General features: G+C 73.4%; 55 protein-coding genes (1 of these 55 only partly in view). 20 read left to right on the forward strand and 35 right to left on the reverse strand.

The window, feature by feature from the left end; translation table 11 throughout:
- The 9 genes from ACTWP5_RS06005 to ACTWP5_RS06045 form a co-directional block, all read right to left on the reverse strand.
- Positions 1–488 (reverse strand): glucuronyl esterase domain-containing protein (locus ACTWP5_RS06005; RefSeq protein WP_443219685.1); only part of this gene is annotated, 488 nt, incomplete at its 3' end.
- Between the two features lie 284 nt (positions 489–772).
- Entirely contained in the window at positions 773–946 is a 174-nt protein-coding gene (locus ACTWP5_RS06010; RefSeq protein WP_443219957.1) for a hypothetical protein, read from the reverse strand.
- Positions 907–1,479 carry a zinc finger domain-containing protein gene (locus ACTWP5_RS06015; protein ID WP_443219942.1) on the reverse strand — a complete coding sequence of 191 codons (573 nt, stop codon included), beginning with the start codon at positions 1,477–1,479 and terminating at the stop codon, positions 907–909. Before ACTWP5_RS06015 ends, ACTWP5_RS06010 begins: the two co-directional genes overlap by 40 nt.
- Before the next feature lie 310 nt (positions 1,480–1,789).
- Positions 1,790–3,544 (reverse strand): FtsX-like permease family protein, encoded by a 1,755-nt coding sequence (locus ACTWP5_RS06020; protein WP_443219686.1) that lies wholly within the window; start codon positions 3,542–3,544, stop codon positions 1,790–1,792.
- Positions 3,545–3,615: 71 nt separating this feature from the next.
- Positions 3,616–4,353, reverse strand: coding sequence for an ABC transporter ATP-binding protein (locus ACTWP5_RS06025; protein WP_443219687.1), 738 nt, complete (start codon positions 4,351–4,353; stop codon positions 3,616–3,618).
- The gene (locus ACTWP5_RS06030) at positions 4,350–4,877 is read right to left on the reverse strand and encodes a PadR family transcriptional regulator (protein ID WP_443219688.1); all 528 of its coding nucleotides are present in this window, start codon (positions 4,875–4,877) and stop codon (positions 4,350–4,352) included. The genes ACTWP5_RS06025 and ACTWP5_RS06030 overlap by 4 nt, the downstream gene beginning before the upstream one ends.
- An 18-nt stretch (positions 4,878–4,895) precedes the next feature.
- On the reverse strand, positions 4,896–5,099 hold the full coding sequence (locus ACTWP5_RS06035; RefSeq protein ID WP_443219689.1) for a hypothetical protein: 204 nt from the start codon (positions 5,097–5,099) through the stop codon (positions 4,896–4,898).
- On the reverse strand, positions 5,069–6,301 hold the full coding sequence (locus ACTWP5_RS06040) for a transposase (RefSeq protein WP_443219690.1): 1,233 nt from the start codon (positions 6,299–6,301) through the stop codon (positions 5,069–5,071). The genes ACTWP5_RS06035 and ACTWP5_RS06040 overlap by 31 nt, the downstream gene beginning before the upstream one ends.
- Before the next feature lie 251 nt (positions 6,302–6,552).
- Positions 6,553–7,047, reverse strand: a complete 495-nt coding sequence (locus ACTWP5_RS06045; RefSeq protein WP_443219691.1) for a DUF4158 domain-containing protein — start codon at positions 7,045–7,047, stop codon at positions 6,553–6,555.
- Positions 7,048–7,306: 259 nt separating this feature from the next.
- Between ACTWP5_RS06045 and ACTWP5_RS06050 the strand changes: the two genes are divergently transcribed.
- Positions 7,307–7,717: an SRPBCC family protein gene (locus ACTWP5_RS06050; protein ID WP_443219692.1), complete on the forward strand. Its 411-nt coding sequence runs from the start codon at positions 7,307–7,309 to the stop codon at positions 7,715–7,717.
- Between the two features lie 45 nt (positions 7,718–7,762).
- Here ACTWP5_RS06050 and ACTWP5_RS06055 read toward each other — a convergent pair whose 3' ends face one another.
- Both ACTWP5_RS06055 and ACTWP5_RS06060 read right to left on the reverse strand, forming a co-directional pair.
- Entirely contained in the window at positions 7,763–8,965 is a 1,203-nt protein-coding gene (locus tag ACTWP5_RS06055) for a hypothetical protein (protein WP_443219693.1), read from the reverse strand.
- Between the two features lie 113 nt (positions 8,966–9,078).
- A complete protein-coding gene (locus tag ACTWP5_RS06060) occupies positions 9,079–11,061 on the reverse strand; it encodes a serine/threonine protein kinase (RefSeq protein WP_443219943.1) in 1,983 nt (660 codons plus the stop codon).
- A 165-nt stretch (positions 11,062–11,226) separates the two neighbouring features.
- On the opposite strand from ACTWP5_RS06060, the gene ACTWP5_RS06065 reads away from it, so the two are divergent.
- The gene (locus ACTWP5_RS06065; RefSeq protein ID WP_443219694.1) at positions 11,227–11,961 is read left to right on the forward strand and encodes a TetR/AcrR family transcriptional regulator; all 735 of its coding nucleotides are present in this window, start codon (positions 11,227–11,229) and stop codon (positions 11,959–11,961) included.
- A 15-nt stretch (positions 11,962–11,976) separates the two neighbouring features.
- On the opposite strand, the gene ACTWP5_RS06070 is transcribed toward ACTWP5_RS06065, so the two are convergent.
- From ACTWP5_RS06070 to ACTWP5_RS06105, 8 genes are all read right to left on the reverse strand, one after another.
- Entirely contained in the window at positions 11,977–13,146 is a 1,170-nt protein-coding gene (locus ACTWP5_RS06070) for an aldose epimerase family protein (RefSeq protein ID WP_443219695.1), read from the reverse strand.
- An 89-nt stretch (positions 13,147–13,235) separates the two neighbouring features.
- Positions 13,236–14,483 carry a multiple monosaccharide ABC transporter permease gene (mmsB, locus tag ACTWP5_RS06075; protein WP_443219696.1) on the reverse strand — a complete coding sequence of 416 codons (1,248 nt, stop codon included), beginning with the start codon at positions 14,481–14,483 and terminating at the stop codon, positions 13,236–13,238.
- Between the two features lie 4 nt (positions 14,484–14,487).
- The gene (mmsA, locus tag ACTWP5_RS06080; RefSeq protein WP_443219697.1) at positions 14,488–16,200 is read right to left on the reverse strand and encodes a multiple monosaccharide ABC transporter ATP-binding protein; all 1,713 of its coding nucleotides are present in this window, start codon (positions 16,198–16,200) and stop codon (positions 14,488–14,490) included.
- Positions 16,201–16,247: 47 nt separating this feature from the next.
- Complete coding sequence (gene chvE, locus ACTWP5_RS06085) at positions 16,248–17,366, reverse strand: multiple monosaccharide ABC transporter substrate-binding protein (RefSeq protein ID WP_443219698.1); 1,119 nt, start codon at positions 17,364–17,366, stop codon at positions 16,248–16,250.
- 103 nt (positions 17,367–17,469) lie between these two features.
- Complete coding sequence (locus ACTWP5_RS06090; RefSeq protein ID WP_443219699.1) at positions 17,470–18,504, reverse strand: hypothetical protein; 1,035 nt, start codon at positions 18,502–18,504, stop codon at positions 17,470–17,472.
- A gap of 137 nt (positions 18,505–18,641) precedes the next feature.
- Positions 18,642–19,793: a zinc-dependent alcohol dehydrogenase gene (locus ACTWP5_RS06095; protein WP_443219700.1), complete on the reverse strand. Its 1,152-nt coding sequence runs from the start codon at positions 19,791–19,793 to the stop codon at positions 18,642–18,644.
- A 10-nt stretch (positions 19,794–19,803) separates the two neighbouring features.
- Positions 19,804–20,967 carry a mandelate racemase/muconate lactonizing enzyme family protein gene (locus ACTWP5_RS06100; protein ID WP_443219701.1) on the reverse strand — a complete coding sequence of 388 codons (1,164 nt, stop codon included), beginning with the start codon at positions 20,965–20,967 and terminating at the stop codon, positions 19,804–19,806.
- Positions 20,968–21,364: 397 nt separating this feature from the next.
- Positions 21,365–22,360, reverse strand: coding sequence for a GDSL-type esterase/lipase family protein (locus ACTWP5_RS06105; RefSeq protein WP_443219702.1), 996 nt, complete (start codon positions 22,358–22,360; stop codon positions 21,365–21,367).
- Between the two features lie 137 nt (positions 22,361–22,497).
- Here ACTWP5_RS06105 and ACTWP5_RS06110 point away from each other — a divergent pair, with 137 nt between their 5' ends.
- Together ACTWP5_RS06110 and ACTWP5_RS06115 are read left to right on the forward strand one after the other, a co-directional pair.
- Entirely contained in the window at positions 22,498–22,995 is a 498-nt protein-coding gene (locus ACTWP5_RS06110) for a DUF3145 domain-containing protein (protein WP_443219703.1), read from the forward strand.
- Between the two features lie 245 nt (positions 22,996–23,240).
- Positions 23,241–23,924 (forward strand): HAD family hydrolase, encoded by a 684-nt coding sequence (locus ACTWP5_RS06115; protein ID WP_443219704.1) that lies wholly within the window; start codon positions 23,241–23,243, stop codon positions 23,922–23,924.
- A gap of 85 nt (positions 23,925–24,009) precedes the next feature.
- Here ACTWP5_RS06115 and ACTWP5_RS06120 read toward each other — a convergent pair whose 3' ends face one another.
- From ACTWP5_RS06120 to ACTWP5_RS06130, 3 genes are all read right to left on the reverse strand, one after another.
- A complete protein-coding gene (locus tag ACTWP5_RS06120; RefSeq protein ID WP_443219705.1) occupies positions 24,010–24,939 on the reverse strand; it encodes a Vgb family protein in 930 nt (309 codons plus the stop codon).
- Positions 24,940–25,118: 179 nt separating this feature from the next.
- The gene (locus ACTWP5_RS06125) at positions 25,119–25,382 is read right to left on the reverse strand and encodes an acyl carrier protein (RefSeq protein ID WP_443219706.1); all 264 of its coding nucleotides are present in this window, start codon (positions 25,380–25,382) and stop codon (positions 25,119–25,121) included.
- Between the two features lie 102 nt (positions 25,383–25,484).
- Positions 25,485–26,534, reverse strand: a complete 1,050-nt coding sequence (locus ACTWP5_RS06130; protein ID WP_443219707.1) for a beta-ketoacyl-ACP synthase III — start codon at positions 26,532–26,534, stop codon at positions 25,485–25,487.
- 237 nt (positions 26,535–26,771) lie between these two features.
- Here ACTWP5_RS06130 and ACTWP5_RS06135 point away from each other — a divergent pair, with 237 nt between their 5' ends.
- From ACTWP5_RS06135 to ACTWP5_RS06160, 6 genes are all read left to right on the forward strand, one after another.
- Positions 26,772–27,518 carry an AfsA-related hotdog domain-containing protein gene (locus ACTWP5_RS06135; protein WP_443219708.1) on the forward strand — a complete coding sequence of 249 codons (747 nt, stop codon included), beginning with the start codon at positions 26,772–26,774 and terminating at the stop codon, positions 27,516–27,518.
- 119 nt (positions 27,519–27,637) lie between these two features.
- On the forward strand, positions 27,638–28,255 hold the full coding sequence (locus ACTWP5_RS06140) for a hypothetical protein (RefSeq protein WP_443219709.1): 618 nt from the start codon (positions 27,638–27,640) through the stop codon (positions 28,253–28,255).
- 11 nt (positions 28,256–28,266) lie between these two features.
- Positions 28,267–29,067: an SDR family oxidoreductase gene (locus ACTWP5_RS06145; RefSeq protein ID WP_443219710.1), complete on the forward strand. Its 801-nt coding sequence runs from the start codon at positions 28,267–28,269 to the stop codon at positions 29,065–29,067.
- Positions 29,068–29,133: 66 nt separating this feature from the next.
- Positions 29,134–30,483: an MFS transporter gene (locus ACTWP5_RS06150; protein WP_443219711.1), complete on the forward strand. Its 1,350-nt coding sequence runs from the start codon at positions 29,134–29,136 to the stop codon at positions 30,481–30,483.
- The gene (locus ACTWP5_RS06155) at positions 30,480–31,325 is read left to right on the forward strand and encodes a hypothetical protein (RefSeq protein ID WP_443219712.1); all 846 of its coding nucleotides are present in this window, start codon (positions 30,480–30,482) and stop codon (positions 31,323–31,325) included. The genes ACTWP5_RS06150 and ACTWP5_RS06155 overlap by 4 nt, the downstream gene beginning before the upstream one ends.
- 11 nt (positions 31,326–31,336) lie before the next feature.
- Positions 31,337–31,552 (forward strand): tautomerase family protein, encoded by a 216-nt coding sequence (locus ACTWP5_RS06160; RefSeq protein WP_443219713.1) that lies wholly within the window; start codon positions 31,337–31,339, stop codon positions 31,550–31,552.
- 145 nt (positions 31,553–31,697) lie between these two features.
- Here the strand turns inward: ACTWP5_RS06160 and fabF are convergent, their stop codons facing one another.
- From fabF to ACTWP5_RS06200, 8 genes are all read right to left on the reverse strand, one after another.
- The gene (fabF, locus tag ACTWP5_RS06165) at positions 31,698–32,963 is read right to left on the reverse strand and encodes a beta-ketoacyl-ACP synthase II (protein ID WP_443219714.1); all 1,266 of its coding nucleotides are present in this window, start codon (positions 32,961–32,963) and stop codon (positions 31,698–31,700) included.
- A 133-nt stretch (positions 32,964–33,096) separates the two neighbouring features.
- Positions 33,097–33,345, reverse strand: coding sequence for an acyl carrier protein (locus ACTWP5_RS06170; RefSeq protein ID WP_443219715.1), 249 nt, complete (start codon positions 33,343–33,345; stop codon positions 33,097–33,099).
- A gap of 42 nt (positions 33,346–33,387) precedes the next feature.
- Positions 33,388–34,386, reverse strand: a complete 999-nt coding sequence (locus tag ACTWP5_RS06175) for a ketoacyl-ACP synthase III (RefSeq protein ID WP_443219716.1) — start codon at positions 34,384–34,386, stop codon at positions 33,388–33,390.
- Between the two features lie 9 nt (positions 34,387–34,395).
- Positions 34,396–35,358, reverse strand: coding sequence for an ACP S-malonyltransferase (locus tag ACTWP5_RS06180; protein WP_443219944.1), 963 nt, complete (start codon positions 35,356–35,358; stop codon positions 34,396–34,398).
- A 108-nt stretch (positions 35,359–35,466) separates the two neighbouring features.
- Entirely contained in the window at positions 35,467–36,645 is a 1,179-nt protein-coding gene (locus ACTWP5_RS06185) for a PucR family transcriptional regulator (protein WP_443219945.1), read from the reverse strand.
- A 208-nt stretch (positions 36,646–36,853) separates the two neighbouring features.
- The gene (locus ACTWP5_RS06190) at positions 36,854–38,338 is read right to left on the reverse strand and encodes an arylsulfotransferase family protein (RefSeq protein WP_443219717.1); all 1,485 of its coding nucleotides are present in this window, start codon (positions 38,336–38,338) and stop codon (positions 36,854–36,856) included.
- Positions 38,339–38,699: 361 nt separating this feature from the next.
- Positions 38,700–39,440: a response regulator gene (locus ACTWP5_RS06195; RefSeq protein WP_443219718.1), complete on the reverse strand. Its 741-nt coding sequence runs from the start codon at positions 39,438–39,440 to the stop codon at positions 38,700–38,702.
- Complete coding sequence (locus ACTWP5_RS06200; RefSeq protein ID WP_443219719.1) at positions 39,437–40,570, reverse strand: sensor histidine kinase; 1,134 nt, start codon at positions 40,568–40,570, stop codon at positions 39,437–39,439. Before ACTWP5_RS06200 ends, ACTWP5_RS06195 begins: the two co-directional genes overlap by 4 nt.
- 167 nt (positions 40,571–40,737) lie before the next feature.
- On the opposite strand from ACTWP5_RS06200, the gene ACTWP5_RS06205 reads away from it, so the two are divergent.
- Complete coding sequence (locus ACTWP5_RS06205) at positions 40,738–41,907, forward strand: cation diffusion facilitator family transporter (protein WP_443219720.1); 1,170 nt, start codon at positions 40,738–40,740, stop codon at positions 41,905–41,907.
- Positions 41,908–42,045: 138 nt separating this feature from the next.
- On the forward strand, positions 42,046–42,249 hold the full coding sequence (locus ACTWP5_RS06210; RefSeq protein ID WP_443219721.1) for a hypothetical protein: 204 nt from the start codon (positions 42,046–42,048) through the stop codon (positions 42,247–42,249).
- A gap of 49 nt (positions 42,250–42,298) precedes the next feature.
- Here ACTWP5_RS06210 and ACTWP5_RS06215 read toward each other — a convergent pair whose 3' ends face one another.
- The gene (locus ACTWP5_RS06215) at positions 42,299–43,171 is read right to left on the reverse strand and encodes a class I SAM-dependent methyltransferase (RefSeq protein ID WP_443219722.1); all 873 of its coding nucleotides are present in this window, start codon (positions 43,169–43,171) and stop codon (positions 42,299–42,301) included.
- 117 nt (positions 43,172–43,288) lie between these two features.
- On the reverse strand, positions 43,289–44,323 hold the full coding sequence (locus tag ACTWP5_RS06220; protein ID WP_443219946.1) for an AraC-like ligand-binding domain-containing protein: 1,035 nt from the start codon (positions 44,321–44,323) through the stop codon (positions 43,289–43,291).
- Positions 44,324–44,627: 304 nt separating this feature from the next.
- Between ACTWP5_RS06220 and ACTWP5_RS06225 the strand changes: the two genes are divergently transcribed.
- The 6 genes from ACTWP5_RS06225 (at position 44,628) to ACTWP5_RS06250 (ending at position 50,989) form a co-directional block, all read left to right on the forward strand.
- Positions 44,628–45,575, forward strand: coding sequence for an ABC transporter ATP-binding protein (locus ACTWP5_RS06225; RefSeq protein ID WP_443219723.1), 948 nt, complete (start codon positions 44,628–44,630; stop codon positions 45,573–45,575).
- Positions 45,572–47,023 carry an ABC transporter permease subunit gene (locus ACTWP5_RS06230; protein ID WP_443219724.1) on the forward strand — a complete coding sequence of 484 codons (1,452 nt, stop codon included), beginning with the start codon at positions 45,572–45,574 and terminating at the stop codon, positions 47,021–47,023. The genes ACTWP5_RS06225 and ACTWP5_RS06230 overlap by 4 nt, the downstream gene beginning before the upstream one ends.
- Positions 47,020–47,895: an ABC transporter permease subunit gene (locus tag ACTWP5_RS06235; protein ID WP_443219725.1), complete on the forward strand. Its 876-nt coding sequence runs from the start codon at positions 47,020–47,022 to the stop codon at positions 47,893–47,895. The genes ACTWP5_RS06230 and ACTWP5_RS06235 overlap by 4 nt, the downstream gene beginning before the upstream one ends.
- A 125-nt stretch (positions 47,896–48,020) precedes the next feature.
- Positions 48,021–49,205, forward strand: a complete 1,185-nt coding sequence (locus ACTWP5_RS06240) for a serine hydrolase domain-containing protein (RefSeq protein WP_443219726.1) — start codon at positions 48,021–48,023, stop codon at positions 49,203–49,205.
- 26 nt (positions 49,206–49,231) lie between these two features.
- Positions 49,232–49,906: a pirin family protein gene (locus tag ACTWP5_RS06245; RefSeq protein WP_443219727.1), complete on the forward strand. Its 675-nt coding sequence runs from the start codon at positions 49,232–49,234 to the stop codon at positions 49,904–49,906.
- Between the two features lie 126 nt (positions 49,907–50,032).
- Positions 50,033–50,989 (forward strand): pectate lyase family protein, encoded by a 957-nt coding sequence (locus tag ACTWP5_RS06250; protein ID WP_443219728.1) that lies wholly within the window; start codon positions 50,033–50,035, stop codon positions 50,987–50,989.
- Positions 50,990–51,123: 134 nt separating this feature from the next.
- Here the strand turns inward: ACTWP5_RS06250 and ACTWP5_RS06255 are convergent, their stop codons facing one another.
- On the reverse strand, positions 51,124–51,972 hold the full coding sequence (locus tag ACTWP5_RS06255) for a serine hydrolase domain-containing protein (protein WP_443219729.1): 849 nt from the start codon (positions 51,970–51,972) through the stop codon (positions 51,124–51,126).
- A gap of 140 nt (positions 51,973–52,112) precedes the next feature.
- Here ACTWP5_RS06255 and ACTWP5_RS06260 point away from each other — a divergent pair, with 140 nt between their 5' ends.
- Together ACTWP5_RS06260 and ACTWP5_RS06265 are read left to right on the forward strand one after the other, a co-directional pair.
- A complete protein-coding gene (locus ACTWP5_RS06260) occupies positions 52,113–52,658 on the forward strand; it encodes a MerR family transcriptional regulator (protein WP_443219730.1) in 546 nt (181 codons plus the stop codon).
- On the forward strand, positions 52,655–53,722 hold the full coding sequence (locus tag ACTWP5_RS06265) for an aldo/keto reductase (protein ID WP_443219731.1): 1,068 nt from the start codon (positions 52,655–52,657) through the stop codon (positions 53,720–53,722). The genes ACTWP5_RS06260 and ACTWP5_RS06265 overlap by 4 nt, the downstream gene beginning before the upstream one ends.
- Before the next feature lie 105 nt (positions 53,723–53,827).
- On the opposite strand, the gene ACTWP5_RS06270 is transcribed toward ACTWP5_RS06265, so the two are convergent.
- Together ACTWP5_RS06270 and ACTWP5_RS06275 are read right to left on the reverse strand one after the other, a co-directional pair.
- On the reverse strand, positions 53,828–54,721 hold the full coding sequence (locus ACTWP5_RS06270; protein WP_443219732.1) for a DUF4429 domain-containing protein: 894 nt from the start codon (positions 54,719–54,721) through the stop codon (positions 53,828–53,830).
- Positions 54,722–54,929: 208 nt separating this feature from the next.
- Positions 54,930–55,857 carry the 3' portion of an alpha/beta hydrolase gene (locus ACTWP5_RS06275; protein WP_443219733.1) on the reverse strand. Its footprint extends 296 nt past the window's final position, so only the last 928 of its 1,224 coding nucleotides appear in the window; its start codon lies beyond the right edge, outside the window; the stop codon is at positions 54,930–54,932.

Here is a 55,857-nt window from a genome sequence, read left to right on the forward strand (position 1 = left end):
ATGGTGGTGGTGTCGGCGCCGAAGCCGCCGTAGACGATCACGGCGGGGAAGGGTCCGGTGCCGCTGGGCAGCGAGACCGAGGCGGAGAAGCTGGCGCTGCGGCCGTTGTCCGACACGTTCACCGTGACCTGGCTGTTCGTCACGGTCCCCGTGACACTGTCCGGCGGCGCCGGCTTGTCACCGTAGACGTGCCGCTCCGCCATCTCCCGGATCTCCGCCCGCCGGCACCGCCACTGCTCCTGGGTGGTGACGGGCGTGCCGTTCTGGGTGACGAACGGGTCGGGCAGCTGCGAGCTGGAGATCGGCGAGCCGGGGGAGACGGGGCAGTCGGCGCCGTCGTCCTCGACGGCCCCCTGGAACGGCGAGGCGGTGGTCGTGGGGCTGCTGGCAGCGCCCACCTGCGTGGTGAGGGTGGTGACGACGAGACTCGCGACAGCCAGGAAGACCGCCGCGGCCCATCCCCAGGGCCGCTTTCGATGAGAGCGCATGGTGTGTGGGGGAACCTTCCATGTGAAGGCGCCAGCCTGCAGAGTGGCCCCGCCCGTCAAGGCGGCAGAGACAACGCCACCGAGACTGGACTCATACACCTGCCGACGCACGTCTTCGCGGGAAACGCGCCGGACCACGATGTTCTTCGAAGCAGCCCCCGGGCCCCGATCGCGGCCCAGTACACCGGGAACCGTACTAGGCTGTTTGTTCGACCCGCAACCCCGCCGAAACGGCCCAGTAGTCCTAGCTCAGACACCAGGGGACAAATAACCCGCCGGTAGCTTCAGGCGCTCGAAGCTACCTCTGCGGTCTGCTCGTCGTGGTTGCGGAGCATCCGCATGACCGTGGCCGGCGAGGGGTGTTGGCCCTCCTTCTTCCCCGTGGTGATGACGAGCTTCGCGGCCATGTCCCGCAAGCTCAGCCCCTGATCCCGGTAGTGCAGGGCCATGGCGAGCATGTCCGGGTCGGCGACGGTGGCGCCGCCGATGGTCTTGCCGCGCTTACGGGCGGACTCGTGGCCCTCCAGGGTGCGGTCGCGGATCTACTCGCGCTCCATCCCTGACAGCGCCGCGAGCACGGTGAACACCACCCCGGAAGGGTCGTGGGAGCCCTGCAACTCGCCGGTGAGGAACTCCGCCCGACCTCGAACGCCTTGAGCTCCTCGGCGAGGGTGGCGAGATCGATACCGCGGCCGAGGCGCTTGTGCTCGTGTACGACCAGCGTTACCGCGACGCCGGAGGCGCGCAGTTCCCGCGCGAGCGTGACGGCCTTGTCCAGCTCGGGCCGCTTCACGGCCCGGGTGGAGATCCGCTCCGCGATGACGCGGGTGACCCCGGCCTTCGCGAGGGATCGAGCGTACGGGCGGGGTGGGGACGTGAGGGTCTTGGCGAGCTGAGGCACCAGGCGGAAGCGCGCGGTGTGGTACTTCACGGCCACCTTGCCCTTGCCGGTTCGGCACGGCGAGCCGGCCGGGGCGGCGCAGGACGACATCGGGCAGGCGTGCGCCTCAACGAGCGCGTGGGGGTCCGGATTCACCCCCGGATCGTTTCATGAAGGTGTTGCAGAAGGCCCGCCGTTCGCAACAGCTCATGAAACATGATCGCCGCAGGTGAGTGCCTCGGCGACGGACTGTTTCACAGGCGAACGCCTGAAACAGTCCGTCTTCCAACGGCGTTGTGTCAGTTGACCGTGACGATCACGTGCACCGCGATGGCGACGGCCTTCACGTGGTGGTCTCCGTATGGGCTGTCCTTCCCGGAAACCACCGGACCATGGGCAAGATCCAGCAGACCTGCTCGCATCATGCGAGCTCGGCTTTCAGGGTCTCGGTCACGGCGCGGCGGCCGCCGAGGCGGGCGGGGACCGCGGTGAGCGCCGCCACCACGAGCACGGTTGCCAGCGCCAGGGCGGGCAGCTGCCAGAGTGCGGGAAGCGCGGCGTTGTCGCTGTCGGCGCCGGTGATCGCGTTGATGCCGGCGAGCAGTATCCAGCCGGCCGGGAAGATGCCCAGGATCGCCCCGACGAGCGCGGGCAGCACCTGCGCGATGGCCAGTGCCGTGCTCACTTCACGAGGCGTGGCGCCCAGGGCCCGCGTCAGCGCCGACGCGTGCCGATTGTCCAGCACCGTCGCCCAGGTGATGACGATCGCGTTGACCGCCGCCAGGGAGAGCAGGATGACCGTCCAGACCAGGAGCACGTGCCGCAGCGTCTGCACCTGGTCCTCGGTGTATCCGCCGGTTTGCGTCTGAGAGCTGAGGAAGGTGTTGAGGACCAGCAGGATGTAGATCCCGCTGACCGTGACCGCGATACTGGCCACGCCCAGCGCCACCCGTCGCGGCCGGCGGGCGGCGACCCGCAGCGCGAGCATCAGTGGAACGGGCATCTGCCTTGAGGCGGAGATCAGCCAGCCGGTGCGCCGCGGCGGACGTGCCGCGTCGGCCAGTGCGCTGACCGTGCTGGAGCGGGCCGCGCGCATGGCCGGGACGGCGGTGGCCACCACCGCGACCCCGAGCGCCACGGCGGTCACCACAACGATCGTGGATCCGGTCAGCGACGCCGTCCCCGCGCTGCCGACGAGTCCGGCACTGGACTCGGTGAGCAGCGGAGCGGTCAGCGCGCCGATCGCCAGCCCGGCCGCGGCGGCGACGAGGGCCACGAGGACATACTCCGCGAGCAGCACGGCGGCGACCAGCCCCGGTGTGCCGCCGATCGCCTTGAGGAGTCCGACACGCCGAGTCTGGTCGGCCATTCGGCCACCGACGAGCACGGCGAGACTGGCCACGGCGAGCAGGCCGAGCAGCCAGGCGCCGATCAGCAGCAGGATCTGGGAGTCCTTGGCCAGGTCGGTAGCGTCGGAGCGGATGCTCTGCCAGCTCTGCACGAAGCCGTCGCCGCCGTAGCTGTCGACGAACGCCTGGGCGTCGGCCGGATCGGCCAGCTTCAGGTTCATCACATAGGACAGGGAGTTCGGGTCGGTCGCGAGGCTCCGCACGTCCGCCTGAGTGAGCCAGACCAGCCCGGGGTTGTGCAGCAGCTCCGTGGGCAGGTTCTGGTCCTGTGGGATGGCGCCGTGGATGCAGCCGACGGTAACGAAGCAGGACGTCCCCGGGTACGGCGGGCTGGCCGCCGTGACCGCGACGCCGACGACCTCGAACGACCCGCCGCCCAGGGTCACCGTGTCGCCGACGCCCACGTCGAGTGAGTCGGCGAAGGCGGCCTCGAGTACCGCGCCGCCGCCGCTGACCCAGCTGCCCTTCGTCACCGCTGGCTGATCGACCGCCACTTCGGCGGTGTCGCGCCCGATGACCTGCACATCCGACGTCCTGCCGGACGCCTGGAGCTTCTCCGAGGTGACGGGGTACGGTCCGCTGTGTGCGGTCACTCCTGAGGCGGTGGCCAGTTGCTGCAGGCGGGAGAGGTCAGCCGCGTAGGCGACCGCGTCTGGGCCGTTGGTCGCCGCCCGAGTGGTCTCATACGGGTCGCTGGCCGCGTCGCGCAGCACGAGCCCGAGGGTCAGTGTCGTGGTGGCCGCCATGATGGCGATCAGCAGCAGCACGGCCTCGGTGCGCCGCCGCTGCAGGTCACGCAGGGCCAGCCGGGCCACGAACAGGATGCGTCCCATCGCTCTCAGCCCTCCAGGCCGACGAAGGCACCGAGCTGCCCGGAGCTGCCACCGGTCAACCGGGTCTCGTCGACCAACGCGCCGTCGCGCATCGAGATCAACCGGTCCGCGGTGGCCGCGATCCGCGCGTCGTGGGTGACGATGACCAGCGTCTGCCCGGCCTCGTGCAGGCGCTCGAAGAGCCGCAGGACCTCGGTGGCGGCGGCGCTGTCGAGATTCCCTGTGGGTTCGTCAGCGAGCACGATGGCCGGCTCATTACTGAGCGCACGTGCGACTGCGACCCGCTGGCGCTGGCCACCGGACAGCGCGGAGGGCAGGAAGTCGGCCCTGTCGGCGAGCCCGACCCGCTCCAGCAGTTCGACGGCCCGTCGGCGGGCCGCCCGCGGCGAGCGTCCGGCCAGCAACGCCGGCAGCTCGACGTTCTCCACAGCCGTGAGCTCCTCCATCAGGTGGAAGGCCTGGAAGACGAAGCCCACATCGGTGCGCCGCATCCGCCCCAGCGCCCTCTCACCCAGCTGGTCGATGCGTCGCCCGGCGAGCCACACCTCCCCACCGCTCGGCCCGTCGAGGCCGCCCAGCAGCTGCAGCAGCGTGGACTTCCCACAGCCGCTCGGCCCCATCACCGCCACCGTCTCGCCTGCAGCGACGTCCAGGTCGACGCCGTCCACGGCGCGCACCAGACCCGTCCCCTTGCCGTATTCCTTGCGCAGTCCGCGGGCGCGCAGTACCGCCCTGTCGTTCATGATCTGTTCCCTCGACCTGTCCAGTTCTGTTCGCATGCCTCGAGCCAGCGCAGATCCGCCTGCAGCCGCAGTACGACGCCTTCCAGTAGCAGTGCCGCGTCCGAGTGCTCCGGCTCGGCCAACGCGGCCCGCTGCGCGTCGCGCAGCCGGCGCAGCAGTTCGCGGCGCTGCGTGTCCACGATGCTCAGCGGGTCGGCCAAGCCGGCAGCCGCGGCCGCGATCAGCTTGAGGTGGAACGCCGCCAGGTCGGGCTTGGGCCACCCGGTCTCCGCCAGCCACTCGGTCACCCGCTCCTGCCCGGCCGGGGACAGCGTGTACACCTTGCGGTCCGGGCGGTCCGCCGCACCGGCCGACCGCTCGCACACCACCAGGCCCGCTTTCTCCAGCCGGGTCAGCGTGACGTAGATCTGCCCGGCGTTCAGCGACTGTCCGAGCGGGCCGAGTGCGTGACGGAGCCGGGTCCGCAGCTGGTACCCGTGCGAGGGTTCCTTCGCCAAAAGTGCCAGCACGACTTCCTGCTGCACGACACACCTCCCTAACCGTTATCCATATAGATAACCGTTATCTAGCGCCATGGCAAGTCTCATCCCCGGGCGGGTGGGCAGCACGGCCGGCCAGCCGTCGGCGGTGAACTGGCCCAGCCGGGTGCCGTCCGCCTTCGCGATGGTGAGCACCGTCGCGCCGGGCGCCGGCGTGACGGCCTTGGAGACCTCGTTCAGGGCATGCAGGGCGAAGGCGATGGCCAACTCGGCCCGTCGCTGAAGGTGACGCCCTCGGCGCCCGTCCAGCGTCCGTACTGCTCCGGGTGCTCGGTCATCGTGGCTCCGTCGTCGTTCGGGTGGCGGCATCCGCCGGCGTGCGGGGGGCCAGGCACGGTCAGCCCCAGGTCGAGGCACGTGTCCATGTCCAGACGGAAGGTGCCGTAAGGGTTGACGTTGGACCAGAACAGCGCGGTCAGGCCGCGCCGGTCCTCGTCCGAGAGCCTCTTTGTCCAGGCCGGCTCGGCGAGGGCCTGCTGCAGCAGCAGCGTGTTGACGTGGACGAGCGCGGACTGCAGCAGGTGCAGGGCGAGCATCGAGGTTTCGGCGTGTTCTCTGTCCGGGCCGGTCAGAGCGCCGTCCTTGCCGTAGTGGAACACAGTGTTCGCGCTGTTCCAGTTCTCCACGACCTGTAGCCCGCCGTGGATCTCACGGCGCAGGTCGGGGCTGGCGAGGTAGTCGCAGGCGAAGATGGCGCGTACGGCGCGGCCGAGTTCTTCGAGTGCCTGGTAGATGGGGTGCTTGGGGCCGCCGCGGGTGAAGCGGCGCAGGACCTGCTCGGACTCCGCGGTGCCCAGGCGGAGCGCGGTGGCGTACTTGACCATCTGGCCGTACTGCTGTGCCATCAGGTCCCACTTGATCGTGCGGGTCAGGGGAGCACCGAGGGCCGGCCAGCCCGGCGGGGCGTCGTCCGGGCGGTACAGGCGGATGCTGCCGATGTTCTTCAACCTCGGCGGCAGCCGGAAGTTCAGCAGCTCGGTGAAGGCGAACCCGACCACGGAGGCGCCGTGGGTGTCGACGTAGTTGGCTTCGATCTCGACGTCGGTGCAGTGTCGCAGCAGGCCCTCCATCATCGCCGCGACCTCGGACGACGAGCAGCTCCTGAGCTGGGAGTAGATGCAGACGTTCTTCATCTCCACGTGCCGGTAGATCATCACGCCGTTGCCGCCGGAGCGGGCGTGATACTCGGTCATGAAGGTGGACGACCAGGACCCGAACCTCTTCGAGTCCGACGCGCACGCCGTGCCCTGGCCCCACCATGCGGTGTCGCGGGCGTCGGAGGTGGCCTTGACGAGCTTCGTCACGGCGGCGCGCAGGTTGTCGACGGTGATGAAGTGCCGGCGCACGTGCCGCAGCGCCGCCTCCGTCTCGCCGTGTTCGACGGTCGCCACGATCGCCCGGATGCCCATGTTCGTGCCCAGGGCGAAGAGGGCGAGCAGCAGCCGGCGCCGCGGACCTTCTTCAGCTCCGCCGGCAGCTGCTTCTCCACCCGCCGCTCCGCCCGGGTGTTGGTCTTCTGCACCAGGGAGATCAGCAACTCCACCAGGGCATCGGTGATCTCCGTCTGCCGCGACCAGCACAGGGCCGCGAGCAGCGTGATCTGCACGTCCTCGGCGGTGTCACGGAAGTCCGACGGATACATCGTGATCGCCCGCGCCCGTCAGGGGGACAGCATCTTCTCCGAACAGTCCGCGAACAACTCGGCCGGCAGCCCGAGCTCCCGCACGGCGTTCACTTTGGTGATCTCCGTCAGCAGCGAGTCCAGTCCCACCGCGCCCGGATCCCGCTTCAGCGCGGCCAGCAGCGCGGTGCCCTCGTCGTTGCCCTCCGCCACCAGCTCGACCGGGCACACCTCCGCCGCCAGCCAGACGGTCAGCGACTCCTCATCCGCCAGCGTCGCCGGCCGGAACCCAAGCGCTTCGCGGATCTGCTTCCGATGCCGCTTCGGACCCCGCAGGTCGTACTCCGCCAGCTCGCCCGCCGGCACCTTCACCAGCTCAGCCACGTACTCCACCGCCGGCTGCGGGAACTCCTCGACGAACTCCGGGAACCGGCCCTCGATCTCGAAGAACTTCAGCATCAGGCAGAAGCCCAGCCGGGTCGGGCCGGACTTGTTCGCCACCAAGTCCCAGTCGCCGTCACCAGCGTCCAGCACGCCACCACGTCTTCCGGCGACCACTCCTGCCGCACACCCCGCCCCTTCGCCGTCGACCTTCCAGCCCTTCGCCCAGACGGCTCAACGAGCATCCCGACGCCGGGCAACGGCGAATCCGAGCCACAGAAACCTACCGGCGAGTTACTTGTCCCCTGGTGTCTGAGCTAGGACTACTGGGCCGAAACGTGGCCGTACCAGCGGCCGTACCGCGCGGCCGTGCCCCCCGCGCGCCCCGCGCCGGGCGCGGTAACGTCGCGTCATGAATGCGACGAACCCGCGCTCACGGCACATCAGCACCCATGTCGACCGGCCCCTCCAGCACGTCTACGACTTCGCGGCGGACCCCCACAACCTCACCGTCTGGGCGGCCGGGCTCGCCCGTTCCGTCGAGGAGGGCGAGGACGGGCGGTGGCTCGTGGACTCGCCCATGGGGCGGGCCGTGGTGGTGTTCGCGCCGAGGAACGCGTTCGGCGTCCTCGACCACGCGGTCACGCTGCCCTCGGGCGAGACGGTCCACAACCCCATGCGGGTCCTCCCGGACGGCGACGGCTGCGAGGTGGTGTTCACCGTGCGGCGGCGGCCCGGGATGAGCGAGGAGGAGTTCGAGCGGGACGCGGCGGCGGTCCGGGCCGACCTGGACGCGCTCAGGCGGGTGATGGAGGAGGGCTAGCGGTCCCGGTGTGGTCCCGGCGCGGTCCCGGCGCTCGGCCCGACGTCAGTCCTGCCAGTAGAACAGCAGGTCGCGCACGGGAAGCGGCTCGCGATCGCCGAAGAAGTAGACGCACAGGCCCGTGACGGTGAGCGAGGCGAGGGGCTCCTCGATCCAGCGGAAGCCGGCCGCCTCCAGGTACCGGCGCGGGCCGGCGGGGTGGTCCTCGCCGCTGACGAACGGACCGAGGGAACTCACGGATATCGCGCCGCCGCGGTAGGCGATGACGTCGTAGGTGCCCCCGCCCGAGCCGTGCAGCTCGCCGCAGGGGACGGGCGGCCGGGGGATGAACGCCCTGCCGACGAGCACCGTGCTCGCGCGGAAGCTCCACGACGTGTGGGGCCGGGGCGGCGCGACGGTGCAGATCGCCTCGACGCGCCAGCGCGGATCGGTGCGCGTGGTGCACCGGGGCACGTACGCGTGGACGATCGCGGAGCGGACGTCCTCGGGGAGGCCGTCGACCTCGACCCGGGGGCGGCCCAGCGCCCTGTGGATCGCGCGGACCTCGGAGCGGTCGCCGGTGAGGCGGTGGAGGGCGCAGGCCGCCCACAGGCTTGCCTCCGTCGTCGGCGCCCGGTCGAGGAAACGGCGCAGGCGGTCGGGGTCGTCGACGCGTTCGTGGGCGAGGTGGGCGACGCGCACGTCGGGGTCGGCGAGGGCGTCGGTGACGTCGCCGCCCCGGCGGTGGCGGAGACGGACCAGGAACGCCCGGTCCTCGGGTCGCTCCTCGCCCACCTCGGCGGCGAGCGCCTCGGCGCCGTGGTGCGCGAGCAGCGCGTCGAGCCCCTCCTCGCCGAGCAGGCGCCAGCGGCGCCACTCGTCGTGGGCGAGGGTGGCCAGCGGGCGGGCGGCGGTGAGGTCGCCGGCCAGGCCACGGGCCCTGAGGATCGCCTCGGCCAGGCCGAAGGACGACCTCGTGGTGGAGCCGGGGTCCCGCAGCCACGGCAGTAACTCGGCCCGGTGCGCGAGAACCCCGAGCAGCGCGACGCGGACCTCCGTCACGTCCCCGTCGTCCCGCACCAGGTCGAGCAGCGCCGGCACGAACGCCTCCGGCACCCTGCCGGCGAGCGCCGCGGCGCAGGGCTCGCGGCGCCACCACGGGTGGCTCGTCTCCAGCACGTACCGGGCGAGCTCTTCGGGATCCACCTCCACCAGCGCGTCGACGTCGGGTTGGAGGGCGGCCGGTATCAGGGCCTCGATGGTCTCCACGCGGCCATGCTAAGGGTGGCGGGCTGGCGGCCGACGACAACCTGGCCGGGGGTGTCGCGGGGCGTCGCGAGCCCGCTGTGGCCGACGGGCACGGCCCGTGGGCCGTGCCCGGGTCAGAGCCAGCGCCAACACATCGTGTACCCCAGGTCGGGGAAGTCCGGGTTCTGCCACCAGGTCGAGCCGTCGTTGCCGCAGAAGCCGGGGTCGTTGTAGGTGCTGGTGCGGCCGGTGACGATGACGTTGGCCGAGGCGCAGTCGGCGGCGAAGTGGAAGGAGCGGGTGCCGCCCGACTCGGACATCACCATGCAGTGGTCGACGCTGGCGCGGCCCGCGTCGTCCGGGTAGTTCATCGTCAGGCACAGGCGCCGGTTGAGCGCGGGCCAGCCGCCGACCGTGTAGTGCCGGCCGTGGTGCCAGGTCTGGCCGTCGCAGTGGTCCCAGGAGCTTCGGCCGTCGTAGACGCCCACGACGGTGAAGTTCCCCGTCTGGCAGTCCTGTTCCGTCCAGTAGGAGCCGCCCTCCTTCGGCCCGTAGACGCAGTCGCCGACCTCGGCGTGGTACGCGGTGCCGTTGGCGTGGTGGTAGCTCAGGCAGAGGGTGCGCCCGAAGGAGGGGTAGTTGATGGCCCAGTCCGCGTCCTCGGTGCCCTGGCAGTCGTCGGGGTCGGTGCTGGCGTCGATGATGCTGACGGCCTCGAAGGCGCCGTCGCCGCAGGTGGTGGGCTCCAGCTCCATGTTGCGCATGGTGCCGTGGTTGTGGAAGCAGTCGCCCTCGACGGCCAGTTCGACCGGGTCCGGCTCCGGGGTGGTGGGCTCCGGGTCCGGCTCGGGCTCGAAGGTGGCCTCGTCGGTGTCCGTGTCGTCGATGTCGGCGTCGGGGTCCCAGTCGGGGGAGTCGTCGTCCTCGGCGGTCCACGACGGAGAGGGGTCGGGCGTGGCGCCGGCCTCGGAGCCGCCGTCGCTGTCGTCGGAGGACTGGGCGACGGCGAAGACGACGGCCGCGACGATGGCGAGGGCCGTGAGGAGGGCCCCCGCCGGGCTCGCCCGCCGCGGCCGGGCGGGGGGCGGCGGCGTCGGGGGAGCGGCGGGCGTCGTGGGGGAGGAGGGAGGCGGCTGCGGGGTCGTGACGAGGGTCGGGGTGGGCGCGGACGGGACGGTGACGGTGGGGGAGTCGGAGCCGGGGAGGCGGCGGCGGACCTCGTCGCGCTGCGCCTCGGTGAGGGCGTGGACGGCGCCGGGCCACACGCGGGCCGGCGGCGCCGGCTCGGGGAGGCGGCCCACCAGGTCCAGGACGCCCGAGGCGTCGGGCCGGGCCTCGGGGTCCTTGGCCAGACAGGGCTCGACGACGCGGCGCAGCCCGGCCGGGAGGGTGCCGAGGTCGGGGGTGGCGTGGACCACGTTGTACAGGGTCTGGGGGATGCCGCGGCCCTCGAACGGGTTGGCGCCGGTGGCGGCGAGCACCAGGACCGTGCCGAGCGCGAAGACGTCGCTGGCGGAGGTGAGGTCGCGGCCCTCGGCCTGCTCGGGCGACATGAAACCGGGCGCGCCGATGACCATGCCGGTGTGGGTGACGGTCGTGGTCATGGTGTGGCGGTGGGTCGTGGACTGGCCCTCGGCGGCGCGGACGATGCCGAAGTCGATGACGCGCGGGCCGTCGTCGGCCAGCAGCACGTTCGACGGGGACAGGTCGCGGTGAACCAGGCCGGCCGCGTGGATGTCGCGCAGGGCCGCCGCGAGGCCGGCCGCGAGCCGCAGCACGGCGTCCTGCGGCAGCGAGCCCACGGCGTCCAACGCCTGGCGCAGCGAGGGGCCGTGGACGAACTGCGAGGCCAGCCAGGGGACGGCCGCCTCGGTGTCGGCGTCGACGACGGGCGCGGTGTGCTCGCTGGTGACGCGGCGGGAGGCGGCCACCTCGCGGCGGAAGCGCTTGCGGAACTCGTGGTCGCCGGCGAGGTGGTCGTGGACGCGCTTGATCGCGACGAGCGCGCCGCGCGGACCGGTGGCGAGGAGGACGCGGCCCATGCCGCCCTCGCCGAGCACGGCGCACGCGCGGTATCGGCCCAGCGTGCGCGGATCCGAGGCCGCCAGATCCTCCATCACGAACCCCTCCCCCGAGAAGAACCCGAACCAGCCGGTAGAATTCCGGAGTTTTCTGGAACGGCTTTCTAGAAATACTCTCTAGATTGTGTTCCGACGTCAACAAGTGTTCGACGCGGGCTGGTTGGTGACCGTGGAAGACCGTGGAGAGGTCGGAGACGAACGGTGGCAGAGCGGACCCAGGCTCAGGCGCCGCCGAAGCAACGGCGCGGCCGTGACACGGTCGAGCGGCTGCTGCGCGCCGCGCTCGCGGTGTACGACGAGGCGGGGCCCGAGGGCTTCACGCTGACGGCGGTGACCGACGCCTCGGGCGTGAGCGTCGGCAGCCTCTACCACCACTTCGGCAGCTTCGACGGACTCGCGGCCGAACTGTACGCGCGCGCGTTGGAGGACCTGTTCGACGCGGTCACCGCGGCGGTGCGCGCCGCCGACGGCCCCCGCGCCGCCGTGCGCGACGGCGTCACGGCGTACCTGCGCTGGTCGGGCGAGCACGCCGTGCGGGCGCGGATCATCCACGCCTCGCCCTACGCCGGGTACCTGCGCCCCCAGACCGCGCGGCTGCGCGAGGGGCGGCAGGCGCGGCTCGGGCTGCTGCTGGAGGCGCTGGCGCCGCACCTCGGGGCGGCGGGCATCCGGCCGATGCCGCCAGCGGTGCTGGAGACGCTGGTGGTCGGCCCCGTGACCGTCGCGGTGACGCGGTGGCTGGACGGGGTGCCGGGCTTCGACCTCGACGAGGCGCTGCGGCTGCTGCCCGACCGGGTGTGGGCGTCCGTGCGCGGCCCCGACGCGGAGCCGGCACCGGAGCCGGCAGCCGAGCCGGCATCGGAGCCGGCACCCGACCCGGACGCGGCGTGGCCGCCCGCGGCCGGACGAACCGGCGACGGGCGGCCACGCGGGTGACGCGGGCGGCCCCGCTCAGCGGGTGCCGAAGGTGTGGACCGTGGTGGAGCGGTAGGTGTCCCCGGGACGCAGGACCGTGGACGGGAAGCCCGGCTGGTTCGGCGAGTCGGGGAAGTGCTGCGTCTCCAGGCAGAGCGCGTCACCCTGACGGTAGGTCAGCCCCGAGGTGCCCACCAGCGTGCCGTCGAGGAAGTTCCCCGAGTAGAACTGCAGGCCCGGCTCGGTCGTCGCGACGTCCATCGTGCGGCCCGATATGGGCTCGTGGACGCTGGCGGCCGGCTCCGGCTCCTCGGTGATGCCCTTGTCCAGGACGAAGTTGTGGTCGAAGCCCTGGCCGTGGAGCACCTGCGGGTGGCTGACGCGGATGTCGCGGCCCACCGCCTTGGTCCGGCGGAAGTCGAACGGGGTGCCCGCCACGTCGGCCAGTTCGCCCGTGGGGATCAGGGTGGCGCCCACGGGGGTGAAGCGGGAGGCGGCGATCCTCAGACGGTGGTCGTGGACGCCGCCGCTGCCCTCCCCGGCCAGGTTGAAGTAGATGTGCGAGGTGAGGTTGACGACGGTGGGGGCGTCGGTGGTCGCGAGGTAGTCGATGCGCAGGGCGCCGTCGTCGGTGACGGTGTAGGTGACCTCGACGTCGAGGGTTCCCGGGTACCCCATCTCGCCGTCGGGGCTGACGTACCGCAGCACCAGCGCGGACCGACCGCTGGGCGTGACCTCCCACACCCGCTTGTCGAAGCCGATGTCCCCGCCGTGGAGGCTGTTGGGCCCGTCGTTGAGGGGCAGCTGGTACGTGGTGCCGTCCAGCGTGAAGCGGCCCTCGGCGATGCGGTTGCCGTAGCGGCCGATGAGGGCGCCGAAGTACGGGGAGTCGGTGACGTAGGGGTCGAGGGTGTCGAAGCCGAGCGAGACGTTGGCGTAGCGGCCGGCGCGGTCGGGGAGCTCCAGGGACTGCACGATGCCGCCCAGGGAGAGCACCTTCACGCGGGTGCCGCCGTTGCTGAGCGTCCAGCGGTGGACCTCGGTGCCGTCGGCGAGGCGGCCGAACAGCTCGCGGCGCGGCGCGCCGCCGTGGCCGCCGCCGTGGCCGGCGCCGTGGGCGTGAGCCGCCGGGGCACCGGCCGCGGCGGCGGCGCTCAGGCCGGCCGCCGCCGCGCCGGTGATGACGGCTCTTCTCGTGGTGGACATGGGATTCGCGGCTCCTTCGTGAGGTGGTCAGCTTGCTGCCGTGCGTGTACTGCCGTGCGTTGCTGCCGTGCGTTGCTGCCGTGCGTGTGTCAGGAGGTGGCCCGGCGCTTGTTCCAGATGTCGAAGGCGACCGCGGCGAGGAGCACCAGGCCCTTGACGACCTGCTGCCAGTCCTCGCTGATGCCCACGAGCTGCATGCCGTTGTCCAGCACGCCCAGCACCAGACCACCGATGACGGCACCGAGCACGGTGCCCACGCCCCCGCTCATCGAGGCGCCGCCGATGAACGCCGCCGCGATGGCCTCAAGCTCGAAGAGGTTGCCCGCGCCGGGGGTGGCCACACCCAGCCGGGCCGTGAAGACGCAGCCGGCGAGAGCCGCCAGCACGCCCATGTTGACGAAGACCAGGAAGGTGACGCGCGCGTCCTTCACGCCCGACAGCTGCGCGGCCTGTCGGTTGCCTCCCAGCGCGTAGACCTGCCGGCCGATGACGGCGTTCCGCATCACGAAGCCGAGGAGGATCAGCACGCCGCCGAGGATCAGCAGCACCACGGGGGTGCCGCGGTAGCTGGCCAGGGTCATGGAGAACGCCATGACGGCGGCGACGATCGCGGCGCACTTGAGCAGGAACAGGCCCGTGGGCAGCACCTGGAGCTCGTAGAGACGCTGCTGGCGCCGCTTGCGCCACTCCTGGAGGACCGCCACCGCGCAGACCGCGATCCCGAGCAGCACCGTGAGGTTGTGGTAGTTCGTCTCCGGGCCGACCTCGGGGAGGAAGCCCTGACTGATGTCGTTGAAGCCGCCGGGGAACGGCGAGAGGGACTCGCCGTCGAGGATGATGCGCGTCGCTCCGCGGAAGAGGAGCATGCCGGCGAGGGTGACGATGAACGACGGTATGCCGACGTACGCGATCCAGAAGCCCTGCCAGGCGCCGACCGCCGCGCCGATGGCGAGGGCGATGACGAAGGCGAGCTGCCAGGGCATGTCGTGGTCGACCATCATCACGCCGGCGGCGGCGCCGCAGAAGCCGGCCACGGAGCCCACCGACAGGTCGATGTGGCCGTTGATGATGACGATCATCATGCCGATCGCCAGGATCAGGATGTAGCCGTTCTGGGAGATGATGTTGCTGACGTTCCGCGGCAGCAGCAGGTCGCCTCCGGTCCACACCTGGAAGACGATCACGATCAGTGCCAGCGCCAGCAGCATGCCGTACTGCCGCATGTTGGTGCGGACGTTGCGCAGCAGGACGCTCAGGGCGTCACGCGGGGCCTCGGAGGACGTGCCGGGCGGTGGCGGGCCGCCGGCCTCCTTCTTGCCAAGGGTGGCCTGGTCCATGGCGTCAGTCTTCTTCCGTTGCGGTGTCGGAGGAGCCGGCGGTGTCGGCGCCGCCGGCCGTGGGGACGGTGTCGGCGGGGTCCTCGGCGAGCGGGGTGGTGACCGGGCGGCTCGCCGTCATCAGGCGCATCAGCGACTCCTGGGTCGCATCGGCGCGGTCGAGGACGCCCGTCACGCGGCCGGCCGCCATGGTGCAGATCCGGTCGCACAGGCCGAGGAGCTCGGGCAGCTCCGAGGAGATCAGCACGATCGCCTTGCCCTCGGCGGCCAGCCGGTCGATCACGCCGTAGATCTCCGACTTGGCGCCGACGTCGATGCCGCGCGTGGGCTCGTCGAGGATGAGCACCGACGGGTCGGCGTTGATCCAGCGGCTGAGCACGACCTTCTGCTGGTTGCCGCCCGACAGCCGCCCCGCCTGCTCGAAGACGGTCGGCGTCTTGATGTTCATCGAGGTGCGGAACCGTTCCGCCACGCGGGTCTCGGCGAGTTCGTCGACGAGGCCGCGCCGGGCCACCCGGGGCAGGGAGGCCAGCGAGATGTTCCGGCTGATGGTGTCGATGAGGTTCAGCCCGTAGGTCTTGCGGTCCTCGGTGACGTACGCGATGCCGTGACGGACGGCGTCGGACACCGTTCTGGTGGAGACCTCCCGGCCGTGGAGGGCGACCCGGCCGCGCTCGTACCGCCCGTAGGAGCGGCCGAACAGACTCATCGCCAGCTCCGTGCGGCCGGCCCCCATCAGCCCGGCGATGCCGAGGATCTCGCCGTGCCGCACCTCGAACGAGGCGCCGTCCACCACCCGCCGCGAGGAGTCGAGGGGGTGGCGGACGGTCCAGTCGGAGACCGACAGCGCCACCTGCCCGGCCCGTTCGCCGGTGTACGGGGTGCGGTCGGGGAAGTACTGCGTCAGCTCACGGCCGACCATGCCGCGGATGATGCGGTCCTCGGTGAGCTCGGCCGGCGCGCCGGGGGAGGGGCGGACCGGCAGGGTCTCGATGGTCCGCCCGTCCCGCAGGATGGTCACCGCGTCGGCGACCGACAGCACCTCGTTCAGCTTGTGCGAGATGAGGATGCAGGAGATCCCGTGGTCGCGGAAGTCCCGCACGAGGTCGAGCAGCTTGCGGCTGTCGGTGTCGTTCAACGCGGCCGTCGGCTCGTCGAGGATCAGGAGGCGGACCTCCTTGGCGAGGGCCTTGGCGATCTCCACCAGCTGCTGTTTGCCGACGCCGATCTCCGAGATCCGCGTCTGCGGGCGCTCGCCGGTCAGGCCGACCCGCCGCAGCAGCCGCTCGGTCTCCCGCAGCGTGTCGGACCAGCTGATCAGGCCGGCGCGGCGGGTGCGCTCGTTGCCGAGGAAGATGTTCTCGGCGATCGACAGCTGCGGGACGAGCGCCAGCTCCTGGTGGATGATGACGACGCCGCGGCGCTCGCTGGCGCGGATGTCGCGGAAGCGGCACGGCTGGCCCTCGAAGAGGATCTCCCCGTCGTAGGAGCCGTGCGGGTGGACGCCGCTGAGGACCTTCATCAGCGTGGACTTGCCCGCGCCGTTCTCGCCGCAGACGGCGTGGATCTCGCCGGGCCGCACCGACATGCTGACGCCGTCAAGCGCCCGCACGCCGGGGAAGGTCTTCGTGATGTCGCGCATCTGGAGGACGAACTCCGAGGGCGACGGTGGTGGCTGTGGTGGCTGTGCTGACGGTGGTGGCTGTGGTGGTGCCATGACTCAAGCGCTCCTGGTCTCCGATCGCCGGCCTGGGCCGCCCGCCGTCAGTTCTCCAGCTCCTCGGCGGTGTAGTACTCCTCGTCGACGAGGGTCTGCCAGTTGGAGGCGTCGATGCTGACCGGCTCCAGCAGGTAGGAGGGCACCACCTTCACGCCGTTGTCGTAGCTCTCGGTGTCGTTGGCCTCGCACTCGTCGCCCGCGAGCAGGGCCTCGCCCATGGCCACCGCCTGCGTGGCGAGGTCACGGGTGTCCTTGAAGACGGTCTGGGTCTGCTCGCCCGCGATGATCGACTTCACGGAGGCGATCTCGGCGTCCTGGCCGGTGATGACGGGGAAGGGCTGGTCCTGCGTGCCGTAGCCCACGCTCTTGACGGAGGAGAGCACGCCGAGGGAGATGCCGTCGTAGGGGGAGAGGATGGAGTCCAGGCGCTCGGTGCGGTAGTCGGCGGTGAGGATGTCGTCCATCCGCTCCTGGGCGGTGGCGCCGTCCCACCGCTCGGTCGTGACCTGGTTGAGGTCGGTCTGGCCGCTGCGGACCTCCAGCTGGCCGCTGTCGAGGTACGGCTGGAGCACGTTCATCGCGCCGTTGAAGAAGTACCGCGTGTTGTTGTCGTCGGGGGAGCCGGCGAACAGCTCGATGGTGAACGTCTCGTCCGGGTTCTCCTCCAGACCCAGCTGGTCGACGATGTACTGCCCCTGGAGCTGGCCCACCTGCTCGTTGTCGAAGGTGGCGTAGCAGTCGACGTTCTCGGTCTCCATCAGCAGCCGGTCGTACGCGACGACCGGGATGTCCGCGTCGGCCGCCTGCTGGAGCACGTTGCCCAGCGAGGCGCCGTCGATGGCGGCGATCACCAGCAGGTTCACGCCCTGCGCGATCATGTTCTCGATCTGGCTGATCTGGTTGTCGATCTGGTCCTCGCCGTACTGGAGGTCGGTCTCGAAGCCGGCGTCCTCGAAGAGCCGGACGATGTTGTCGCCGTCGGCTATCCACCGCTCCGACGAGCGGGTGGGCATGGCGATGCCGACGGTGCCGCCGCCGTCACCTCCGCCGTTGCTCTCCGAGCCTCCCTCGGAGTCCTGACCGCAGGCGCTGGCGGCCAGGGAGAGGGTGAGGGCGGTGGCCACGGCGGCGGTGACGCGGCGGGTGGTTCGGGAACGAGACATCTCGGGAGCCTTTCGGGTGTCGAAGCCTGGTGGCGCGGTTCGTCAGGACTCGGATGTGGCGCACGTGCGGAGGGTTCGGTGACGTGGGGTCGGGGACGCGGGGTCAGGGACGCGTCGCGTCCGGGGACGTGGGGGCGGGGACCGCCGGGGCGGCGGACTCGGGAGAGGCGGTCTCGGGCGACGGGAAGCGCCGCAGCGGGCCGGGGAGCCGGGACCCCGGCGCGGCCATGTGGCCGTCCGAGCCGAGGCGTGCCAGCAGGTCGAGGGCGAGGCGGCCACGGCGCACGCGCTCCCTGGCGGTGTCCAGGGTGACGTCACGCATGTGGGCGCCGTAGGGGTAGATGCCGGGCGCCTTGCTCAGCCCGAACTTCAGGTAGATCGGCGCACCGCGGCGGATCAGCTCGGCCGCGTCGTACATCCGGACGTAGCCGCCGAGGTCGTCCGGGGCCTCCAGGTAGAAGTCGAGCGGCACGCGGCTGACCCGGCGGATCTCGGTGAGGTGCTCCAGCGTCAGGTCCGAGGGGATGTTGACCGAGTCGGCGCCGAGGCCCTCGTGGACCGCGACGGCCGCCGGGTTGACCGGGCCGACCAGGGCGGAGACCTTGAACGTGGTGTCGGCCGGCAGGACGCCGCTCGCCCGCAGCCGGCTGAGCACCCACAGCACCCCCTCGTCGGCGACGAGCAGGCAGCGCACGCCGAGCTCGCTGGCCCGCAGCGCGTCCTCCACACAGCCGGCGACGGCGCTCTGGCCGCGGGCGCGCAGCCCGGCGCCGCCGGAGAGGGTCCTGGTGCCGGCGCCGATGTCCCAGGTGCCGCGCGGCCCGGTGAACAGGCACAGCTCGACGCCGGCCTGGGCGCAGGCGTCGACCATCTCGGTGATCTCGGCGTCGGTCAGCATCCACACGCCGCTGCCCTGGCTGACGCGGTGGACCGGCACGCCCAGCTGGGCGGCCTCCTTCAACACGGCGTGCAGCGCCTCGGGGCCCTCGACGGAGGGGATCTCGGTGCGCCATCGGCCGCCGTCGGGGAAGGCGTGCGGAGAGGCGTCGGCGGGGTCGTCCGCCGGGGCTGCGTAGCCGAGCGAGGCCAGCGCGGCCTCGCCCGGTCGGCGTGGTGTGGCAGAGGCGGACTCAGACACGATGCGCAGTGCTCCGTTCAGGATTGTTGGAACCGTAGGTGAGTGGGTTTGGTTTCGAAAGAATTCGACAGGTCACGGTTTCGCCAGGTCCGCAACGCTCCACGCTGAGAGATGCCGACCGCCGCGCGGGGTGACGGCTAGGGCATCAGGAGCACCTTGCCCACCTCAGGGTCCCCACCTCCGACCAGGGCGACGGCCTCGCCGAAGGAGGCGAGCGGCAGCCGGTGGGTGATCAGCTCGGCGGGCCGGAGCAGGCCCTGCCCGAAGACCCGGGTGGCGTACGACCAGGCGGCCGGCGTCGCGCCGAAGACGCCCGCCACGGTCAGCTGGCTGAACGCCAGGTGGATCGGGTCGATGCCGTGCGCGCCCGGCTCGGGCAGGCCGGTGAGCACCACGCGCCCGCCGCGCCGCGCCAGCAGGCAGGCCGCCTGGGCGGTGCCGGCCGCGCCGGCGGTCTCCACCACCAGGTCGTACGCGCCGTGGAGGTCGTCCGCCTCGGCCGGGGTGGCGGTGACGGTCGCGCCCATGGCGGCGGCGCGCGTGAGCGCCTGCCCGCGCGGGTCGAGCGCGAGCAGCTCCGCGGGGGAGGAGGCGGCCAGCAGCTGCACCGCCAGCAGGCCCAGCGTGCCGGCGCCCACCACCGCGATCCGCTCGGCGGCGCGCGGCGCCGCCCGCAGCACGGCGGCGGCGACCACGGCCGCCGGCTCCAGCAGGGCGGCGGCCGTCAGGTCGGCGTCGTCGGCCAGCGGGTGCAGCAGCCGGGCGGGCAGCACCAGGTAGTCGGCGAAGGCGCCGGGCTGGGTGAAGCCCGTCTCCTCGTACCCGGCGGTGCACAGGCTGGTCTCGCCGGCGTGGCAGCGTTCGCAGTGCCGGCAGGCGCGGAAGCCCTCGCCCACCGTCCTCCTGCCGGCCAGCGCCGGGTCGACGCCCGCGCCGAGGGCGTCGACGGTGCCGGACCACTCGTGCCCGGGGACGACGGGGTAGCGCACGTAGTCGGCGGCGCGGGTGCCGTCGTACAGCTCCCGGTCGGAGGCGCAGACGCCGGCGGCGTGCACCGCCACCCGGACCTCTCCCGGGCCCGGGAGAGGGACCTCGCCGTGCACCAGGCGGTGGGTGCCGGGCCGGTCCACGACGACGCTGCGCGCGCCGCCGTCCCCACGCCCGTCGCTCCCGCTCGGCCCGCTCGGCCCGTTCCGCCCGCCCTGTCCGCCGCCTCGTTCACCGGTGCCGCTCCCGCCGCCCGCGTCGCTCTCCCCGCCGCTCCCGCTCCCGCTGCCTGTGTCGATCATCGAGCGCCGCTCACTTCCCCGTGCCCTCGCGCTTCTCCCAGCCCTCGGCCCACAGGTCGAACCGGGCCTGCTGCTGCGGGAACTCCGCCGCCGCGTCGGTGTCCAGCTCCACGCCGAGGCCCGGGGCGTCCGACAGCGTGAAGTACCCGTCGACCACCTCGGGGGCGCCGCGCACGACCCGCTTGATCTCCGCGTCGGCGAAGTCGTTGAAGTGTTCGAGGATCTTGAAGTTCGGCGTGCAGCCGGCCAGCTGGAGGCTGGCGGCGGTCAGCACGGAGCCGCCCACGTTGTGCGGGGCGACCAGCACGTAGTGGGTCTCGGCGGTGGCCGCGAGCTTGCGCATCTCGCCGATGCCGCCGAGGTGCCCGAGGTCGGGCTGGATGATGTCGGCCGCCTGCGACTCGAACAGCTCGCGGAACTCGATCCGGTCGTGGATGCGCTCGCCGGTCGCGATCGGCAGCGTCGTCTTCTCCGCAACCTTCGCGAGGGCCTTGAGGTTCTCCGGCGGCACCGGCTCCTCGATCCAGGAGGGCGCGAAGCGCTCCAGCTCCTTCGCGAGCCGGATCGCGGTGGCGGGGGAGAAGCGGCCGTGCATCTCCACCAGCAGCTCGGCCTCGGGGCCGATCGCGTCGCGGACGGCCTCGACGAGGGAGATCGAGCGCAGCGACTCGGCGTGGTCCAGCTCGAAGCTGCCGGTGCCGAACGGGTCGAGCTTCAGCGCGCGGTACCCGCGCTCGACGACGATCTTCGCGGCGGCGTGGAACGCCTCGGGGCTGCGTTCGACGGTGTACCAGCCGTTGGCGTACGCCTTGACGCGGTTGTCGGAGGCGTCGGCCCTGCCGCCCAACAACTGCCAGACGGGCACGCCGAGCGCCTTGCCCTTGATGTCCCAGCACGCCGTCTCGACGCAGGCGATGCCGGACATGACGATCTCGCCCGCCCGGCCGTAGTCGCCGTACTTCATGCGGCGGACCAGGTCCTCGACGGCGAACGGGTCGGAGCCGACGACGTGGTTGCGTTCCGCCTCCCGCAGGTACCCGAGGAGGGCGTCGGTGTGCCCGAGCATCCTCGTCTCGCCCACGCCGGTCAGTCCCTCGTCGGTGTGGACCTGGACGTACGTGAGGTTCCGCCAGGGGGTGCCGACGACGTGCGTGCTGATTCCCGTGATGCGCACGGCAGCCAAATCCTTCGGTCTCGGATGTGTGTCGTGTTCGATATTTCGTCAATCGTTCGAAATGCTGGCGTGACGGTAATGAGCGCGGGCTCGCGCTGTCAATGGTTACGGCACTCCGGGCCGCTTGGGAACCACGCCCCGCCGCGGTGGCGGAGACCCGGCGGCCGTCCCGGCGTCCCCGGCGGGTGTCGCGACACCCCGCGAGCCGTCCCCGTGAGGCTCCTCCGCGCCCCACGGGGGCGTCGGCCGCCGGCCCCTCGGGCCGACGCGCGCCCGCGCCGCGTCGGGCGGTGCCCCCGCGGCGCGGAACAGTGCGGGGAGAAGCCCCGGGGACGCCGCTCGCCGGGCCCCGGGGCGAACGGCGGGACTGCTGCCGTCAGCCGTCAGTCGCCGGCCGTCAGTCGCCGGCCGTCACGTCCGTCACGACCTGCTCGTACGCCAGGGCCGCGAGCTGGCGCTGGCCCTCCTCGCCGGGGTGGAACCAGTCCCAGCTGCTCAGGTGCTCGGTGGTGAAGTCGTAGTCGAACACGGCGCCGCCGTCGTAGCGGCACAGCGGGTCGTCGGCGCAGACCTCGGCCAGCACCGCGTTGTACTCCCGGACGCGCTCGCGCACCGCCTCGCGTCGCGTCGTGGCCGCCGCCGAGTCGTCGGCGGCGTCGCCCAGCATCGACGGGCACAGGCTCGCCAGCTGCCACACCGCCCGCGCCGTCGAGGACCGGCTGCCCTCCTGCCACAGCCGCATCAGGTCCGGGACGCTGGAGACGTAGATCTGCGTCTCGGGAGCCCCCTCCCGCAGCGCCGTCACCGCCTCGGTGAACGCGTCCTCGAACGCCGCGACGCTCGTCATCGACGCCACGTCGCGGGCGCAGGCGTCGTTCGCCCCGATCAGGACCGTCACCAGCTGCGGCTCGTGCTCGGCCGCGCGCCGTGCCTGGTCGGCCAGGTCCTCGACCCGCGCGCCGCTCTCCGCGAGGTTCCACGTGCGGCCCGCCAGGCTCCCGCCGCCCAGCAGCTGCCGCGCCAGGCTCTCCACCTCGGCGTCGGTGCCCGTGGCCCACGACGCCTCGGGACAGTCCGCCAGCAGCGAACAGGTGTCGAAGCCGCGCGTGATGGAGTCCCCGATCGCCGCCAGTGACGACGGGCTCGTGTCCCAGTCCTGCTCCGCGGGCGCGGCCTGCCCCTCGCGCGCCGCGCTCCCGCCGCCCCCGCTCTCGCCGCCGTCCTCCGGAGAGCCCGGGGCCGCCGGCGCGCGGGAGGACGGCGAGGAGTCGGCGAAGCCGGAGGGGGAGGAGGACGTGGAGGAGGAGCAGGCGGTGCCACCGAGCAACGCGGCGGCGACGGTCGTGGCCGTCGCGGCGAGCGTCAGGGTGACGGGTCGGCGGCGGAGGTGCATGCGTTCCCCTTCATCCCTGCCCTGGCGCGGTACGTTGGGTCCCGGCGCTGGCCGGCGCCCGACGGGCCCCTCCTCAGCGTACGAGATGACCTCCCGTCAGCCGTTGCTTATCCGAGGGTGAGAAGGAGCACTCACCGATGACGACGCGTGGCGTCCTCTACGTGCACTCCGCGCCGCGTGCGCTCTGTCCGCACATCGAGTGGGCCGTGGCCTCCGTACTCGGCGGTCGCGTCAGCCTGGACTGGACCAGACAGCCGGTGGCGCCCGGCACCTGGCGTGCCGAGCTGTCCTGGCAGGGCGAGGTCGGCACCGCCTCCCGCCTCGCCTCGGCGCTCCGCGGCTGCCGGCTGCTGCGCTTCGAGGTCACCTCCGAGCCGTGCGCCACCAGCGAGGGTGAGCGCTTCAGCTGCACGCCCGAGCTCGGGATCTACCACGCCGTCACCGGGATGCACGGCGACATCATGATTCCCGAGGACCGGCTGAGGGCGGCGGCGGCGCGGGCCGAGCGGGGTGAGAGCGACCTGCTGGCGGAGATCACGCAGCTGCTGGGCAAGCCGTGGGACGACGAGCTCGAACCCTTCCGCCACGCGGGGGAGGGCGCGCCGGTGCGCTGGCTGCACCAGGTCGTGTCCTGAGCCGGCGCGTCCGCGGTGCGTTCGTGGCGCGTTCGTGGCGCGTCCGTGGCGCGTTCGCGGCACGGCACGAACGCGTCCCGTCGCGTCACCCGTGCCGCCTCCCCTCGGGGAGCCGCCGGCCGTGGTGAACGGCCGGCCGCCCTGTCGGGCTGCCCGAAGAGGTAGGCCGACCTCGCCTTGTCGGCCGGTGACCCCGGGGAAATCCTTGCCGTGCCGGGTAATCCACCACTGGGGTGAGGCGGGTCGTGAGTACCTTGGGCCGTTCGGCCTTCTTCGACGTCGACGAGACACTCATCAGGACGAAGAGCATGTTCGCGTTCCTGCGCTTCTGGATGGCGCGGAACGGCGAGTCGGACGCCGCCTACGAGGCGGTGATGACACGGATCAGGTCCATGGCCGCGGACGGCGTCCCCCGCGACCGGATCAACCGCGCCTACTACCGGCACTTCGCCGGGGTGCCGTCGCGGGAGCTCACCGAGGCCGGCCGCGAGTGGTTCGCGGCCTACCGGGCGGAGCCGGACGCCTTCGTCGCGGCCACGGTGGCGGCCATGGCCCGCCACCGCGCGGCGGGGGACCTGGTGTGCCTGGTCTCCGGCTCGTTCCGGGCCTGCCTGGACCCGGTGGCCGAGGAGGTCTCGGCGGACGTGGTCCTGTGCACCGAGCCCCTCGTCGACGAGGCGGGACGGCTCACCGGGGAGGTCGCCGTGCCCATGATCGGCGACGCGAAGACCGCCGCCGTGGCGGCGACCATGACCGCCCTGCGCGTGCCGCCGAAGGAGTGCGCAGGCTACGGCGACCACCTCTCCGACCTCGGGATGCTGCGGCTCGTGGGCAGGCCCCACGTCGTGGGCGTCGACCCCGCGTTGGTCGAGCACGCCAGGGAGCACGGCTGGCCGGTGCTGCCGGCGGAGCCCGCCGCCCTGGTGTGAGCCGTCGGTCCCTCGGTGTGAGCCGTCGGCCCCTCCCGTGCCGCGTGGGATCTCTGGCGCGGGAGGGACCGGGAACGACACGGGCCTACGGGATCTCGTAGAGGGCGCCGTCGCCCCACGCCGCCGTCGCCAGGCCGCCGTCGGCGGTGAGGCCGAGCGCCACCGGCGAGCTCAGCCCCGTCATCACCGGCTCCGCCGAGCCGTCGGGCGCCACCCGCCGGATCTCCCCGGCCTGCCGGTCGGTGACGAACAGCTCGTTCGCGTCGTTGACGACGATCCCCACGCCCAGCCCCTCGAAGTCCTCCGAGTGGGTCTCCACCGTCCCGTCCGGCTCGATGCGCGACAGCACGCCGCCCACGTAGTTCGACACGAAGATCGTGCCGTCGGCGCCCTCGGCGACGCCGACCGGGGTGCTCAGACCCCCGGCGACCACGCTGCTCGTGCCGTCGGGGGCGACCCGCACGATCTCGTCCGTGGCCCGGTTGGTGACCAGCAGGTTCCCCTCGGAGTCGAAGCTGATGCCGGTCGGCGTGTGGAAGCCGGAGGCGAACTCCTCCACCTCGCCGGGGCCCGTCACGCGGTGGACGACGTCGCCCGAGTAGGCGGCGACGTACAGCGCGCCCTCGTCGTCCAGGGCCAGTCCGGCGGGCGAGGCCAGGCCGTCGGCGTAGGTGGAACGCTCGCCGTCCGGGGTGATGCGTTCGACGCTGCCCGCCCCCCAGTTGGAGACGTAGACCGTGCCGTCCTCGGCGTAGGCGATCCCCGTCGGGGAGGAGAAGTCGGTGTGCACCGGGTCGCCGGCCGCCACGGGGCCGGCGGGCGTGTCGTCCACGCCGCCCTCCCCGTTCTCGCCGCCGTCGCCGGGGTCCGCGGGCGCGGTGGCGTCCTGACCGGCGGAGCCGCCGGAGGTGGCGGACGACGCGCCCGCGTCGTCGTCACCGTCACCGCCGCCGCAGGCGGCTAACGAGGCCAGCAGCAGGCCGCCCGCGACCACGCGGAACAGTCGAGGGGACATGGGCACCTCTTTCGTGGGCTCGACGTGTCGGACGTCGAGGGGGGTGGATGGGTGGGTGGGGACAGGAACGGTGGGGACGGGAACGGCGGGACGGGAGCGGTGGGGACAGCGACGTGTGGCCGCCCGTGGGGGAACGGGCGGCCACACGGGTCCGGGCCGGCGGTGCCGGCGGCCGGGGGTCACCCCCCGTTCGCGGCGGCGCCGAGCGTGCCGTTGAGCTTTCCGTCGAGGATGCTCAGCAGGTCGGCGACGGTGTGCTCGCCGCTGAGCTCCTCCTCGTCGATCGCGACGCCGAGTTCCTTCTCCAGCGCCGTGGCGAGTTCGACCATGTTGAGGGAGTCGAAGTCGAGCTCCTCCAACGTCGCGCCGCCGACGGCGGCGTCGGCCGCGAGGTCGAACTTCTTCACCAGGATCCCGGTCACCCGGGTCGTCACGTCACTCATACCCCGTCGGTTCTCCTTCTGCTGGTCTGATGGCTGGCTGGTCTGACGGTCCGAGCCCCCCGAGCCCGCCGGTGCGTGTGCGGAACGGAACGGAACCGCCGTTCACGGGCCCGTGACGGCTGACACGCCGATGGGCCAGCGCAGCACGGTGGACCCCCAGGTCAGCCCGCCGCCGAACGCGGTCAGCAGGAGCCGCGCCCCGGGGCGGAGCACGCCGGCGCGGGCGGCGTCGGCCAGAGCCAGGGGGATGGAGGCGGCGGAGGTGTTCCCCACGTGCTCGATGTTCGAGACCATGCGGTCCCGCGCCAGGCCCAGCTCCTCGGCGACGGCGTCGAGGATGCGCTGGTTGGCCTGGTGGGCGACGACGTGGTCGACCTGTTCCAGGGACCAGCCGGCGCGGGAGAGCACGCTCCGCGCCGACTGCGCCATGTGCTCCACGGCCCCCCGGAAGACCCGCTTCCCCTGCATCTGGAAGTAGTGGTCACCCGGGTCCACGGGCGCCCCGGGCGTCGAGCGCTGACGGGAGCCGCCGGCCGGGACGGTGATCAGCTCGGCGAGCGAGCCGTCGCTGCCCAGGTCGAACGGGCCGACCGCGCCCGGCTCGTCGGCCGTTCCGGCGCGCAGCACCACGGCGCCGGCACCGTCGCCGAACACCGCCCGCGTCGTGCGGTCGCCGGGGTCGAGGATGGTCGAGTAGGTGTCGGCGCCGATCACCACCACGCGGCGCGCGATGCCGTCGGCGATGAGCCCGGAGGCGACCGCGAGGCCGTAGACGAAGCCGCTGCACACCGCCGCCACGTCGAAGGCGGGCACGGCGCCCAGACCCAGCCGGCTGGCGACGTCGGGCGCGGTCGCCGGGCAGGGCCGGTCGGGGGTGGTGGTGGCCACGAGCACCGCGTCGGCGTCCGGGCCGCCCGCCGACTTCAGCGCCCGCGAACCCGCCTCGACGGCGAGGTCCGAGGTGGCCATGCCGCTGTCGATCACGTGCCGTCGCGCGATCCCGGTGCGGGTGCGGATCCACGCGTCGCTGGTGTCCAACTCGGCGGCGAGGTCGTCGTTGGTCACCACCCGCGGCGGCAGCCAGGTGCCGATACCGGCGACGACCGCGGCGGGTCTGCCGCCGGTCTCGCGCGAGGATATGTCCTCGTCCATCCCCTCGTTCCTTTCCCTGCGGCGCACTGGTGGCGAAATCTCCGTTCGTCACTCTGCCCATCGGAATAACGCGCCGTCAACGCGGTAGCTCGGCGATCCCGGCAGGACATCTCGCATGGGGTACCCCCTTGGCTACCCCATTGTCGTAGTTGTGTGGCATGCCGTCGGAAATCTACTGTCACTGAGTGCCCCCGCCGCGCTTGTCAAGGGAGCGGAAGAGATAGAGAGGAACGGCGAATGATCAGCCATCTCACGGTTGTCGCAGACCGTTTCGCTGGCTTCGCGCAGCTGGAGAAGGTGCTGACCGTCTCCGGTCTGGCCGCGCGGATCAACGGCGGCTTCTACGACGAGGGCTTCGACGACGTCCTGCTGCACGAGGGGCAGGGCGTCGGCGCGTTCGAGCGCGCCCACCTCCAGGCCGCCATCGACCGACGCAAACTGACCGACCGCATGCGCTTCACCGACGAGGCCATGGTCCCGGTCGGCCGCGACGTGGTGCACAAGCACAGCGCGGACAACGTCGTCCTCGCCGGGCTGCGCCGCGTGCGCGACCACGAGTTCGCCGCCGACCTCAGGGTCCACGGCGACAACGAGCTGCTGCTGGACCACCAGACGGGCGAGCACGTCCAGGGCATGGTCCTCGTGGAGGCCGCACGCCAGTTCTTCCTCGGCGTCTTCGAGGTCGGATACCGCGACCGCTGGCCGCTGGACAGCTTCTACATCGTCTGGAACTCGGTGCGGCTGACGTTCCAGAGTTTCCTCTTCCCGATCCCCGCGGAAGTCCGCGGAGTCGTGCGCGAGATATCGGTGGACCGGCCCGACCGCCAGCTGGAGTTCGAGCTGGAGATCCGGATCCTCCAGAACGGGAAACTCGTGACCTCGGGTGAGGTGGGATTCTCCGGATTCCCGCTGTCGAAGATCGCCACCATCGAGCGAAGAAAAGCCGAGAGGGCCCTGACGGGAATGCTCGCCACCCACGGCTGACGCCGGACGGAAACGGCGGGGACGACGCGGCGGGAAGCGCCCGCGAGAACCTGCGGGAAGCGCCGCGAGAACCCGAGAAGAAACCAGAAGAGTCCGAAAGAGAACAAGGAGAGTACGTCATGTCCGCACGCCTGTTGCTCGTCACCGAGGTGCCCGTGAGGGCCGGGGAGACGGACAAGGCCGTCGAGACCTGGACGGCCCACCACGCCGACACCCGGGCCGGCGGCGCCACGCTCTACCGCTCCCTCGACGACGACGCCCTGCTCGTCGAGCTGACCCCGATCGCCGACCTCGCCGAGATCGCCGCCCGCGACGCCGACCACCGCCGGCTCGCGTCCACCCTCGCGCCGCTGCTCGCCGGCGACTTCCGCCGGCAGGTCGTCGAGTTCGTCGAGGCGCCCAAGGACACCGACGAGCCGCTGCCGCCCACCCCGTACATCCAGCTGCGGCACGTCGAGGTCAGGCCCCCGGTCCACGACGCCTACCGCGAGTGGCGCGAACGCACCATCTTCGAGGTCGTCCGCGGCGCCGACGAGATCGAGGTCTTCCTCGCCTACCACTCGCTGCTGAGCACCGAGCCGGGCGTGCTGTTCGTCTCCGGCTTCTCCGTCGACCCCGCCGCGTACCAGGCGGTCTTCGCCACCCCGACCTACCAGGACATCGTCCGGCAGGCCGGCGACACCTACATCACCGACCGGGGCCTGTACACCCGGATCTACGCCCGCGTCGGGGCCTGAGGAGCGGCGCGATGACCCCCACGGACACCGGCCGCGACGTCGCGCTCGTCAGCGGCGCGACCGGCGGCATCGGCGGCGCGATCGTCGAGCGCCTGGCCCGCGACGGCGCCCACGTGGTGCTGCTCGGCAGGGACGAGGCCCGCCTGGAGGCCGCCCGCAAGCGCGTCGCCGGGGACGACCCCGCGCTGGCCGACCGCCTCGTGCCCGTCGTCCTCGACGTCAACGACGAGACCTCCGTCGAACGCGGCGTCGCCGCCGTGCTGGAGCGCTTCGGCCGCGTCGACGTGCTCGTCAACTCCGCCGGGGACGGCCCCGTCGCCCCGCTGCTGGAGACGACGGAGGAGATGTGGCACACCACCGTCAACGCCAAGCTGCTGGGCGCGGTCCGCCTCACCCGTGCCGTGGCCCGCGCCATGGTGGAGCGGGGCACCGGCCGCGTCGTCTTCGTCAACGGTTCCTTCCGCCGCGAGCCCGACCCGCTGTTCGTCGTGAACGGCGCCGTCAACGCGGGCCTCGGCGCCTTCGCCAAGGCGGTCTCGCGCGACCTCGGCGGCAGGGGCCTGCGCGTCAACGTCGTGGACCCCGGCGCCACCGACACCGGCCTGTGGGCGCGGACCCTCGCCGAGCTGGCGCAGCGCTTCGCCACCACGGCGGAGGCGGTCAACGCCGACTTCCTGGCGAAGACGCCCTACGGCGCGCTGCCCTCGCCCGCCGACGTCGCCGAGGCGGTCGCGTTCGTCGTGTCGCCCGGCGCCGCGCAGATCAACGGCGCGTCGATCACCGTCGACGGCGGCGCCTCGGTCGCGGTCTGACCGCGCCCCGCGTGCCCCGCGCCCGCACCGACGGCACAACGACAGGTACGACAGGAAGGAAGCGACATGGCGTCCACCGTGGATGCCTCGGCACCCCACGCGCCCGCCACGCCCGCCACGCCCGCCACGGCGCCGGCCTGGCGCACCGCGCTCGTGGCCGCCGCGGCGACCTGCGTCGCGGTCTCCACGATCTACATGACCCAGCCGGTCTTCCCGGAGATCGCCGCCTCCTTCGACGTCGACCGGGAGGACGCGCGGTTCGTCTTCAGCGTGGCGAGCTTCGTCTACGCGCTGGCGTTCTTCCTCTTCGGCCCGCTCTCCGACCGCGTCCGGACGACGGTGCTGGGCGGCGCGGGCGCGGCGACGGTCGCGACCCTGGTCGTCGTGGCCGCGTACGCGCCGCACTTCGCGGTCTTCGCGCTGCTGCTGGCGCTGGCGGGCGTCGCGGCGGCGGCCGTGCCGGCGGCGATGATCGCGCTGATGCCACGCATCGCGCCCGACGGCCTGGTGGGGGCGTTCTTCGGCCTGATCATCGGCGCCACGGTCGCCGGCATCACGCTGGGCCGCTCCCTCACGGGCGTCGTCGCCGAGTGGACCGGCTGGCGCACGGCGGTGGCGCTGCTCGCGGTGCTCAACGCGGTGGCCGCGCTGGCGCTGCGGCTCGCGCTGCCCGCCGCCGCGAAGGCCCCGCCCCCGCTGCCCGGCGGCGCGCGCGCTCCCGTGCGGCAGGCGTACCTGGCGGCGGCGCGGATGTTCGGCCACGGCCCCGTGGTGCGGCTCCTCGGCATCGGGGTGCTGCTGTTCTTCGGCTACCTCGGGGTCGTCACCTTCCTCACCTACCGGCTGGAGGAGGAGCCCTTCGGCCACAGCGCGGGCGCGATCGGCGCGATCAGCCTCATCGGCCTGGTCGGCGTGTTCGGCGCCCCGCTCGCGGGCCGGCTGAGCGGCCGGGTCGCGCCGCGTCGGGTCGTGCTGCTGGGCCTCGGCCTGGTGGCGGCCGGCATCGCCACCCTCGGGGTGGCCACCCACACCGCGCTGGTCGTGGTGGGGACGCTGCTGCTGTTCCTGGGCGTCTTCTCCTGCCAGCCCGCGGTGTTGGTGCTGCTCGCGCGGACCGTGCCGGCCGAGCGGCGCGGCGCCGCCTCCTCGCTCTACATGCTCGTCTGCCTGCTCGCCGGCAGCGTCTCCAGCGCCGCGCTCGGCCCCGTGTGGTCGGGCGGCGGCTGGGGCGCGGTCACCGTCACGGGCGTGGGCTGCGTCGCCCTCGCGGCCCTGGTCACGGCCCGGCTCGTGGCCGCCGACCCGGCCGCCGAGGGCACCCCGCGGCCCGCCGGCCGAGCCCTGCCAGAACCCACCACGGACGCGCCGGCCGCGTCCACATCCACCCCGACGGGAAGGGACGACGTCACACGATGAGCCTCACCCGCACCTACGAACTCAGCATCACCACCCAGGGCCCGCCCTACCCCCCGAGCGAGATCATGGACGCGGGCGGCGACTTCGTGGTGATCGGCATGATCAACCGCGAGGGCGCGGGCGGCGCCGTGGAGCGCTCCTGGGGCGCCGCGATCGTCAGCCCCAAGAGCGAGCTGCCGCCGTTCGGCGAGCAGGTCCCGTACGCGATCGTCCGGGAGCTCGACGACGCCCTGCCGGAGGCCGACCGGGAGATGGTGCTGTACACCCTCCCGCTCCCGCTGCCCTGCACGAACTACCCGATGGTGTTCGCCCCCGAGCAGCGGCCCGACGCCGGCACCCTCGTCCGGCCGAGCTACCCCCTCCACCAGGCGCCGATCCCCGACCTCAGGCCGGAGGACGGGCCGAAGGTGACCGAGCCCGTCACCCTCGGCCAGTGGGTGAGGGCACGCGGCGAGCTGCGGGTCACCCTCGCGCCGGACCGGCGCAGCGCCGACTTCGCCATGGAGTTCGCCGGCATGATCCCGAACAGCCTGTACACCGTGATGTCGCTGCGGGCCCACGACCTCGACCCCGCGGGCCCCACGCGGCCGGGGCCGCTCGGCGTGCCCAACGTGTTCGTCGCCGACGCCGACGGCCGCGCCCGGTACCACGCGACCATGCCCAACCCCTTCCCGGACCCCGGGCGGGAGGGCGCCAACCGCATCGTCAACGTCGTCGTGCTGTGGATGAGCTACCAGCAGAACTACGGCGGCGCGATCGGCTGGTTCGGCCTGGGCGGCGACATCCACGCCCAGCTCAAGCTCCAGCAGCCCGCCTTCCACGAGTTCGTCACGACCGACTAGGAGAGAGACCGATGCCCTTCATCACCGTCACGACCTGGCCCAACCAGAGCGACGAGAAGTGCCGGGAGCTGATCGAGGAGATCACCAACGCCACCCACAAGGTCACCGGCGCGCCCCTGGACAAGATCGCCGTCGTCATCAACGAGATCCCCCAGAACCGGTGGGGCGAGGCCGGGATCATGGCGACCAACCCCGACTTCCCCGAGCTCAGCCGGCGCCGCGCCTGACCGGGCCGTGCCGTGCCGGGCCGGACCGGACGGAGCGAGGGCGGCGCCGCCGACCCCGAGAAACGCCCGCAGGGGGCCGCGAGGCCCCCTGCGGGAGAGAACGAACGAGCGCGAGCCGGGCCCGCGGGGAGGAGGACCGGTGGCCTCACACCGTCCGGAACGCCAGCACGACGTTGTGCCCGCCGAAGCCGAAGGAGTTGTTGATCGCGGCGATCGTCCCCGAGGGAAGCGCCCGCGGCTCGCCGCGCACGATGTCCGCGTCGACCTCCGCGTCGAGCTCGTCGAGGTTGATCGTCGGCGGCACCGTCCTGTGGTGGAGCGCCATGACCGTCGCGACCGTCTCGACGCCGCCGGCGCCGCCGAGCAGGTGACCCGTCATCGACTTGGTGGAGGAGACGGCGACGTGGTCCAGCTCGTCCCCGAGCACCCGGCGCAGCGCCTTGATCTCGGCCACGTCGCCCAGCGGCGTCGACGTCGCGTGCGCGTTGACGTGGGTGAGCTGCTCGGGCTTGAGGTCGGACTGGGCCAGCAGGTGCCGCACGGCCTCCGCGATGCCGCGGCCGGTGGGCTCGGGCTGCGCGATGTGGTGGCTGTCGGCGGAGATGCCCTGGCCGAGCATCTCGCAGTAGACGCGGGCACCGCGCGCCGCCGCGTGCTCGGCGGACTCCAGGATCACGACCCCGGCACCCTCGCCGAGGACGAAGCCGTCCCTGGCCGTGTCGAACGGCCGGGAGGCCGTCAGCGGCTCGTCGTTCTTCTTCGACATCGCCATCATGTTGGCGAACGCGGCGATCGGCAGCGGGTGGACGCACGCCTCGGTGCCGCCCGCCACGACCACGTCCGCGCGGCCGGTGCGGATCATCTCCGCCGCGTACCCCACGGCCTCCGCGCCGGAGGCGCAGGCGCTGACGGGGGTGTGGACGCCGGCCTGGGCGCCGACCTCCAGGCCGACGTTGGCGGCCGGGCTGTTGGGCATCAGCATCGGCACCGTGTGCGGCGAGACCTTCCGCGCGCCCTTCTCCTTCAGCACGTCGTACTGGTCGAGGAGGGTCGTCACGCCACCGATGCCCGAGGCGATGACCGTGCCCAGGCGGGCGGGCTCCACGGGCGAGTCCTCCTCGCCCGCCTTCGCCGTGAACCCGGCGTCCGCCCACGCCTCGCGGGCGGCCAGCAGCGCGAACTGCGCCGAACGGTCCAGGCGTCGCAGCTGCGGACGCGGGAGCAGCTCGGCCGGCTCCTGCGCCGCGGGCGCGGCGATGCGCACCGGCAGCTCGGCCGCCCACTCCTGGGTGAGAACTCTGACGCCGGAGGTGCCGGCGAGCAGGTTCTGCCAGGTCGTCGCGGCGTCGCCGCCCAGGGGAGTGGTTGCGCCGACACCGGTGACGACCACCGTTCGACTGTTCGCGTTCACGGAAACTTCCTGCCTGACGCTCGTCAGGGGCTGATCCGGCCCCTTGTCGGACATGAGGGACGTCGCGTCGAGGGACGTCGCGTCGCCACCCCACGTGGGTGGCGACCGAGTGTCGACGGGTGGTGGGGGAGGGTCACTCCTGGTGGCTGAGGATGTACCCCACCGCGTCGCCGACCGTCTTCAGACCCTTGACGTCGTCGTCCGGGATCTTCACGCCGAAACGCTCCTCGGCGGCGACCACGACCTCGACCATGGACAGCGAGTCCACGTCCAGGTCGTCGGTGAAGGACTTCTCCTCCGTGACCTCCTCGGTGGGGATGCCGGCGATCTCGTTCACGATCTCGGCGAGTCCCGCGACGATCTCTTCCTTCTCAGCGGCCATGGCGGCGCTCCTTCACTTGCCTTCACTTGACTGCGGGTGTGCTTAGGGGAGAGTAACGACCGTCGCGGCGTACACGAGGCCCGCCCCGAAGCCGATGATGAGGGCGGTGTCGCCGCTCTTCGCCTGCCCGGTCGCCAGCATCCGCTCCATGGCGAGCGGAATGGAGGCGGCCGAGGTGTTGCCGGTGACCGCGACGTCGCGGGCGACGGCGACATGCTCCGGCAGCTTGAGGGTCTTCACCATCGAGTCGATGATCCGCATGTTGGCCTGGTGCGGGATGAAGACGTCCAGGTCGGCGGCGTCGACGCCGGCCGCGTCCAGGGCCTGCTGCGCCACCTTCGCCATCTCGAACACGGCCCAGCGGAAGACCGTCTGGCCCTCCTGGCGGAGGGCGGGGAACTTCTCCCCCGGCTGCCAGTCGTCCCAGGCGACGGTCTGGGAGATGACGTTGGCCTTGTCGCCCTCCGATCCCCAGACGGTGGGCCCGATGGCCGGCACATCGGAGGGACCGAGGATCACGGCGCCCGCCCCGTCGCCGAAGAGGAAGGCGGTGGACCGGTCGCCGAGGTCGGTCAGGTCCGACAGCCGCTCGACGCCGATGGCCAGCACGTACCGCGCGCTGCCGTCGACGATCAGGCCCTTGCCGATGGTCAGCGCGTACCCGAAGCCGGCGCAGGCGGCGGAGATGTCGAACGCGGCGGGGTTGCCGGCGCCCAGGCGGTGCGCGATCTCGGTGGCGATCGAGGGGGTCTGCTTGAAGTGCGAGACCGTCGAGATGATGACGGCGTCCAGCTGCTCGGCGCCGATGCCCGCGTCCGCCACGGCCTTGCCGGCGGCGGCGAGCGACATCTCGGTCACGGTCTCGTTCTCGTCCGCCCAGAAGCGGGTGACGATGCCGGAGCGGGAGCGGATCCACTCGTCGGAGGAGTCGATGTGCTTGAGGATCTCCTCGTTCGGCACCTCGCGGACCGGGCGGTAGCCGCCCACGCCGAGGATCCGGGCGTAGGGCGCGCCGCGGGGGGCCCTGGGGGTCGTGGGCATGTCTGCTCCTTAGCGTCCTTCGGCGGCGGCGTCGTCGGCGGCCGCGCCGGCACCGGTCACGAGCTCGCGGGCCGCCGCCAGGTTATCCGGGGTCTTCAGGGCCACGCGCCGCACCTCGGGAAGGTTGCGCTTGGCCAGCCCGGTGAGCGTGCCGCCGGGGCACAGCTCCACCATCGCACTCGCGCCCAGCCGCTCGAAGGTCGCCATGCACAGGTCCCACCGCACCGGGCTGGAGACCTGCCGCACCAGGCGGCGCACGACCTCCTCGCCCTCGCCGACGACCTCGCCGTCGGCGTTCGAGACGTATCTCACGACCGGGTCGGCGGGCTCGACGGGCGCCACGGCCTCGGCCAGCGCCGCCACCGCGGGCTCCATGTGGTGGGTGTGGAAGGCGCCCGCGACCTTCAGCGTACGCAGCCGGGCACGCTGCGGCGGCTCGGCGGCGAGCGCCGCGAGCTGCTCGGTGGTGCCGGCCGCCACGATCTGGCCGCCGCCGTTGTTGTTGGCCGCGGTCAGGCCCAGCCGGTCCAGGCAGGCGGCCACCTCCTCCGGGTCGCCGCCCAGCACGGCGGTCATCCCGGTCTCGGTGACGGCCGCGGCCTCGGCCATGGCCAGCGCGCGGCGGCGGACCAGGGTCATCGCCTGGTCCGGCGAGATGACGCCGGCGATGGCGGCGGCGGCCAACTCACCCACGCTGTGCCCCGCGACGACGCCGACGGCGTCGCGCGGGGCGGGGGTGTCGTCGTCGAAGAGCGCGTCGGCGGAGAGCAGGGCCGCGGCGACCAGCAGTGGCTGCGCCACCGCCGTGTCACGGATCTCCTCGGCGTCGGCCTTCGTTCCGTAGTGCACGAGGTCGAGTTCCAGCAGCTCCGACCAGCCGCCGAGTCGCTCGGCGGCACCGGGGAGCTCAAGCCAGGGAAGCAGGAAGCCAGGCGCCTGGGAGCCCTGGCCGGGAGCGACGAGTACCAGCACCCTCACACTCTCTCCCGGGGCCCGGGGTTTGACGTCTGGCGGCAGGGACGAAGAACGGCCAGGGGTTTTGTCGCCCTCGGACAAAGCATGGGCCATGCTTGCGCGGGCCTAGTGCCGGTGCGCCGCGTCCTGCAGACGGCCCAGCATCAGCGCGATCCGCAGCGTGAAGGCCGATCGCACATCCGAGGGCGGCCAGCCGGTGACGTCCGTCACGCGTCGCAGACGGTAGCGAACGGTGTTGGGGTGCACAAACAACATCCGCGCCGCGCCCTCCAGGCTGCTGGCCTGCTCCAGATAGACGCTGAGGGTCTCCAGCAGCGCGGAGCCCGCGTCCTGGAGCGGTCTGTAGACCTCCTCCACCAGCAGCCGCCGCGCCGCGGGGTCGCCCGCCATGGCCCGCTCCGGCAGCAGCTCGTCCGCGTGCACGGGACGGGGCGCGTCCGGCCAGGCGCCGACGGCCCGCAGACCGGCCGCGGCGGCCTGCGCGGAGTGGGTGGCGGCCAGCAGGTCCCCGACGACGGGTCCGGCCACGACCGGACCCGGCGCGAACGGGCCGAGCAGCGCCTTCGCCGCCTGCACGGGGTCCTCGCTGCCGCCCGCGACCACCACCAGGCGCTTGCCGAGGACGCCCGTGAGGACCTGGAGCTTGGCGTACCGGGCGGCCCGTCGGATCGCCTCCACCGTCAGCTCGCTGTCGCCGTTCGGCGCGTTGCCCAGCACCACGGTGACGTGGTCGGACGACTTCCAGCCCAGGGCGGCGGCGCGGGAGACGTCCGACTCGTCGGCCTCGCCCGAGACCACCGCGTTGACCACCAGCGACTCCAGCCGCGCGTCCCACGCGCCGCGCGCCTCGGCGGCCTGCGCGTAGACCTGGGCGGTGGCGAACGCGATCTCCCGGGCGTAGACGAGGATCGCGTTGCGCAGCGCCCGCTCCCCGCCGGGGGCGGCGAGCTCGTCGACGGCCGACTCCACCACGTCGATGGTGGTGCGCACCATCTCCACCGTCTGCCGCAGGGTGATGGCCCTGGTCAGTTCGCGGGGCGCGGTGCCGAAGACGTCGGTGCTGATGGCCTGGGGCGCGTCGGGGTGGCGGAACCACTCGGTGAACGCGGCGATGCCGGCCTGGGCGACCAGGCCGATCCAGGAGCGGTTCTCCGGCGGCATGGCCCGGTACCACGACAGCTGCTGGTCCATGCGGGCGATGGCGGCGGCCGCCAGTTTCCCGGAGGACTGTTCCAGGCGGCGCACGGTCTGGGCGTGCGCCCGCTCGCCGGCCGCTGGGCCCACGGGGGGTCGGCCGTCGTTCCCCTCGGCCGGGGGGTGGTCGCCGGTGGCGTCGTGACCGGGGTCGTTACCGGCGGCGTCGGAGATCTCGGAGGCTTCGGACACGAGGACCAGCCTGCCTCATCCGTGACCGTCTCATGCCGGGCGGGGGCACAATCCGACCGCCGGGCACCGGCGTACGCCGCCGGTGCCCGGCCCGGGGTGGTGCTCGTCACCCCCCGCTGGCCGCCCCGACGGCCGGGGCGGCGGCCGGGTCGACGGGGGCGTCCACGCCCTCGGTGACCAGGCGCGTGCCGAGGACCTCGCCGTCCTCGGCCAGGGCGCTGACGCGGAGGGTCTCGACGTCCCAGGCCGTCCCCGGCGGGTCCGTGGTGACCTCGGCCGTCGTCTCGAAGCCGGTCCGCTCCACGGTCTCGACGGGCCGGAAGCCGCCTGAGCGGCCTCCGTCACCGCGGCCGTCGCGGGCGGCCTCGACGCGCCAGCGGTCCACCTCGGTGGCGCCGTTCCAGCTCATGTGGAGCGTCCGCTCGCCGTCCTCGTCCGGCGCGGTCCAGACGACGTCGGGTGGGGCGGTGGGCCTGCCCACCCAGTCGTCGGTGCGTTCTGCCTTGTAGGTGTAGGTGCCCGGGAAGCGGGCGCGGAAGACCACGCGGTCGCCGTCGAACTCCACCAGGTGGCCGGCGGTGCCGAAGCTGACGAGCTGGTTGCCGTTCGGGGTGGGTTGCTGGGAGCCCATGAACTCGCCGAAGAGCGGTGGCCGCGGCTGGAGGTCCCGCACCAGCTCGGCGGTCATCGTCTCCTCGTCGAGCTCCCAGGCGGCGCCGCGCGAGACGCGCGGGCGGTGGCTCACGCCGTTGTCGAACGCGGCGAGCCGGCCGTCGCGCAGCCGCAGGGCGTCGTGCTGGTGGCTGGGCGCGTCGTCGCGGTCGGGGAGGGCGAAGTCGCTGTTCTCGCCGCCGAACCGCCACAGCACCCGGCCCGTGTCGATGTCGAGCTTGTAGATGGTGCTGGTGTGCCGGGCGCTGACGAGGAGGTTCCCGTCGCTGTCGTAGGCCACCGAGTTCACGTGGAAGTAGTCCACGGGGTGGGGGCCGGTCAGGGGCTGGTGGGTCTCGTCGGGCCGGACGTGGTCGAGGGCGCTCCACTCGAAGGTGACGCCGCCGGTGGCGGTGTCGACCTCCTGGATGACCGCGTCCACCACCCGGGCGTCGGCCGGGCCGCCGTACGGGCTCAGGTCGTGGGGCACGGTGACGTAGGCGGCGAGGAGCGCCCTGGTGCCGTCCTCGTTGAACTCCAGCGTGTGGAAGTCGAGGTCGTACCCCCGCATGCCGAAGGAGGCGATCTCGTCGTAGCCGGAGTCGAGGACGACGGCGCGCCCGCCCGTCAGCGCGGCCAGCGCGGGCTCGCCCTCGTAGACGATCTGCTGGAGGTTGGAGTAGTGGTCCCGGCCCTGCCACACCAGCTCGCCGGTGTTGTCGTAGATCGCCCCCGTCGGCGGGCCGAAGTCGGGGCCGAAGGGCGTGGTCAGGAGCAGGCCGGGGTCCTCCCGGCCGGTGCTCTCGGTGACCAGGAGGGGCGTGGGGACGAGGTCGGGACGGGACAGGTAGCCGCCCCCGGAGGCCGGCTGGGTCCTGGTGGCCTGCGCGGTCCGCGGCTCGGCCGCCTCCGCCACGCCCACGGGGGGCGCGAAGGACATGACGAACGCCACCGAGCCGGTGACGGCTGCCTTTCCCCAGGGCGGGCGACGCCGGCCGGCACGGGCCGGCGGGACGGTGGGCGCGGATAACGAACGTGACAGTGGTTTCCACTCCACGGCGATTCTCCCCTTGTCGTGACACTCGCGTGCACGGTGGTCACGAGGAGCGTAGGAGTGGGGCGTGAACGGTGGGCGGCGTCCCGCCGGCCCTGTGGCGGCACTGCTCCGCCCCGGCGGAGGAAGTGCGCATGACCTGTGCCACCAGCGTGAACGTGTACTGACCACCTATCACGAGCATCCCGTTCATCGCGTGAGCACGCCACGCATCAGCGCCGTCGTCCCCGAAACGTTCACGTCTCGATCACGCGTGGGGGCGCGGCACCACCAGGCCGGACTCGTAGGCGGCGACGACCGCCTGGGCGCGGTCGCGCAGCCCCAGCTTGCGCAGCACCCGGCTGACGTGGGTCTTGACGGTCTCCTCGCCGACGACGAGGCGGCCGGCGATCTCCGCGTTGGACAGCCCTTCGGCGACCAGCCGCAGCACGTCCGTCTCGCGGGGCGTGAGCGCGGCCAGCGGGCGGGCGGTGGCCGGGTGGCGGGGGCGGAGCCGGGCGAACTCGCCGATGAGGCGCCGGGTGACGCTCGGATCGAGCAGCGCGTCTCCGGCGGCGACGACCCGCACCGCGTCGAAGAGCCGCTCCGCCGTCACGTCCTTCAGCAGGAAGCCGCTGGCGCCGGCCGCCAGCGCGTCGTAGACGTGCTCGTCGAGGTCGAAGGTGGTCAGCATGAGGATTCTGGGCACGCGGGGGCCGGCGGAGTCGGCGGACGCGCCGGGACCGCCTTCGGTGCCGCTGTCCGTGCCGTCGTCGGTGCCGGTGTCGTCCGGGGCCGTCAGCCGGCGGGTCGCCTCGATGCCGTCCATCCTCGGCATGCGCACGTCCATCAGCACGACGTCGGGCCGCCGCGCACGGCAGACCCGCAGCGCCTCGGCGCCGTCGGCCGCGCTGCCGACCACCGTGAGGTCGGGCTGGGTGTCCAGCAGCGCGGCGAAGCCGGCGCGGACCACCTCCTGGTCGTCGGCCACCACCACGCGCACGCTCACCGGACGTCCTCCGCTCGCTCCACGGACCCCGACGTGGGCAGCCTCGCCTCCACCAGGAAGCCGCCGCCGGGCGCCGACCTCGTGCGCAGCTCGCCACCGACGGTGCCGACCCGCTCCCGCATGCCGAGCAGGCCGTGCCCGCCCGGCGGCGGCGCGGCACCCCTGCCGGCGCCCACGCGGGCGGCGGCCCGGGCGGCCCGGGCGGCACGGCCGCGGGTGGGCGTCCCTTGGTCCGCCGGCCGCCCCGGGCCGTTGTCGCGCACCCGCAGCCGCAGCACGTCCTCGCCGTAGTCCACCTCCACGTCCACCGCCGCCCCCGGCGCGTGCCGCCGGGCATTGGTCAGCGCCTCCTGGACGATCCGGTACGCCGCCAGCTCCACCCCCGCGTCCAGCCTCGCCACCCGGCCCCGCACGATGAGCCGCGCGCGGCAGCCGCCCGCCGCGCGCGCCTCGTCGACCAGCTCCAGCAGCTGGGCCAACCCCGGCTGCGGCCGGCGCCCGGCGTCGTCCCCGGCGTCCTCCCGCAGCACGCCGAGGAGCCTGCGCATCTCGGTCAGCGCCGTCCTGGCCGTGTCGCCGATGGCCAGCAGCCGCCGCGCTCCCTCCTCCGGCATGCCGGGGGTGGTCAGCCGCGCAGTCTCGGCCTGCACCGAGATCATCGAGATGTGGTGGGCGACGACGTCGTGCAGCTCGCGGGCGATGCGCGCCCGCTCGCCACGGGCCGTGAGCTCCAGGAGCGTGTGCTCGAACGCCCGCAGCGAGGCGTCCCGTTCCGCGGTGGCGTGGCGCCAGCGCCGCAGGCTCCGCCAGGCCAGCAGCGGCCAGACGCAGGCCAACGCGGCCAGCCCGGCGGCGCTCGGCCCGCCGTAGACGACGGTGAGCAGGCCCGCCGCCGCCGTGACGGTCGCCGCGGCGGCGGCGCTGCGGCGGCGGTCGGTGGCCAGGCCCAACGGGAGGGCGGCGCCCGCGCCGAGCAGCAGCGCCAGGGCCAGGTCGGCGCCCGAGCCGTCCACCCGGAACAGCGTCTCGACGGCCGAGGCGAGGCCCAGCACCGCCCCGGCCGCCCAGGCGCCACGTCTCGCGGTGCCCGCGGTGCTCGCGGTCCCCGCGGTGGTCGCCGTCTTGGTCACGGCGTCATTGTCCCGAACGACGGTGTGCGGCACGTCCCTCGCGGCCGTGGCCCCGTGTCCCCCTTAAGGGGGATGGCGACCGGCTGCCTCCTGCGAACACCTCGCACCTGGTCACGGTGCGTACATCGGTTGTTGCTGCGATCGAACGCGCGTGCCACCGTGGGCTCATGGCGGGGAACGGACACGGCCCTGTGCACGGCCACGAGCCAGGGCGTCACGAGCACGAACACGGCCACGGCGGCGGGCACGGGCCCGACGAGCACGGCCACGCCCACGGCCACGGCCACAGCCACAGCCACAGCGACGGCCACGGCCTGTCGGGCGTCTCCCGGCTGCGCCACCGGATCGCCCACCTGGTGACGCCCCACAGCCACGACTCCGCCGACCGCGTCGACGCGGCGATGGAGACCTCCCGGCAGGGCATGCGCACGCTGTGGATCTCCCTGGCCGTGCTGGGCGCGACCGCCGCCGTGCAGGGGGTGATCGTCGCGCTCTCCGGTTCGGTCGCGCTGCTGGGCGACACGGTCCACAACGTCGGCGACGCCCTCACGGCCGTGCCGCTGGGCATCGCGTTCCTGGTGGGGCGGCGGCCCGCCAACCGCCGCTACACCTACGGGTACGGCCGAGCCGAGGACCTGGCCGGCATCGCCATCGTGGTGACCATCGCCGTCTCGGCCGCGCTCGCCGCGTGGACGGCCGTCGACCGGCTGATAAACCCCCAGGACGTCACGCACCTGTGGGCGGTCTCCGCCGCCGCGGTCGTCGGCTTCGCCGGCAACGAGTGGGTGGCGCGCTACCGCATCCGCACCGGCCGCCGCATCGGCTCGGCGGCGCTGGTCGCCGACGGGCTGCACGCCCGCACCGACGGCTTCACCTCCCTCGCCGTGCTGCTGGGCGCGGGAGGCGCCGCGGTGGGGTGGCGGTGGGCCGACCCGGTCGTGGGCCTGCTCATCACCGCCGCGATCCTCCTCGTCCTGCGGGACGCCGCCCGCGAGGTCTACCGGCGCCTGATGGACTGCGTCGACCCCGAACTCGTCCGGACGGCCGAGGCCGCGCTGCGGGACGTGGCGGGGGTGCTGGACGTCGGGCAGGTGCGGATGCGGTGGATCGGCCACGCCCTGCGGGCCGAGGCCGACATCGTCGTCGCCGCCGAGCTGTCGGTGGTGCGGGCGCACCGGCTGGCCGTGGACGCCGAGCACGCCCTGATCCACGCCGTGCCCCGGCTGACCGCCGCGACCGTCCACACCGACCACCCGCCCACCGGCGGCGACCCGCACGCCGTGCTCGCCCACCACGGCCACGGCCGCCGTGACGAGCGGCCGGTCACCGGCACCTGACCGGCGCCCCCGCGCCACGACGTGGCCGGACGCGTCGGAACGTCATGGCATCGGAGACGCGCTGGTAACGACTTCCCGCCCGGCCACGGGCACGGTGGAGTGAGCAGCGGAAGTCGACGTCGTGAGGAGCTGACGCAGGTGAGGGTCCAGGTCGCCGAGTATCTCGGGTGCCTCGCGGTCACGGTGGCCGCGCTGACCGCCGGGGCGGAGCTCCAGCTGTACGCCGGCCCGCCCGCCATGGACACCGGGCCGTACACGGCGGCACCGGGACCGTGCCGGCAGGGCGCTGGCGCCACCGAGACCGAACCCCCCGGGCGGCACGCCGCGCCGACACAGCCGTAGGACCCATGCCGCAGCCGCCCGCTCCGCGCCCGCGCCGCCGAGGCCGGCGTCACCGCCTGGGGGACACGCACACCTCGAAGAGGTAGCGCTTGGTCAGCCGGCCGCCGTACCGGCCGTCGACCAGGGCCGCGACACACTCCAGCAGCCCCTCCCTGGCGGCCTCCGGCAGCGCCCGGTGGCCGGAGAAGGTCCGCAGCAGCTCCAGATAGGCCGACGTGGTGTACGTGATGTCCTGCTCGTGGCGGCGGACGACCGTGGGGCCGAACCGACCGCTGGCCGCCACCTCCCGCGCGTGGTCGGAGCCGTCGACGTCGGCGGCCTCGGGGAGCCGCAGCCCGGGGGGCGTGGCCGGGTCGAAGCGCTCGTAGCAGCGCTGGACCTCGACGAAGAACTCCTCGGTGCCGCCCCTGACGTGCTGCGTGCGCACCACGGCGAGCGCCCCGCCCGGACGCAGCGCGTCGGCGGCCCTGGCCGTTCGCACGGCCGGGTCGATCCAGTGGAACGCCGTCGCCGAGACGACCGCGTCGAACGGCTCAGGCGGCAGCGGCCAGCTCTCGAACTCCGCCGTCACCACCTCCGCCGCGATCCCCCCGGTGGCGGTGGCGGTGGCGGTGGTGGCGGCCTCGGCCAGCCTGCGACGGGCGACGGCGGCCATGCGCGGTCCGGCCTCGACGGCCGTGATCCGGCAGCCTCGCCTGGCCAGCGGCACCGTCGCCTGCCCGGTCCCGCACCCCACCTCCAGCACGCGGCTGCCGGGGCCGAGGCCCGCGAGGTCCGCGAGGTCGTCGTGGAGCTCCGGCGGGTACGTGGGCCTGGCCCGGTCGTACAGCTCCGCGTCCTCGTCGAAGACCCGGGCGAGGCGTGGCCGCCGGGACTCCTCGGGCTGGTCGTCGCGTCGTGGGCGCGGGCCGTCGTCGGGCATGGGCAGCAGGCTAACGGGGGACCAGGAGCCGTGGAGGGCCGGTGCCGTTCGGCCCGCGGGGCCACCGCGACCATGAGCCGTCGTTCGCCTGGGTGCGACGCGGCCGGGCAGCCGCCGTCACGCGGGGAAGGGGCCCGCCGAGGGCCCTCTCCCGTCCGCCCCGTCCGCCCCGGCGCCGCCGTCGCCGCCGTCGCCGAGGGCGGCCTCGCGGTACTCCGTGGGCGGGACGCCGAAGGCGGCGCGGAAGGAGCGGCTGAAGACCGGAGGGTGGGGGAACCCCCAACGGGCGGCGACGCGGTACACCGGGACGTCTCGCCGCGCGGGGTCGCCGAGGTCCCGCCGCGCGCCCTCCAGGCGGCGCGCGCGGATCCACGCCGCCAGCGTCGTGTCGTGCCCGAGGGTGGCGAAGACACGGTGGAGATGGCTCACGGAGACGTGGTGGGCGGCGGCGATGGCGGCGGGCGTCAGCCAGGGGTCGCCCAGGTGCCGTTGGACGAAGGCGTGGACGCTCAGCGCGAGGGTGCGGGTGCGGACCTCGTGGGGGAGGGTGTCGTCGGCGTCGAGCCGGCGGGCCAGCGTCGCCGCCAGGAGTTCCACCACGACCCTCTCCAGGTGGGGCCCGTCCCCGGCACGGTAGGACGCGGCGTCCCCGACCAGGCGGACGAGCAGCTCCGCCAGCAGCCCGCCGGGCCCCTCGGATCCCGGCAGCCCGTGGGCGACGACCCGGTCCATCTGCGCGGGACGCAGCGGCAGCAGCGCGCGGGGGAGCTCGACGCACACGGCCTGCGCGGACCCGTTGAGGCACTCGTACGGCCGGGAGGTGCTGATGACGTACATCTCGCCGGGGCCGTGCACCGACCGCCGCCCGTTCTGGCTGATCCCCAGCGTCCCGCGCAGCGGAAGACTGAGGTGGTACTCCTCCGGGTCGGCCTCCCGGATCCGCCGGGGTGTCCTGAGCCAGCTCATCGGCTGGCAGCTGCCCCGCCACACCCGCAGCGTCCCGACCCGCAGCGTGCGGAGCTCCCCCTCGAACCGGCTCGCGTGCGCACTGCTCAGGTCCTGCGGGCAGGTCGTCCTCGTCACCAGCTCGCACCAGAAGTCGAAACGCTCCGCCGCGGGAACGTCGCTGGTCCTGAACTCCGACTCAAGCATGGTCAACCCCCGAAACGATCACCAGGACGGGAACACCAGGACAGGAACACGAAGGAGAACGGGTCCCCGAACGAACCGGGCCCCCGAACCCACCGATGCCGCGCGGCGGGGCGGGGACGCGAACGCGCGGGAGACGCGGGGGCGCGAAGGACGCACCCGGGGGCGTCACCCACCCGGACCAACGAGGGCCCCCGCCCCCGGTCACGCGGTGACGTCCCGAGCACGGGTCCCCGTCCCGGGGGAGACGAAAGACGGCTCGGGCGGGTGACGCCCCCGGCCCCGGCCGGTTCGTAGGGTCCCGGACATGACAGCGACGCCAGCACCACCCATCCCCGCGGGCATCGAGGCCCGCGGGCTGCGGAAGCGGTACGGGCCGACCCTCGCCGTGGACGCGTTGTCCTTCGCCGTGCGCCCGGGACAGGTCACCGGCTTCGTCGGCCCCAACGGCTCGGGCAAGTCCACCACCCTGCGCATGATCATGGGCCTGGTCCGACCCGACGGCGGGAGCGCCCTCATCGGCGGCCGGCGCTACCAGGAGCTGCGGACCCCGTTGACGCACGTCGGCGCCATGCTGGACGCCGCCGTCGTCCATCCCGCCCGGCGCGCCCGCGACCACCTGCTGTGGCTCGCGCACGCCGGGGGAGTGCCGGCCCGGCGGGTGGACGAGGTGCTCGACCTCGTCGGCCTCGCGGGCCCGGCCGCCCGCCGCCCGGCCGGCGGCTTCTCCCTCGGCATGCGCCAGCGCCTCGGCATCGCGGCGGCGCTGCTGGGCGACCCGCCGGTGCTGATGTTCGACGAGCCGGTCAACGGCCTGGACCCCGACGGCGTGCGGTGGATACGCGGCCTGCTGCGGTCGTTGGCCGCCGAGGGCCGCGCCGTACTGGTCGCCAGCCACCTGATGAGCGAGCTGGAGGACACCGCCGACCACCTGCTGGTCATCGGCCACGGCCGTCTCCTCGCCGACGCCCCCGTGCGCGAGCTGCGCGCGGCGGCCTCCCGCGACCGGGTGCGGCTGCGCACGCCGAGCCGCTCCGAGGCCATGACCCTGCTCGCGGGCGCGGGCGCCACCGTCGCCGACACGGGCGAGGAGACCGTCGTGGTGACGGGCCTGCCGCCCGAGCGCGTCGCCGCACTGCTCGCCTCCCACGAGTTGCCGGTGCGCGAGATCGCCCCGCACCACGCCTCCCTGGAGGAGGCCTACATGGAACTCACCCGCGACTGCCTCGACTACCGGGCGCGGGAGGAGCGATGACCACGACGACTCCCTACCGCGGCACCGTCGAGCCGGGCGGCGACGGCTTCGGCCGCCTCCTGCTGGCCGAGTGGACCAAGCTGAGGACGGTGCCCCGCTGGCTGGCCACCCTGCTCGCCGTCGTCGTCGTGACGGTGGCGGTGGCCGCGCTCGCCGCGTCCGGCTCGGGCCGGCAGACGGAGAACGCGGGCGGGACCGCCGGCGCACCGGGCGGGGCGGGCCCCGCGCCCGACCTCGACCCGTGGTTCCAGGACCGGGGCTTCTTCCAGCACCGGACCCTCGTCGGCGACGGCGGCCTCGTCACCCGCGTCACGGCGCAGCACGACAGCCACCCCTGGGCCAAGGCGGGCCTGATGATCAGGGCCGACGCCCGGCCCGGCGCCCCCTACGCGGCGGTGATGGTGACCCCCGACCACGGCGTCCGCCTCCAGACCGACTTCACCACCGACATCGCCGCGGACCTCCCGACCGGCGAGGAGGCCCTTCCCCGCTGGCTGCGACTGACCCGCGAGGGCACCACCGTCACGGCCCACCACTCCGTCGACGGCGAGAACTGGCGGCGCGTCGGCGCCGTCGACCTCGACGGGCTCGCCCCCTCGGCGGAGATCGGCCCCTTCGTCGCCTCGCCGTCGGAGGTCGAGGTCGAACGGCGCTTCGGCAGCGAGAGCGTCACGGAGCAGAGCACCGAGGGCACGGCCACCTTCGACCGGACGCGCCTGACGCCGGGCGGCCCGCCCGCCGAGGAGGAGTGGAACCACGCGGGCGACGGCACGGCCGCGCAGTCGGGCGACCAGCTCACCCTCACCGGGCAGGGGGACATCGGACCGTACGCCTTCGCCGACGATCCCACCCGCTCCACGCTCAACGCCGCCCTTGCCGGGATGGTCGCCCTCGTCGCCCTCGCCGTCCTGTCCGTCACCGCCGAGTACCGGTGGGGCGCGCTCGGCGCCACCCTGGCGGCGAGCCCACGACGGGGCCGGGTCCTGGCCGCCAAGGCCACGGTCGTCGGCGCGGCCGGCCTCGTCACGGGCACCGTCGCCGGCCTCGGCGCCTTCCTCGTCGCCGCGCCGATGCTGCGCTCCGACGGCGTCGCGGTCCCGTCGTTGGGCGAGGGCCCCGTGGTGCGGGCCGTGCTGGGCACGGGCGCGTTGCTGGCCGTCGTCGCCGTCCTCAGCCTGGCCGTCGCGACGGTCCTGCGCCGCGCCGCCCCCGCGATCGCCCTGGTCCTGCTGCTCCTGCTGGTCCCGACGGTGGTCGCCACCGGCCTGCCGCTGACGGCCGCGACCTGGCTCGAACGCCTGACGCCGGCGGCCGGGTTCGCGCTCCAGCAGACGGTGGAGCGCTACGACACCGCCATCGCGCCGTGGGCCGGCTTCGGCGTGCTGTGCGGCTGGGCAGCCGTGGCCCTGGCCGGCGCGTTCTGGGCGATCAGGCGGCGCGACGTATGACGCGACGCACGACGCGACGCACGACGCACCGCACGGCACGCCGTGAGACGCACCGCGGGGCGCCGGCCCGGAGCGGCACCGCGCCGGCGCTGTGCTCGGAGTGGACCAAGGCGCGCACCCTGCGCTCGACGTGGTGGCTGCTCCTCGCGCTGGCCGCCGCCACCACGGCGGCGGGCGCGGCGGTCCTCGCCTCCGTCGACACCGGCGCGTGCGCCGCGCCGAGCGTCTGTGACGAGGACACCACCCGGCTGAGCCTCGGCGGGGCGCGCCTGGGCCAGGTGTTCGCGGTGCTCCTGGCCGCCTCGGTGATGGGCGCCGAGTACGGCGCGGCCGGCACGCTCCCGCTGACGCTGGCGGCCACCCCCCGGCGGCACACGGTGCTGTTCGCCAAGGCGACGGTGCTCTCCGGCCTCGTGCTGCTCGCCGGCACGGCGGGAGTTCTCGGGTCACTCGCCGCCGGCCGCCTCCTGCTCCCGGGCAACGGCTTCACCGCCGCGAACGGCTATCCCGCGCTCTCCCTGGCGGACGCCGCGACGCTGCGGGCGGCCTCCGGCACCGTGCTCTACCTGGTCCTGGTCGCCCTGCTCACCCTCGGGGTGGCCGCCGCCGTGCGGGAGACCGCCGCGTCGGTCTCCCTCGTGCTCGGTCTGCTGCTCGTCGCGCCCGCCCTCGTCGCGCTGGTGGGCGAGCCCCGCTGGCACGAGCGGCTGGAGCGGCTCACGCCCATGACGGCGGGGCTCGCCGTGCAGGCCACCGCGCGGCTCGACCAGCTGCCGATCGGGCCGTGGGCCGGCCTCGGCGTGCTCGCCGCCTGGAGCGCCGCCTCGCTGCTGGCGGGCGGCGTGACCCTCGCCCGCCGCGACGTCGCCTGACGCCCGCGGCCGTCTCCGTCCCGCATCCCGCCAGAACCGGCCCGTGTCGGGGCCGGAAGCCGACGCCGACACCCTGCCCGCGCCCCGGCGCGCCCTCACCCACCCACCCATACCGAGGAGACGTGATGCGTCCGATCCGAGCCGTCACCGCCGCCGTCCTGGCCGCCGCCGCGCTCCTGGCCACCGCCTGCGGCGGCGTGGACCGCGAGCGGGAGGAGACCCCGTCCGCCGGTCCCGGTGCCGACGCCGGCACCGGGACCGGCACCGGGACCGACACCGACGCGGGCGGTGCGCTCGCCCGCTACCTCGACGCACACTGGCCCGCCGACGCCCCCGGCACCGTCCTGGTCGCCCACGGCGAGGACACCGTGCGGTGCCAGGCCCGCGGCCTCGCCGACCGGGCCGCGCACACCCCCGCCACCTGCGACACCGTCTACGACATCGGCTCGATCACCAAGTCCTTCACGGCCGCCGCGATCCTGAAGCTGGAGATGATGGGCGAGCTGTCCGTCACCGACCGGATCTCCGCCCACCTCGGCCCCGTCCCCGACGACAAGCGCGCCATCACCGTCCACCACCTCCTCACCCACACCGCCGGTCTCCCCGAGGCACTGGGCGACGACTACGAGGAGACCGGCCGCGACGCGATGGTCGCCGCGGCGCTCCGCGCGCCGCTCCGCTCCACCCCCGGCACCACGTTCCACTACTCCAACGCCGGCTACAGTCTGCTCGCCGCCATCGTCGAACGCGCCTCCGGCACGGGCTACGAGGAGTTCCTGAACGCGCACCTCCTCACCCCGGCCGGCATGACCGACACCGGTTACGTGCTGCCCGACTGGGACCGGGACCAGGTCGCCGTCGAGTACGACGAGCGCGGCGCCCCGCGGGGCCGGCCCCAGGAGCACCCGTGGGCCGCGGACGGCCCCCACTGGCACCTGCGCGGCAACGGCGGCCTGCTCTCCACCGCCCGCGACATGTACCGCTGGCACCAGGCCCTGCGCGGCGACGCGGTGCTCGACGAACACGCCCGGCGGGCGTTGGTCACGCGCCACGTCTCCGAGGGCGGCGGATCCTTCTACGGCTACGGCTGGAGCGTGCCCACCCTCGACGGCGTCGGCGAGGTCGCCACCCACAACGGCGGCAACGGCTGGTCCTACGCCCGGGTCGTCCGCGGCCTGGACGAGGACCTGATGATCTTCTGGGCCAGCAGCCAGGCGCACCGCGCGGGCGGCCCCGGCCAGGGATGGAACCTGGAGGAGACCGACCTCCCGTTCTGTCTCGGCCTCGCCGGGCTGGCGACGGGCGGCTGACGCCCACCTGCGGCTACCGTGGGGCCATGCGCGAGGTGTGGCGAGCCGGCGAGCGGTTCCGGGGCGGTGACCCCGCGGCCGGGATCGACACCCGGCACGCGTTCTCCTTCTCCGGCTTCTACGACCCGGACAACGTCCACTTCGGCCCGTTGACCGCCTGCAACGAGGAGTACCTGGCGCCCGGCGCCGGCTTCGACCCGCACCCCCACCGCGACCTGGAGATCGTCAGCTGGGTCGTCGAGGGCGAGCTGACCCACCTCGACCCGGCCACCGGCGAGACCACCGTCGTGCGCCCGGGGGACGTGCAGCGGCTGACGGCCGGCTCCGGGGTCCACCACGCCGAACGCAACGCCGGCACCAAGCCGCTGCGCTTCCTCCAGATGTGGCTCATCCCGGCGGAGGCCGGCGGGGAGCCCGAGTACGAGGTGGTGCGCGGCATCGCCGACGGTACGCCGTACGCGCTGCCGCGCACCGACGCGGTGCTCCACGTGCGGCGGCTGGTGGACGGCGAGCGCACCGCCGTGCCGGCGGCGCCCTGGGTGTACCTGCACGTCGTGCGGGGCGTCGCGCTGCTGGGGGAGGAGCGGCTGACGGCCGGGGACGCGGCGCGCGTGACCGACGGCGTGGAGCTGGCGGTGGTGGCCGAGGGCGCCGCCGAACTCCTGGTGTGGGAGCTGCACACCGAACCGACCTACGAGTGAACGGCCAGGCACTTGACGTGCACATGCAGTGCCCGTATCGTTCATGACTGTGATCGAAAGCGCTTTCTATAAGAGGCGCTGATCACGTTCCCCCCACCCTTCCTCACCGGAGAGGACGACTCTGGTATGCGCTTGATACCGCGTAGTCGCCGTGGCCTGATCGCCGCGGCCGCAGCCACCGCTCTCGCCGTTCCAGCCACCCTGCTGGCCGCAGGCGCCGGCCAGGCCCAGGACACGCCCCTCCAGTCCGGTCTCGCCGGCTGGGCCACCCAGAACGGGGGCACCAACGGCGGCTTGGGCGGAACCACCGTCAACGTCAGCAACGCCAGCGAGTTCCTGAGCGCCGTCAACCGTTCCGGCGCCACGATCGTGCGCGTCAGCGGCACGATCAACCTGTCCGGCATGAACGACGTGGCCAGCGACAAGACCATCGTCGGCGTCGGCGGCGCCACCATCACCGGCGGCGGCCTGGACCTCAACGGCGTGCGGGACGTCATCATCCAGAACCTGACCTTCCGGGACTGGGACGACGACGCCATCAACGTCCAGGAGAGCTCGACCAACATCTGGGTCGACCACAACACCTTCACCAACGGCTACGACGGAGCCGTCGACATCAAGCGGGAGTCCGACTTCATCACCGTCTCGTGGAACCACTTCCACAACCACGAGAAGTCGATGCTGCTCGGCCACAGCGACGACCACACCGAGGACCAGGGCAACCTGCGGGTGACCTACCACCACAACTGGTTCGACGGCTCCGACACCCGCCACCCCCGCGTCCGCTTCGGCGACCCGGTGCACGTCTACAACAACTACTACTACGACAACGAGTACGGCGTGGCGTCCACCATGGGCGCCGGCGTGCTGGTCGAGGGCAACTACTTCGAGAACGTCGACGAGCCGACCCTGGTCGGCTACGCCTCCTCCGACGACGGCGACGTGGTCCAGCGGAACAACCACTTCGTCAACTCGGGCACGCCCGAGTCGGCCGGCAGCACCTCGTCGATCCCGTACTCCTACAGCCTCGACTCGGCGTCGAGCGTCAAGGGCATCGTGACCTCCGGCGCCGGCGCCGACTGAGCCACGACGGGCTGACAGCCCTCGCGCGTCCCGGCACCGCGGGTCCGCGACACGACCGCCACGGCGGGTGGGCCGACCGGAGGACCGGTCAGGGCACGGCCCACCCGCCTCACGGCCCACCCGCCTCACGGCCGTCAGGCGCCGCCCGAGCCGGCGAGCTCCGCGAGGACCGCGTCGGTGAACGGCGGCCACGCCTCGACAGCCCACGGGCCGAAGGCCCGGTCCGCCAGCGCCACGCAGGCCGCGCCCCCACCGCCGGCCGCGGCCCGGTCCACCCACAGGAAGGTGCCGGCCTGTCCGAAGTGCCCGAAGGTGCCGGGGGAGGAGTCGGCGCCCGTCCAGTGCGGGGACTTGTGGTCGCGCAGGGAGAAGCCGAGGCCCCAGTCGTTGGGCCGCTGGTGGCCGTACCCGGGCAGCACGCCGCTGAGCCCGGGGAAGGCCACGGCCGTGGCCGCGTCGAGGGTCTCGCGGGCCAGCAGGCGCGGTGCGAGCAGCTCGGCGGCGAACCGCGTCAGGTCCGCCAGCGTGGCCACCCCGTCCTTCGCGGGGGAGCCCGCCCCGGCCAGGTGGGTGTCGGTCATCCCCAGCGGCTCCAGCACGGCCTCCCGCAGGTACTCCGCGAAGGGTATGCCCGTGGCCTTGGCCGTGTGCTCGCCCATCACCTCGAAGCCGGCGTTGGAGTACAGCCGGCGCGTGCCGGGCTCGGCCATCACACGGTGCTCGTCGAAGGCGAGCCCGGAGGCGTGGGCCAGCAGGTGCCGCACGGTGGAGCCGGGCGGACCCGCCGGCTCGTCCAGCTCCAGGGCACCCTCCTCGACCGCTATCAGCACCGCGTACGCCGCCAGCGGCTTGGTGACCGAGGCCAGCGCGAACGGCCGGTCGGCCGGCCCGCGGGACCCCGCCACCGCGCCGTCGCCGGTCACCACGGCCGCCGCCGCGGTGGGCACCGGCCAGCCGTCGATCATCTCCAGGCTCGTGAGCATGGCCCCGAGCCTAACGCGGCGCGCTGACACGCCCCCGAACGGCGGCGACACACGGGCGGCGGGGGCGGGAGAAGCGGAAGAAGCGGGAGAAGGGGGGCCAGCTTGCCTGGAGTGCGCTCGAACTCTCTAGCGTTGACGGCATGACGCTGACACGCGAGTCCACCGTCGAGATCGTCGAAGCCGTCGAAGCCGTCGAAGCCGTCGCACCGGAGCTGGAGCCGGAGGAGAACGCCTGCGCCACGGCCGAACGCCCGCACCCGCGCCCGGACGGCCAGGACCGTTACACCATCAGCGAGGTGGCGGCCCACACCGGCCTGAGCGTGCACACGCTGCGCTGGTACGAGCGGATCGGGCTGATGCCGCACGTCGACCGTTCCCACACCGGCCAGCGTCGGTACACCAACCGCGACCTGGAGTGGCTGGGGCTGGTTGGCAAGCTCCGCCTGACCGGCATGGCGGTGGCCGACATGGTCCGCTACGCCGACCTGGTGCGGGAGGGCGACCACACCTACCCCCAGCGTCGCGCCCTGCTGGAGACGACACGGCGCGACGTGCTCAGCCGCATCGCCGAGCTCCAGGACGCCCTCGGCGTCCTGGACTTCAAGATCACCCTCTACACCGACGCCTCGCAGGTCAGCGACCTGCCCACCCGAGAGCCCCACGAAGGGACCGAAGTCTCCGCATGAGCACCGAGCACACCCACGGCAACGGCACCGCCGAAGGCGCCGCACCCGCGCCCCTCCCCACCGCCCGGCTGGGCGGGCAGGGCCCACGCGTCGGAGTGCAGGGCCTGGGCTGCATGGGCATGAGCGCCTTCTACGGGCGCGCCGACGCGGACACCAGCCGCGCCACGCTGGAGCGGGCGCTGGAGCTCGGCGTCACCCTCTACGACACCGCGGACATGTACGGGCTCGGCGAGAACGAGAAGTTCCTCGCGCCGTTCGTCCGCGCCCACCGGGACGAGATCACGATCGCGACGAAGTTCGCCCTCGTGCTCGACCCGGAGAACCCGAGCTACCGGGGCATCCGCAACGACCCGCCGTACATCCGCCAGGCGATCGACGCCAGCCTCGACCGCCTGGGCGTGGACGTGATCGACCTGTACTACATGCACCGGCGCGACCCCGCCGTGCCGATCGAGGAGACCGTCGGCGTCATGGCCGAGCTGGTCGAGGCCGGGAAGGTCCGCCACCTGGGCCTGAGCGAGGTGACCGGCGCCGAGCTGCGCGCGGCGCACGCCGTCCACCCGATCGCCGCCGTCCAGTCGGAGTGGTCGCTCTTCTCCCGCGACGTGGAGCGCTCCGCCGTCCCCGCCGCCGCGGAGCTCGGCGTGGCCTTCGTGCCGTACTCCCCGCTCGGCCGCGGCTTCCTGACCGGCTCCTTCGCCGACGCCAGCGCCGAGCTGGGCGAGGGCGACTTCCGCCGCACCCAGCCCCGGTTCAACGGTGCCAACGCCGTCACCAACCAGGCCCTGCTGGAGCCCGTCCGCGCGCTGGCGAAGGCCCACGGCGTGAGCCTCGGGCAGGTCGCCCTGGCCTGGGTGCAGCAGCGGGCGGCGGTGTGGGGGATGACGGTGGTCCCGATCCCCGGCACCACCAAGCCCACCCGGGTCGAGGAGAACGTGGCCGCCGTCCGCGTCGAGCTGAGCGACGCCGAGCTCGCGTCGCTCGACGACATCGCGGCCCACGTCGCGGGCGACCGCTACCCGGACATGTCCTTCACCTCCAGCGTGCGCGAGGACACCGCGTAGCCTCGGCTCCGGCCTCACCCACGCCCGCCACGGCACGCCCCGGCGCGGGCGACGCGTCCTGGTGGCCGCGCCGGTGGCGGGCACGGCGGCCGGTCCTGGCGGACGTCACAGCTCCGCCAGGAGCTCCGTCTTCTTCGCCGTGAACTCCTCGTCCGTCACCAGGCCCGCCTTGTGGAGCTCGCCGAGGTGGCGGATGCGCTCGGCGATGTCGGCCGGGTCGGCGCGGGGCCCCCGGCGGTCACGGCCGTCCGCCACCGGCGCGTCCACCGGCTCCGCGGCCTGGACGGCCTCCAGCACCGAGGCCGCCAGCGGCAGCGACTCGTGCACCAGGCCGTAGCCGAGGCCGAAGACGACGGCCGCCGGGTCCTGGTCGGCCGGCCCGCCGGTCTGCTCCGGCGCGCCGTCCGGCCCCCGACGGTGCAGTCTGAGGTGGCCGCCGGCGATCTCGGGGGAGCGCCACTCCACCCCGGCCAGCTCGCTGACCGGGAAGGACTGGTCGCCCGCCTTCCACTTCGCCGACGAGGCCCCCGTCCAGAACCACCGGAAGGAGACCACCTTCCCGTCGAAGGAGACCTTGCCGTCGTAGGCCTTGAACTGCAACGGCGCGGCCGGCGCCGGCACCAGGTAACTCGCGCAGTCCTCCCCGGCCTGCGGAGCGAGGGCCGAGCGCAGCTCCGTCGCGTAGTAGTCGGCGAGGGTCTCGCGCTCCGCCGGGAGCGCCAGCCGGTACGGGTCGGCCGCCTGCCGCAGCTGTCCCGCCGCCGCGTCCACCAGCGGATCGGCCCCCGGTCTCGGCACCGCGTGGAGGACCACGGTGCCCTTTCTTCCCCCCGGCTCCAGTGTCACCGACCGCAGCGCCTCGTAGGGGACGCGGCGCTCTCCCAGCACCTGGAAGAGCTTCGGTGTGCGTATTCCCCGTTCGAAGCGGATGAGCACGGAGTCGGTGTCGAACTCCCACCGGGAGTGGTGTCCCGCCAGTACATCACCCATGCGGCTCATCGTAAGGCGCCGAACAGGGGAATCGGACTCCGCCGTACGGTGTGTCATATGCCGTTCCGGCGGCGTTCCCGGGTGTTCGACGGCGGTCGCGCGCCGTCCCGTGCGGCGTGGAGGGCGCCCGAGGGGCCCCGTCACGGCGCGGTCGAGCCGCCACCGAGGCGAGGTTGAGGCACGGTCGAGGCCCGGTCGAGGCGCGCGCGGAGGCCGTTCAGCTCTCGCGCGAGCAGGGATCGAGCGGCGCGCAGCCGTCGACGCCGGGAGCGCAGGTGACGTCGTTGACGGCGCCCGTGCCGATGCGCGCGAGGTTGGCGAGGCTGGTGGTGCCGGGCAGGAAGTATCCGTCGTGCCCCGCGGCCTCCCCGGTGGCCAGCAGTCGCGCGCCGAAGGAGTCGTCCGCCGGGTCACCACCGAGGCCGAGGGGGCCGATCTCGACGTGCGGCACGTCGGCGATCCAGTCGTCGGGCGACCGCATGGCCCACACCCGCGCCGTCGCGTCGAGGTCGTCGACGTCGTCGGCGCGCATGCCGGGGCTGCCGGCCACCGCGATGTCCGTGACCCGTCCCGGCAGCCCCTCGGCGGCCACGCCGCAGACGACCGACCCGTAGGAGTGGCAGGCCAGCACCACCGGGGTGTCGGCGTGGCCGGGCAGCGCGGCCACGGTCCTGGCGAGCCGCTCGGCGCCCTCGGCGGCCATGCCGGCGGTGGCCGCGGACATCGCCACGCCGGGGGGCGCGTCGTAGTCGGCCCAGGCGATGACCGCCGTGGGCTGACCGGGGTCGAGCGCGCGCTGCTCCCGGTAGAGCGCCTCGGCCATGCCCTGGGGGGCGGTGTACTTGTCGGCGGTGCGCTCGAAGTGGACCACGTCGGACCTGACGCCGGGCACGACGACGGAGATCCGCTCGGCGGTCGTCAGGTCGCCGAAGACCTCGGCGGCGCGGCCGTTGCCGCTGGGGTCGAAGGCGAGGATCCGGCGGCCGGGCTCCAGCAACGAGTCGAAGCGGTTCATGCGGCGGCCCGCCCAGTACCGGCCGGTGTCGGAGAGGCGCTCGTCGCGCATGCGCCGGCGTTCCGCGGCGCGGGCGTCGACGAGGGCGTGGCGGTTGGCGCGGTAGCGCAGCCGCACGGGCGTGCCGGGG

Source organism: Streptomyces sp. 4N509B, assembly GCF_052245655.1.
Classification (GTDB): domain Bacteria; phylum Actinomycetota; class Actinomycetes; order Streptomycetales; family Streptomycetaceae; genus Streptomyces.

Bases quoted from the DNA above. Each gene is read 5' to 3' on its own strand.
- ACTWP5_RS06010 (WP_443219957.1), bottom strand. From the start codon at position 946: ATGCTCGCCATGGCCCTGCACTACCGGGATCAGGGGCTGAGCTTGCGG.
- ACTWP5_RS06015 (WP_443219942.1), bottom strand. From the start codon at position 1,479: ATGTCGTCCTGCGCCGCCCCGGCCGGCTCGCCGTGCCGAACCGGCAAG.
- ACTWP5_RS06025 (WP_443219687.1), bottom strand. From the start codon at position 4,353: ATGAACGACAGGGCGGTACTGCGCGCCCGCGGACTGCGCAAGGAATAC.
- ACTWP5_RS06040 (WP_443219690.1), bottom strand. From the start codon at position 6,301: ATGGGCATCCGGGCGATCGTGGCGACCGTCGAACACGGCGAGACGGAG.
- ACTWP5_RS06050 (WP_443219692.1), top strand. From the start codon at position 7,307: ATGAATGCGACGAACCCGCGCTCACGGCACATCAGCACCCATGTCGAC.
- ACTWP5_RS06060 (WP_443219943.1), bottom strand. From the start codon at position 11,061: ATGGAGGATCTGGCGGCCTCGGATCCGCGCACGCTGGGCCGATACCGC.
- ACTWP5_RS06070 (WP_443219695.1), bottom strand. From the start codon at position 13,146: ATGTCCACCACGAGAAGAGCCGTCATCACCGGCGCGGCGGCGGCCGGC.
- mmsB (WP_443219696.1), bottom strand. From the start codon at position 14,483: ATGGACCAGGCCACCCTTGGCAAGAAGGAGGCCGGCGGCCCGCCACCG.
- mmsA (WP_443219697.1), bottom strand. From the start codon at position 16,200: ATGGCACCACCACAGCCACCACCGTCAGCACAGCCACCACAGCCACCA.
- chvE (WP_443219698.1), bottom strand. From the start codon at position 17,366: ATGTCTCGTTCCCGAACCACCCGCCGCGTCACCGCCGCCGTGGCCACC.
- ACTWP5_RS06095 (WP_443219700.1), bottom strand. From the start codon at position 19,793: ATGATCGACACAGGCAGCGGGAGCGGGAGCGGCGGGGAGAGCGACGCG.
- ACTWP5_RS06105 (WP_443219702.1), bottom strand. From the start codon at position 22,360: ATGCACCTCCGCCGCCGACCCGTCACCCTGACGCTCGCCGCGACGGCC.
- ACTWP5_RS06110 (WP_443219703.1), top strand. From the start codon at position 22,498: ATGACGACGCGTGGCGTCCTCTACGTGCACTCCGCGCCGCGTGCGCTC.
- ACTWP5_RS06120 (WP_443219705.1), bottom strand. From the start codon at position 24,939: ATGTCCCCTCGACTGTTCCGCGTGGTCGCGGGCGGCCTGCTGCTGGCC.
- ACTWP5_RS06125 (WP_443219706.1), bottom strand. From the start codon at position 25,382: ATGAGTGACGTGACGACCCGGGTGACCGGGATCCTGGTGAAGAAGTTC.
- ACTWP5_RS06130 (WP_443219707.1), bottom strand. From the start codon at position 26,534: ATGGACGAGGACATATCCTCGCGCGAGACCGGCGGCAGACCCGCCGCG.
- ACTWP5_RS06135 (WP_443219708.1), top strand. From the start codon at position 26,772: ATGATCAGCCATCTCACGGTTGTCGCAGACCGTTTCGCTGGCTTCGCG.
- ACTWP5_RS06140 (WP_443219709.1), top strand. From the start codon at position 27,638: ATGTCCGCACGCCTGTTGCTCGTCACCGAGGTGCCCGTGAGGGCCGGG.
- ACTWP5_RS06145 (WP_443219710.1), top strand. From the start codon at position 28,267: ATGACCCCCACGGACACCGGCCGCGACGTCGCGCTCGTCAGCGGCGCG.
- ACTWP5_RS06150 (WP_443219711.1), top strand. From the start codon at position 29,134: ATGGCGTCCACCGTGGATGCCTCGGCACCCCACGCGCCCGCCACGCCC.
- ACTWP5_RS06155 (WP_443219712.1), top strand. From the start codon at position 30,480: ATGAGCCTCACCCGCACCTACGAACTCAGCATCACCACCCAGGGCCCG.
- ACTWP5_RS06160 (WP_443219713.1), top strand. From the start codon at position 31,337: ATGCCCTTCATCACCGTCACGACCTGGCCCAACCAGAGCGACGAGAAG.
- ACTWP5_RS06170 (WP_443219715.1), bottom strand. From the start codon at position 33,345: ATGGCCGCTGAGAAGGAAGAGATCGTCGCGGGACTCGCCGAGATCGTG.
- ACTWP5_RS06175 (WP_443219716.1), bottom strand. From the start codon at position 34,386: ATGCCCACGACCCCCAGGGCCCCCCGCGGCGCGCCCTACGCCCGGATC.
- ACTWP5_RS06190 (WP_443219717.1), bottom strand. From the start codon at position 38,338: ATGTCCTTCGCGCCCCCCGTGGGCGTGGCGGAGGCGGCCGAGCCGCGG.
- ACTWP5_RS06205 (WP_443219720.1), top strand. From the start codon at position 40,738: ATGGCGGGGAACGGACACGGCCCTGTGCACGGCCACGAGCCAGGGCGT.
- ACTWP5_RS06215 (WP_443219722.1), bottom strand. From the start codon at position 43,171: ATGCCCGACGACGGCCCGCGCCCACGACGCGACGACCAGCCCGAGGAG.
- ACTWP5_RS06220 (WP_443219946.1), bottom strand. From the start codon at position 44,323: ATGCTTGAGTCGGAGTTCAGGACCAGCGACGTTCCCGCGGCGGAGCGT.
- ACTWP5_RS06225 (WP_443219723.1), top strand. From the start codon at position 44,628: ATGACAGCGACGCCAGCACCACCCATCCCCGCGGGCATCGAGGCCCGC.
- ACTWP5_RS06230 (WP_443219724.1), top strand. From the start codon at position 45,572: ATGACCACGACGACTCCCTACCGCGGCACCGTCGAGCCGGGCGGCGAC.
- ACTWP5_RS06235 (WP_443219725.1), top strand. From the start codon at position 47,020: ATGACGCGACGCACGACGCGACGCACGACGCACCGCACGGCACGCCGT.
- ACTWP5_RS06240 (WP_443219726.1), top strand. From the start codon at position 48,021: ATGCGTCCGATCCGAGCCGTCACCGCCGCCGTCCTGGCCGCCGCCGCG.
- ACTWP5_RS06245 (WP_443219727.1), top strand. From the start codon at position 49,232: ATGCGCGAGGTGTGGCGAGCCGGCGAGCGGTTCCGGGGCGGTGACCCC.
- ACTWP5_RS06250 (WP_443219728.1), top strand. From the start codon at position 50,033: ATGCGCTTGATACCGCGTAGTCGCCGTGGCCTGATCGCCGCGGCCGCA.
- ACTWP5_RS06255 (WP_443219729.1), bottom strand. From the start codon at position 51,972: ATGCTCACGAGCCTGGAGATGATCGACGGCTGGCCGGTGCCCACCGCG.
- ACTWP5_RS06260 (WP_443219730.1), top strand. From the start codon at position 52,113: ATGACGCTGACACGCGAGTCCACCGTCGAGATCGTCGAAGCCGTCGAA.
- ACTWP5_RS06265 (WP_443219731.1), top strand. From the start codon at position 52,655: ATGAGCACCGAGCACACCCACGGCAACGGCACCGCCGAAGGCGCCGCA.
- ACTWP5_RS06270 (WP_443219732.1), bottom strand. From the start codon at position 54,721: ATGAGCCGCATGGGTGATGTACTGGCGGGACACCACTCCCGGTGGGAG.